Genomic DNA, 48852 nt, shown 5'->3' on the forward strand with positions numbered 1-48852 from the left:
CTCCGTCCTCCTCCCCGCGTCCCCCAACCACCCCCTTTCTGCCTGTAAATTCCCCAACCAAAAACCCCCCCCCCCCCCACCCCTCCCCCCCCCCCCCCCCCCCCCCCCCCCCCCCCCCGCGGCTCTCGTCACGTTCCGGGTTGCGGGGGCTCCACGCACGTTCCGGGCCACGTGATTCCGCGGGCCACGTTCCGGGTTGCGGGGGCTCCACGCACGTTGCGGGCGGGCAGCACCGTGCCGCCTGAGCCATGAACGCCAGGCGCGTACGGGAAGTCCGAGACCGGCCCGCCCTTGGCCAGGCCCCGTCAGGGCGTCAGCGGCGGCCGGGGCCGGTCGTCCCGGTGGTCGTCGCGGCGCTGCGCGCCGCCCTCGTGAATGACCTCACCCTGGACGACCTTGCCGTCCGGGTGTCGCATCCGGGCCTGCTGGAACGCACCGCCGAGGCCGCCGGCCATCGCGGCGTTCACACGCCGCTCCAGCGAGCGCTCGGCGAGCCGGCCGAGCCGGGTGCGCACAGGCGGAAGCAGAATCAGCAGCCCGGCCACATCGGAGATCAGACCCGGCAGCATCAGCAGGAGCCCGCCGAGCATCAGCAGACCGTTGCTCTCGCCGCGCGCCGGGGAGGCGGCAGGCGCCGCACCCTGTCCCGTCTGCTGCTGGAGGGTCTCCCTGAGGTTCGTGAAGGCCCGGCGCCCGGCGCGCTTGATCACCACGGCGCCCAGGATCCCCGCGCCGACCAGCAGTCCGAGGACGGCGAAGCCGCCGGCCTGGTCCGCCACCACAGTCAGCAGCCAGATCTCCAGGATCAGCCAGGCGGCGATGGCCAGCGGGAGATACGTGCGGGCGCGTGTGCGCTTCGGGGCGGTCGGGGGCGGGGCACCGGTCGTCATGCTCCCAGTGTGCCTGGGCGATTGCCGGAGCGGCGTATGGGGGTTGTCAGGAAGATCGAGGTGCGCGCGGCAGGGGCGTCCTGCGGCCGGTGATGCGGCCCACCCGCTCCCCCACTCCCCACGCGGTGACGCGCCAGAGCGCCTCGACGACGATGTCCCTGTTCATCTTCGAGTCACCGTGTTCGCGCTCGACGAAGGTGATCGGGACCTCGACCACGTGGAAACCGGCGGCCACGGCCCGCCGGGCGAGGTCGACCTGGAAGCAGTAGCCCTGGGAGGCGACGTCGCCGAGGCCGAGGCCCTGGAGGGTCTCGGTGCGGAAGGCACGGAAGCCTCCGGTGACGTCCCGCAGCGGCACGCCGAGCAGCATGCGCGAGTACGTGCTGCCCCCGCGGGAGAGGAACTTGCGGTGCTTCGGCCAGTTGACGACCCGCCCGCCGGGGACCCAGCGGGAGCCGAGTACGAGGTCGGCGCCCTTGAGGGCGGTCAGCAGTCGGGGCAGTTCCTCCGGCTGGTGGGAGCCGTCGGCGTCCATCTCGACCAGGACGCCGTAGCCGTGCTCGATGCCCCAGTCGAAGCCCGCGAGGTAGGCGGCGCCGAGGCCTTCCTTGCCCTTGCGGTGCAGCACATGAACCTGCTCGTCCTGCGCGGCGAACTCGTCGGCGAACTTTCCCGTGCCGTCGGGGCTGTTGTCGTCCGCGACGAGGACGTGCGCCTCGGGCACGGCGGCCCGCACCCGGGAGACGATCGACCGGATGTTCTCGGCCTCGTTGTAGGTCGGGATGATCACCAAGGCTCTGCCGAGCGGGCCGTACCGCCTCCCCTGGGGTCCTCCGCCATGGGGAACCGCACCACCGTCGTTCACTGCTGCCCCTTAAAGTCCGTACGCAGAGCCCAACCATAGCGAGAGCGACGAGCGCGATTGCGGCGGCACGGATCATCCGGGAACCGGTCGGCCGGACGGGCGGAGCGGATCGGGCCCGGCGTCCTTCGGGCCGACCTGGGGCCCGCTGGCTGCGGGTCGACCGAGAGCCGTTGTCTACTGAACGCCGGGCCCCACCCGGGTCGCACCTGCCGGCCGGCTGAATCCTTCCCTCTGCCCCCGAGGCGCGGGCGCTGAACCTGGCTCCCAGTGGTGGTGCGCCGGTGCGGCACACCACCCCATGACCCAGCGGCGTTCGACGACTTGCGTGGAGGTTGCCGGCCGGACGTTCTTTGGTGGACCCGGCCGAACCTACCCGCCGGTGGGCGTCGGCTGTCAACAGTCGCCTGATCAGCGACAATCGACCGAACTACCAGGTCAGACGCGAAGATCCGCAGGTCGTGGCGGACCGGCGGGAGAATCCTTCGGGGGTGCGAAATGTCCGTACGTCACCCGTTCGGGCCCGCGAAGACGGTACGCCCCGCGACCACTGTCCGCAGGCATACGGGAAGTTCCCTGCCCGGGCTGAGATCGGGGAGACCAGGGGTGCCGGAACGGGGGTCGGTGGACCACCGCGCGACGCGGTCGTCGGGGGCCTGGACGACCAACTCCCCGGTGCGCCAGACCGCGTAGTCGGCCGGAGCGCCGGGGACGAGCACCCCTGCGTCGTCGCGGCCGACGGCACGCCAGCCGCCCCGCGTGTGGGCGGTGAAGGCGGCACGCGCGGAGATGCGGTGTCCGGGCGTCCGGTGGAAGGCCGCTGCCCGCACGGTGCCCCACGGGTCGAGAGGTGTCACCGGGCTGTCGGAGCCGAAGGCGAGCGGCACTCCGGCCCGCAGCAGCGCCGCGAACGGGTTGAGGGTGCGGGCCCGGTCCGCGCCGAGGCGCTGGGCGTACATGCCGTCGTCGCCGCCCCAGGCCGCGTCGAAGGCGGGCTGGACAGAGGCGGTGAGCCCGAACTCGGCGAAGGCGGCGATGGTCTCCGGGGTGAGCATCTCGGCGTGCTCGATCCGGTGCCTCGCGGCGCGGACACGGGACGGTCCGACCCGCTCGGCGGCCGCACGCACGCCGTCGACGACCGCGCTCAGAGCGGCGTCGCCGATGGCATGGAAACCGGCTTGGAGCCCTGCCTCCGTGCACGCTGCGACATGGGCCGCGACCGCGGCCGCGTCGAGGTGGGGGCTCCCGCTCGTGCCGGGGGCATCGGTGTAGGGGACGTGGAGGCACGCGGTGTGCGAGCCGAGGGACCCGTCGACGAACAGGTCGCCCGCGGCGCCCGCGGCACCGAGTTCGCGGATGCGCCTGGCGTCCTTCTCGTCGGCGACCTGTTCGGCCCAGTACCCGACGACCCGGGGTCCTGCCTGCGCCGCCGCGAGCGCCAGAAGGGAGGTGAAGTCGTCCTCGTCGGAGATCTCAGGTCCGGCGCACTCGTGGACGGTGCCGATGCCGAGGGAGGCGGCGTTGGCGAGTGCCGCACGCCGCGCCGCTGTCCGCTGCGCGGGAGTGACGGCCGCGTGGGCGGCCGCACGCACGGCGTGGTGGGCGGCGGCGGTCAGCGGAGCGTCGGGGTGGTAGCCGGCGAGATCGGTGACGCCGGGAACGAGGTCGAGCAGCGCGGTGGTGACGACCGCCGAGTGGACGTCGACACGCGGCAGGTACAGGGGGCGGCCGCCAGTCGCCTCGTCGAGCTCCGCGCGGATCGGGGGCCGCTGCTCGGGCCAGCGGGTCGCGTCCCAGCCGTGGCCGAGGAGCACCTGGTCGGCGGGGCGCGCGGCGCTGTGCTCCCGTACGAGACGCAGGGCCTCCGCAAGGGATGCGGCGCGGGAGAGGTCGAGGCCGGTGAGGGTGAGTCCGGTCGACGTGGTGTGGACGTGCGCGTCGGTGAACGCGGGGGTGACCAGGGCCCCTTCGAGGTCGATCACCTCGTCGACGCCGGAGGCGAAGGCGTCGGCGGCACCTTCGGAGCCCACCCAGGCGACGTGTCCCTTCTCGACGACCATCGCGGTGGCGAAGGGGTCGGCCGGGCTGTGGACTTCTCCACCGCGCAGCAGCACGGTGCGGTGTTCGCTCTGGGGGGCGGTGCTCTCGGTCATGGGACCAAGACTAGATACGCGGCGGGCGTGCCTCGTACGGGGTGGAGAGGACGACCGTGGTGCGGGTGGAGACACCGGACAGGGAGCGGATGCGGGTGAGCAGGTCCTCCAGCTCCAGCGGGGTGGCGACGCGCACCTTGAGGATGTAGTTCTCGTCGCCCGCGACGCTGTGGCACGCCTCGATCTCGGGGACGTCGGCAAGCCGGTCCGCGATGTCGTCGGGGGCGCTCGGGTCGAACGGCTTCACCGAGATGAACGCGGTGAGCGGCAGCCCGACCGCCTCGGGATCGACGACCGCTGCGTAACCGCGGATGACGCCCCGCTGCTCGAGACGGCGGACGCGCTGATGCACCGCCGAGGTGGACAGGCCCGTGGCCTTGCCCAGGTCGGTGTAGCTCATCCGCCCGTCCTTGACGAGCAAATCCACGATCTGACGATCCAGCTCCTCCATGCGGATCAACCTATTGCCCCAGGTCGCCTCCGGCACAGCCCGCGACGGCCCGGAAGGACACCTGGGGAGGTCATGTGATGAACGCCACAGGTTTGCCCGGCGGCTGCGCCGTGACCCCACGGTTACCTGCCCGGCGCGATGGGCATTGCTTGCTGTGGTCGAGGCCGCAAGTGCCTGAACGGCCCATCCGAGGGGGAGATTCTCGATGCAGAGCGCCAAGACTGCGCCGTCCAAGAACGGCGGACGTACCGAACCGGAGCCTGTTGATCCGGCCGAATTGACGGAGAGGGACGACCTGGAGGCGTACGACACCTTCGAGATGTTCCGGGTGATCTGCCCGGACTGTGCGCAGCCGATCGCGCTGCTGGCGGACGAGGACGTCCTGCCGGAGCACGCGCTGTGCCCCACTCCGTGGAACCCGTTCGGGCTGACGGTGTGCTCGGGCACCGGCCGGGACGCCTCCTCGGCCCGCCCGGCCGACGAGTCGCTGGAGCTTCAGGAGCAGGACACCGCACTGCTGTTGACGCTCCCCCAGACATTGGACTGGCGTACCCAGCCCTTCTCGCACGTCGGCGGCCCGGGGTCGCGGCCGCTGAAGGTGCCGCCGATGCGGCGCGCCGCCTGACAACCCCGACAGGCCGGCAGGCCCGCGTCCTCCGGACAGCTCCGGATCTTCGCGGCGGGGCCTGGGAGTCGAGTGCGCCGTGGCGTCGGGACCGCCGCGGCGCGCCGGCCATCAGGACTGGGCGGCGGACCGTGTAGTCCGTGCACTGGCGCTCGAATAGTCCTGCCGGTAACCGCTGCCGTGCGCCGCGCGTTGGCGGGGCATGAGACTGCACTCCGCGACTACGCGTAGCCGGCGGCGCCTTGTCGTGCCCGCCTTTGAAGAATCGGTTCCGCGACCGGCCGATCCGCCGATCTACCACGAGCTCCTCCAGCTCTGGGCGAGCCGGGGCAGAACCCTGCCGGGACGCCGCGATCCCGAATGGATCAGACTCGCGGCGCCTCCGGTTCCGGGCGGGCGGGTCAGCGCGTCTCAGGCCCGGCCAGGTGCCGGGCGATGACCATCCGCTGGATCTGGTTGGTGCCTTCCACGATCTGCAGGACCTTGGCCTCGCGCATGAAGCGCTCGACGGGGAAGTCCTGGGTGTAGCCGTAGCCGCCGAGGACCTGGACGGCGTCGGTGGTGACGCTCATCGCCGTGTCCGTGCAGAACAGCTTCGCCATGGCGGCCTGCTGCGAGAACGGCTTGCCCGCGTCCCGCAACCGGGCCGCGGCGAGGTACAGCGCCCGCCCCGCCTCGATCCGGGTGGCCATGTCGGCGAGCATGAAGCGCAGTCCCTGGAAGTCGGCGATGGGGCGACCGAACTGCTTGCGCCCCGTGGCGTATTCGAGCGCCTCGTCGAGCGCGGCCTGGGCGATGCCGATGGCGCAGGCGGCGATGCCGAGCCGGCCGGAGTCGAGCGCCGAGAGCGCGACGGCGAAGCCCTGCCCCTCCTCGCCGAGACGGCGGGAGTCCGTGACCCGCACCCCGTCGAAGTGGAGCTGGGCCGTGGGCGAGCCCTTCATTCCCATCTTCTTCTCGGGTGCGGCGGCGTTCAGTCCCTGTGCGTCGCCGGGAACCAGGAAGGCCGTGATGCCGCGCGGGCCGTCGACGCCGGTGCGGGCCAGGACCGTGTAGAAGTCGGCGACCCCGCCGTGGGTGATCCAGGCCTTGGTGCCGGTGATGACCCAGTCGTCGCCGTCGCGGACCGCTTTGGTCCGCAGGGAGGCGGCGTCGGAGCCGGAGGCGGGCTCGGAGAGGCAGTAGGCGCCGAGCAGCCCGCCGCCGAGCATCGCGGGCAGATGCTCGGCCTGCTGCTCCTTGGTGCCGTAGCCGGCCAGCGCATGGCAGGCGAGGGAGTGGACACTCACGCCGAGACCGACGGTGAGGCGGGCCGCGGCGAGCTCCTCCAGGACCTGGAGGTAGACCTCGTACGGCTGGTCCCCGCCGCCGAACGCGGAGTCGTAGGGAAGGCCGAGCAGTCCGGACTCGGACAGGAGCGAGAACACCTCGCGCGGGAAGTGGCCGGCGTCCTCCTCCTCGGCCGCCCGGGGGGCGATCTCCCGCTGGACGATGTCGCGGACCAGGGTGATCAGGTCCCTGGCCTCCTCGGTGGGCAGCTGACGGTCCACCGGCTGCGGGGCGCGGTCGGGCATTGCGGCGCTCTCCTCCCTGTCGGGCGCTGCGGCGGTCACGCACGCAGGGTGTGGGCGCGCCGCCGGTCGTACTGCCAGGCCGATGCTGCCTTCCGGATCACGAAAGAAGCTGGACAGCGGCTTGTGGCGCGTTGAGTATGCCCGATTCGGCGGGCCCCGTCACCAGGTCGCCTGCAGGCCGTGACCGTGATCCAGCACTCATCGGAACTGGCACGAACCATTGGCCGACCGGTCCAGTCCTCCTACCGTTTACGCACCGAAGGCGGGCGCGGCCGGACCGGGGTGACGCAGAAGGAGTGCACAAAGGCGATCAAGGGCGGGCAGCCGAACGGGCGCCCGCCCCTCGCTCGTACGATGAGCCCCCGCCCGCCCGTACGGTCAGCCCTCGCTCATTCCACGGGCCCTCGCTCATACGGTCAGCGGCACCGCGGCCGGTTCGGCGGCGGGCGACGGCTCCGGGCAGGCGGGCTCGAACTCCGCGATGGTGCGCAGCGTGGCGCCCAGCAGCCGCACCAGCAGCGAGCAGACCGCATCGCGGTCCGGCCTGCGGCCGGCCAGCCAGTCGAGGATGATCTGTTCGACACCGCTGAGCCAGCCCAGCAGGGCGAGCCTGGCCATCAGCGGGATCTCACGCCGTCCGTACGCGCCTTCCGCGATGGTCGCGATCAGCTCTTCGCGCACCGCGTCCCGGATCGCCTGCACCTGGGTGTCGAAACCGACACCGCCCGTGACGATGGTGCGGAACGCAGCCTGGTGGTGCTCGGCGTAGCAGAGATAGCCGTCGACGGTGCGCTGCACGCGCTCGGCGCGCGGCAGCTCCGGCTCACCGGCGGCCCGGGAGACGAGCTCGGCCACCGAATCCTCGATCACGGCCAGGTAGTAGCCGCGTTTGCTCTTGAAGTAGTAGTAGATCAGCCCTTTGGCGATGCCCGCGCGCTGGGCGATGTCGTCGACCGACAGGGCGTCGTACGAGGTGTCGGCGAACAACTTCCGGCCGATCGCGAGGAGTTCGGATCGCCGGATCTGCGCCCGCTCGGTCGCGCCGCGCTGGTGACTGCTGCTCAAGATGATCCCTGGTCTCGAGTGCCGGAGGATCGGGCCCGGTCTTCGCGGCATGTCAGGGCTGGATCACGCCGCAGTCGCCGCAGTCCCGCAGTCGTCGGGCGGGACCGGGAGGCTAGAAGAGGCCGACCTGGGTGATCAGCATGGCGAGGACGACGACCAGCGTCCAGCCGAGGACGTGCTCGAGGATGTCGGACTCGTCGTCCGGGCCGCCGGTGCGGGTCGTGGGCCGGACTCGGTCGGCCGTGGCTGCGGTCGAAGTCATGGTGCATCTCGCTCGGTCGTCTGGCAGGTGGTCTCCCCCGTGACCACACCACAGTGCCAGCAGTTCCGGCCCCGGGGGTGGAGACATTGGTCACTCCCCCCGGGAAAGCCGTGCGTGTCAGTGGACGCCGACCGCCGCGAGGGCCTTGCGCTGGGCGGGTGTCGGGAAGGCGGGCCAGTACAGGTAGCAGACGCCGCCTGTGCCCGAGACCACCTTCCCGCTCGCGTTGTAGCGCTTCGTGCGCAGCCAGATCTTCTCCCACTCGGCACGCCTGTAGACACGGCGCACGGCCGCGTTGCTGGGGGACGCCGGATCGTTCGCGATCACGTCGCCGTCCGCGGTGAAGCCGATCACGGTCATCAGGTGGCCCGATGTGCCGTAGCCGGCGCCGGTGAGCTCCTCCTTGAGGAACGACTGGGACGTTATGGCCGGGATTCCGGCCGCGATCAGCGTCTCCAGGTCGGTCAGCGAGGAGAGCCGGGTGACAACGGCGCTCATGTCGCGGTAGGTCGCGGCGTAGGCGGCGTTGAACGGCCAGTTGCCGCAGCCCTCGTACTGGTGGTCGAAGGTGTGGCGGGCCGCGTGGCAGACCTGTGGGTCGTCGAAGTCGGGGTTCACCCAGGCCAGATCGCCGGCGGAGGGCTTGCGTCCCCAGTACTCGATGATCATCTGCGAGGAGGTGGGGCTGCACCAGGCCTCGCCGCCGTTGTCGTACTCCGGGTACTGGCCCACATGCGTGTTCTGGGAGTACCGCGGCACCGGCAGCTCGTGCGCCAGGCCCGGCTGGGACGCGGGGACGCCGAAGCGGTCCGGGATGTCGGAGGCCATGGCTCCGAGGCGCCACACGGTGGGCGTGAGCCGGGTCCCCGGCCGGCGGTACAGAGTGACCCGCAGGCGGTATGCCGTCAGGCGCAGTCCGCTCGCGGCGTCGTCGACGGAGAACGTGTCGGTCCAGATGCTCGCCCTGCCGTCGCCCTGGTCGTCCACCGAGGTGCGGCGGATGTCCTCGTCGCCGGCGGCCCAGCGGCCCATGACGAACCACGGGGTGGCACTGCCGTCGGAGTACTCGCCGCTCAGCTCGACCTGGATCCAGGTCCCGGCCGGCGTCTGCGCGTTCCAGGTGGCGATCACCTCGGTGGCGGGGACGCTCGGGCGGTGGACCGGGGAGGTCCAGGTGGCGTACTCCCAGCGCGAGGTCGTTCCGGTGTGCGGGTCGGTGTAGTCCGTGGTCCCGGCGGGCTGCGCGACGGCCACGCCGGGGCGGCGGCCGGCGACGGCGGTGGTGCCGGCCCGTTCGCCGCACCGCCAGTCCGTGTAGGAGGACCAGAAGCGGTTGTCGACCGACGCTCCGGAACGCCGGGCCCGGCGAGTGGATTCGCAGTCCGCGGCCCTGCCGGTCACCGCCGCTGCCTGTCCGGCGGCGGTGGACAGTGTCGCCGCGGTGGCGGCTGCCGCGATCGCGGCGCCCAGTACGGTTCTGCGCGAAGCAGGTCTGGCCATGTGACCCCCGAATCAGTGCGCGACAGTGGGCCAACTATCCCGGAGCGGAACGCGCTTCTGCCGGCGATTCGACTCGCGTCGCCGATCCAATATCGGTCTGGTCCAGTGGCATGACCGGCGGCGCCGCGCAAGGCGGGCGCGGGCCGTGCCTGCGCCCCCGTCCGGCCGCCTCGTAGGGTGGCCCCATGGACGACCTCGAGCGGCGGGCAGCCGGGCTGCGTGCGCTGGCACCCTCCTGCGGTCCGGTGCGACTGGTCGCCGTGGACGGCCACGCGGGCTCCGGCAAGAGCACGTTCACGGGCCGGCTGGCCGAGGCGCTCGGCGGGGACGTACCGGTGCTGCATCTCGACGACCTGGCCACCCACCAGGAGTTGTTCGACTGGACCGGGCGGGTGCTGAGCCAGGTGATCGGTCCGCTGGCGGCCGGCCGAGACGCGGAGTACCACCCGTACGACTGGAATCTGCGGCGCTTCCTTGCCCCGCGCGGGCTGGCCGCGGCGCCCGTCGTGCTGGTCGAGGGTGTGGGTGCCGGACGGCGCGCCCTGCGCCCCTGTCTCGCGGCGCTGCTGTGGATGGACCGGGGGGCGCAGGAGTCCTGGGCGCGGGGCAGGGCACGCGACGGCGTCACGCTCTCCGCCTTCTGGGACGGATGGACAGCGGCGGAGACACGCCATTTCTCGGCCGATCCGTCCCGCTCGTTCGCGGATGCGCTGATACGCGAGTGCCGTGAGGGGTACGAGTGGCTCCCGCAGGCCTCAGAGACTGCACGTTCGCACCACTCGATCACGCGCAGTGAGGGCTCTCCCCCGGCGTACTGAACAGTCGGAATTCGGACTCAAGAGTGCCTCAACTCTGCTTGACCGACGGGGCGGGCAGGTCTTACGTTCTCAATGTGCGGCTTTCCGAAGCCGCCACAGACGCGAAGCCCCCGGTTGTTCCCCCGTGATCGGGGGCTTCGTTCTGCCCCCTTTCACGCGTCCCCGGCCCCTTCGCGACCCCTTTTCGCTCACCCTGGGTCACCGTTGCCGGGTCGTCGCGGCGCTCTTAATCGCTGCCCCTCGCGCAGGTACGATGCACCCCTGTGGGCACCTCCCACGGCCGCAAGGTCGTAGGGGGAGGGTCAATTCCCTTCCGCGGCAAGGCCGTTGTGGCCGCGACCGCGGCGTCCACCCGGCGCGACATCACTGGTGCACCGTTTGTGGGGGGAAGTGGGGGGCCCTATGGACATCGGCACGCAGGGCGTACGGACGCCGGCAGACCTCGCCTGGGTGCGTGGCGTGGACGCCTGCACGATGGGCGCGTACCCGCAGGCCGAGGAGGAGTTCCGCACGGCCGTCCGGCTCGACCCCGGCATGGCGGACGGCTGGCTGGGCCTGCACGCCCTGCGCGTCGACACGGCCACCGCCCTGCTGCACATGTACCGCAACCGCGACCGCTTCGGCGAGCAGCGGACCCGGCACCGCCGCACCCTCAACTCCTGGTACTGGCTGGGGTGGTGGGTGCAGCCCGTGCTGGAGAGCCCGCGGGACCTGCTGCTCGCGCATGCCTCCCACTGGCTCGACGGCCGCCATGTGCCCGAGCTGGACCGGGCGCTGGCCGCGCTGCCGCCCGTCGACACGGATCCGCAGGTGCGGTTCCTGCACGCGTGCCGGGCCTATCTGGTCAAGGACTGGGAGCAGCTCGTACGCCACACGGAACCGCTCGTCGACGATCCGCTGCTGGGTGTCGAAGCCGGGCTCTTCGGCGGCATGGCTCGGGTGCGCCTCGAGATGTACGGGCAGGCGGAGCCGCTGCTGTCCGCCGCCCTGATGCGCTGCCGCAGCGAGCAGCCGCAGCGCAAGGAGCTGCGGTACTGGCTGGCCCGGGCGCACGAGGGCACCGGCCGCAGCGCGGCGGCGCTGCCGCTGTACCGCGCGGTGCACCGCATCGATCCGGCCTTCATGGACACGTCCGCGCGGCTGGCGGCCATCGCCGAGTACGACGGGATCGACGGCTACGACGACTCGATGGGCCTGGCCGCCGTCTCGCTCGGCGGGTTCAACAGCGATGCCGTCGACGCCCAGCCGGACAAGGACCCGCCGCCGTTCCCGGAGCCGCGCCTCGGGGGTGACCCCGGCGGGCAGCTGCCGAGTGTCGTACCGACGGCGCCGGCCGACGGACGACGGCGCAAGCCGGCCGTCCCGGAGCGGTCCGCTCCCCCGCCGTTCCCCGCCGGGCCCACCGATCCGGTGCTGCTGGCCGAAGCACTGGCGGAGCTGGAGCGGATGGTAGGTCTCGAACCGGTGAAGCGGCAGGTGAAGGCCCTGTCCGCGCAGCTGGAGATGGCGCGGCTGCGGGCCGGGCAGGGGCTGCCCGTACAGCCGCCGAAGCGGCACTTCGTCTTCTCCGGCCCCTCCGGCACGGGCAAGACGACAGTCGCACGCATCCTCGGACGGGTGTTCTATGCCTTGGGGCTGCTCGGCGGCGATCATCTGGTGGAGGCCCAACGGTCCGACCTGGTCGGCGAGTTCCTCGGCCAGACGGCGGTGAAGGCCAACGAGCTGATCGACTCGGCGCTGGGCGGGGTGCTGTTCGTGGACGAGGCCTACAGCCTCTCCAACTCCGGCTACAGCAAGGGCGACGCGTACGGCGACGAGGCCCTGCAGGTGCTGCTCAAACGCGCCGAGGACAACCGCGACCATCTGGTCGTCATACTGGCCGGCTACCCGGAGGGTATGGACCGGCTGCTCGCCACGAACCCGGGGCTGTCGTCCCGTTTCACCACCCGCGTCGACTTCCCCTCGTACCGGCCGCTCGAGCTGACCGCGATCGGTGGCGTACTGGCTGCGGACAACGGCGACGTGTGGGACGAGGAAGCGCGGGACGAGCTCCGCTCGATCAGCGCTCATGTGGTCGACCAGGGGTGGATCGACGAGCTGGGCAACGGCCGCTTCCTGCGCACCCTGTACGAGAAGAGCTGCGCCTACCGTGATCTGCGGCTGTCCGGCTACCCGGGCCCGCCGACCCGCGAGGACCTCGCCACACTGCGGCTGCCCGATCTGATGCAGGCGTACGGGGAGGTCCTGTCGGGCCGCGGTCCGACGGGCCGCGGCCCGCAGGATCCTCCCCTCGGCTGATCCCCGCGGCCGGTCAGCCGTTCACAAGCGCCTCGGAGGACGCCGGGTCGGCGGCGGGCGGCTCGGCGGCCGGAGCGGGGCGGGGCGTCCTCGGCACAGCGACCCGGTGGGCCGGATCGCGTACTTCGCCGACCAGCATCTCCAGTACGTCCTCCAGCGCGACCAGCCCGAGCACCCGCCCCGACGCATCGGCGACCTGCGCCAGATGGGTCGCCGCCCGGCGCATCACGGCGAGTGCGTCGTCCAGCGGCAGTTCGGCGCGCAGGGTCGCCATCGGGCGCCAGACGTGCTGGGGCACGGCGCGCTCCCCGTCCTCCAGGTCCAGCACGTCCTTCACATGCAGGTAGCCCATGAACGGGCCGTCGCCCTCTGCGCACACCGGGAAGCGGGAGTAGCCGGTGCGGACCGTGCACTCCTCGATCTGCCGCGGGGTGACGGACGGAGCGACCGTGACCAGCGCGGAACGCGGGATCAGGACGTCGGTGACCGGGCGGCTGCCCAGCTCGAGCGCATCCTCGAGCCGCTCCTGCTCGGCGGGCTCCAGCAGCCCCGCGTGGCCCGCGTCCTCCACCAGCCGGCCCAGCTGCACGCTGGTGAAGACGGCCTCCACCTCGTCCTTCGGCTCGACCCCGAAGGCCCGCAGCACCAGGTGTGCGCAGGCGCCGAGGCCGGTGGTGACGGGCCGGCAGAGCCGTGCGAAGCCGACCAGTCCGGGGCTGAGCCACAGAGCGGTCCGCTCCGGCGCCGCCATCGCCAGGTTCTTCGGCAGCATCTCGCCGATGACGAGGTGCAGGAAGACCACGACGGCCAGGGCGATCACATAGCCCAGAGGGTGGATGAGCCCCTCCGGCACATGTGCGGCGTGGAAGACGGGCTCCAGCAGGCGGGCCACGGTCGGTTCGGCGACCGCGCCGAGGGTGAGGGAGCAGACGGTGATGCCGAACTGGGCGGCCGCCATCATCTGCGGCAGGTTCTCCAGACCGTGCAGCACTCTCCGGGCCCGCGAGGAGCCCTGTGCCGCGAGCGGTTCGATCTGGCTGCGGCGTACCGACACGAGGGCGAACTCGGCGCCGACGAAGAAGCCGTTCGCCAGGACCAGCAGGAGGGCGAACAGCAGTTGCAGGGCGCTCATCGGGCCGTCCCAGCGACCGGGCCCGTCAGCACCGTGACGTCGGCGGCGCGCACCAGGCGCACCCGCTCGGCCCGGTAGCGGCCCACCTGGCGCACGGACAGGCGCCAGCCGGGCAGTTCGGCGCGGTCGCCGGGGGCCGGGATGCGTCCGAGCAGGTCGGCGACGAGGCCGGCGACGGTCTCGTAGGGGCCGTCCGGCACGTCGAGGCCTATGCGACGCAGGGTCAGTACACGGCAGCTGCCGTCGGCCTCCCATGCGGGCCGTCCGTCCTCGGAGCCGACGGGCGCCAGCTCGGGCCGGGCGTCCTGCTCCGCGTCGTGCTCGTCGCGGACCTCGCCGACGAGTTCCTCGACGATGTCCTCGAGGGTGACGACGCCGGCCGTGCCGCCGTACTCGTCGACGACGACGGCTATGGGCTGTTCGCTGCGCAGCTGTTCCAGGAGCTGCTGAACCGGAAGGGTCTCCGGCACCAGGAGCGGGGCGACGGCGATCTGCTCGACGCGGACCCTGCGGCGCTCCTGTGAACGCACGGCGAGGGCGTCCTTGAGATGCACCATCCCGACGATCTCGTCGATGCGCTCCCGGTAGACGGGAAAGCGGGACAGACCCGTCGCACGGGTGAGGTTGAGGACGTCGGCCGCGGTGGCGCCGGACTGCAGGGCACTCACCCTCACCCGAGGCGTCATCACATGCTGCGCGGTGAGATGCCCGAGGGACAGGGTCCGCACGAACAGGTCGGCGGTGTCCTGTTCCAGCGCACCGGCCCGCGCCGAGTGGCGGGCCAGCGACACCAGCTCGCCGGGGGTGCGGGCGGACGCCAGCTCCTGTGCGGGCTCGATGCCGGTCAGCCGTACGAGACGGTTGGCGGCGGCGTTCAACAGGGTGATGACCGGGCGGAAGACGGCCGAGAAGGCGGTCTGCGGGCCGGCGACGAAGCGGGCCACCTGAAGGGGCCTGGACACTGCCCAGTTCTTGGGGACCAATTCGCCGATCACCATCTGGACGGCCGAGGCCAGCAGCATGCCGATGGCCACCGCGACCCCGGGCACGGCCCCTTCGGGCAGTCCGGTCGCGGTCAGCGGCCCGCCGAGCAGACCGGCAAGAGCGGGCTGCGCAAGCATGCCGACGACGAGCGAGGTGATCGTGATGCCGAGTTGCGTGCCGGATAGCTGGAAGGACAGTTCGCGCAGCGCAGTGACGACGCGTCGGGCGCGGCGGTCGCCCTCGGCCGCGGCGCGCTCGGCGTCCGGGCGCTCCACCGTGACGAGTCCGAACTCAGCGGCGACGAAGAAGCCGTTGGCGAGGATGAGTAGAAACGCTGCGGCAAGCAGCAGAAGCGGGATGATCATGCCGCCGCCTCCTGGGAGGGGGCGGCGCAGGTACTACCGGACGATCCGTCCATTGCTGGAGGGAGTCACTCCTCGGGTCGCAGGGGGCCCCGCCGGCCTCGGGGCCGCGTGGTGCGGGGCGGGGCGCACTCGGCGCCGCCGCGCACCAGAGTAATCAAGCCACGGCCGGACAGGCAGGGGCAATGCCGGTCAGGGTGCATCCGGCCGGGTGCCACGGGTCTCCGCGAGGGCACGCAGAGCGCGGGCGTCGTCGATCGCGCGGGCCTTGGCGATGCCCGGCTGGATGCCGAGCACCGGCAGGCTGGTGCCGTCGCTGAGGTCGAGGAACACCCACGGGTCGCCGGACCGCAGATTCACCCGCAGGATCTCCGCCCACGCCAGCCGGCGCGTACGGGTGAGATTGACGACGGTCACCCCGTCGTCGTCGGCGACGACTTTGGGCCGGCTCAGCAGCGCGAGCACACCGAAGAAGAGCAGTGCCGTGAAGACGAAGCTGATCCGCTCGGGCGGGCTGAGCCGGTCGAGGAGCAGGGCGATCGCGGTGACCACGGTGACCATCACCGCGCCCACGGTCAGCAGGACGATCCGGGTAAGGGTCGGCCGGAAGGTGACCGGGAGGGCGGGAACCGGCTGTGCGGTGGTGGACATGGTGGGAGCGTCCTCAGAGATGGTGTGGGGTCCTCAGAGGCGGCAGGCGTGGATGGCCGTGGTGAGGATGGCCCGCGCGCCGAGGGCGTACAGGTCGTCCATGATCCGCTGGGCTTCCTTGGCGGCGACCATGGAGCGCACGGCGACCCAGCCCTCGTGGTGCAGGGGCGAGATCGTCGGGGACTCGAGGCCCGGGGTGAGTGCGACCGCCTGCTCCAGGTTCTCGACGCGGCAGTCGTAGTCCATCATCACGTAGCTGCGGGCCACGAGGACGCCCTGCAGGCGGCGCAGGAACTGCTGCACCTGGGCGTGCTCGGGGTCGGCTGCGGTGCGCCGGATCACGACCGCCTCCGAGGTCATGATCGGCTCGCCGATGACCTCGAGGCCGGCGTTGCGCAGGCTGGTGCCGGTCTCGACGACGTCGGCGATGACCTGGGCGACGCCGAGCTCGATGGCGGTCTCGACGGCGCCGTCGAGGTGGACGACGGAGGCGTCGATGCCGTTGTCGGCGAGGTGCTTGGCGACGATGCCCTCGTAGGAGGTGGCGATCGTCATGCCGCCGAAGTCCTCGACGCCCTTCGCGGTGCCGGGCCTGGTGGCGTAGCGGAAGGTGGAGCGGGCGAAGCCGAGCTGGAGGATCTCCTCGGCATTCGCTCCGGAGTCGAGCAGCAGGTCGCGGCCGGTGATGCCGATGTCGAGCTTGCCGGAGCTCACGTAGATCGCGATGTCACGCGGGCGGAGGTAGAAGAACTCGACCTCGTTCTCGGGGTCGACGAGGACGAGCTCCTTCGACTCCTTGCGCTGCTGGTAGCCGGCCTCATGGAGCATCGCCGACGCAGGTCCGGACAGTGAACCCTTGTTGGGAACGGCGATGCGCAGCATGAGACGGGCTTCCTTTGTTCGTGTGACGGATGACTACGGAAGAGGCGGGGCGGCTAGAGGTGGGCGTAGACGTCGTCGAGGGAGATGCCCCGCGCGACCATCATCACCTGGACGTGGTACAGCAGCTGGGAGATCTCCTCCGCGGCGGCGTCCTTGCCCTCGTACTCGGCGGCCATCCACACCTCGGCTGCCTCCTCGACGACCTTCTTGCCGATGGCATGGACACCCTTGCCCACCAGCTCGGCGGTACGGGAGGTGGCGGGGTCGCCTTCGGCGGCCTTCTGCTGGAGCTCGGCGAAGAGCTCCTCGAACGTCTTATTGGACATGGTGGTCCCAGACTACGCGGAAGTGGCCGCTGCTCAGCGCCAGGGTTCGGATACTGAACGCAGAATGGTCGCGGTGGCGACGGCCGCCGTGACGGCCTCGTGGCCCTTGTCCTCGTTCGACCCCTCGATTCCGGCCCGGTCGAGCGCCTGTTCCTCGGTGTCACAGGTCAGCACGCCGAAGCCGACGGGGACGCCGGTGTCGACGGAGACCTGGGTCAGCCCCTGGGTGACGCCCTGGCACACGTACTCGAAGTGGGGCGTGCCGCCGCGGATGACGACGCCGAGGGCGACGATCGCGTCGTAGCCGCGGCCCGCCAGCACCTTGGCGACGACGGGCAGCTCGAAGCTGCCGGGGACACGCAGCAGCGTCGGCTCGTCGATGCCGAGCTCGTGCAGTGCGCGCAGGGCGCCGTCGACGAGGCCGTCCATGACCTTCTCGTGCCACTGGGCCGCGATCACTGCCACCCGCAGGTCCCCGCAGTTGCGGACGGACAGTTCGGGCGCACCCTTGCCGCTCATGTTTCTCCTAGCCGTACTAGCCGTGTCGGTCTTGCTGGTCGTGCTTGATGGTCGTGCTTACCGACCGTGCTTGCTGGTCACGGTCGCCGGTCGCGCGGAACTACTGGTTGCCGCAGGTCGTCGCGGTGGCCGCGTCGAGCCAGGGCAGGTCGTGGCCCATCCGGTCGCGCTTGGTGCGCAGGTACCGGAGGTTGTGTTCGCCGGCCTGGACGGGCATCGACTCGCGTCCGAGGACGGTGATGCCGTGGCTGACGAGGGCGGCGGACTTGTCGGGGTTGTTGGTCATCAGCCGCACGCTGCGCACGCCGAGGTCCTCGAGGATCTGCGCGCCCGCGGCGTAGTCGCGGGCGTCGGCGGGCAGGCCGAGTTCGAGGTTGGCGTCGAGGGTGTCCCGGCCGCGCTCCTGGAGCTCGTACGCGCGCAGCTTGGACAACAGGCCGATGCCGCGGCCCTCGTGGCCGCGCAGGTAGACGACGACTCCGCGGCCGCCCTCCGCGACGCGCTCCATGGAGGCGTTGAGCTGGGGGCCGCAGTCGCAGCGCAGCGAGTGGAAGATGTCGCCGGTGAGGCATTCGGAGTGGACGCGCACAAGAACGTCCTCGCCGTCGCCGATGTCGCCGTGGACGAGCGCGACATGCTCGATCCCGTCGACGGTCGAGCGGTAGCCGTAGGCGGTGAACTGACCGGCGGAGGTGGGCAGGTGGACCTCGGCCTCGCGCTTGACCGTCGGCTCGGAGCTGCGGCGGTAGGCGATCAGGTCCTCTATGGAGATGATCGTCAGCCCGTGCTTGCGGGCGAACGGGACCAGTTCGGGCAGCCGCAGCATCACGCCGTCCTCGCCGGCGATCTCCACGATCGCGCCGGCCGGGCGCAGTCCCGCGAGACGGGCGAGGTCGACGGCGGCCTCGGTGTGACCGGGGCGGGTGAGGACGCCGCCGGGCTTGGCACGCAGCGGGAAGACATGGCCCGGCCGTACGAAGTCGGCGGGGCCTGCCTGGCCGCCGGCCAGCAGTTGCAGGGTGGTGGCGCGGTCGGCGGCGGAGATGCCGGTGGTGACACCGTAGGCGGGTCCGGCGTCGACGGAGACGGTGAAGGCGGTCTGCATCGACTCGGTGTTGCGGCCGACCATCTGGGGCAGTTCGAGCCGCTCCAGCTCGTCGTTCTCCATGGGGGCGCAGATCAGGCCGCGGCACTCGCTCATCATGAACGCGACGACCTCGGGCGTGGCCTTCTCCGCGGCGATGACGAGGTCGCCCTCGTTCTCGCGGTCCTCGTCGTCGACGACCACGACGGGACGGCCGGCGGCGATGTCGCGGACGGCCTGCTCGACAGGGTCGAGCGAGAGGTCCTCGACGTTGTCGGTGGAGTACCAGGTTTGAGTCATAGGGGTGGCCCGAAGGGCCTCAGGCAGGGCGGTGGTGGGTGACGTGCGGGCGGTCATGCTGCCGCTCCTTCCAGGGTGGGCTCGGCGCTCGTCCGGGAGCGCAGCCACCAGTCGCGCAGGCCCCACAGGACGAGCGCGCCGTAGACGACGTAGACGAAGCCGGAGAAGGCGAATCCGTTGGCGAAGTTGAGCGGGACGCCGACCAGGTCGACGAGCAGCCAGGCGAACCAGAACTCGACCATGCCGCGCGCCTGGGCGAACATGGCGACGAGCGTGCCGATGAAGATGTACGCGTCGGGCCACGGGTCCCACGACAGTGACGGGTACAGGGTGAACAGGCCGCCGACAGCGAGGGTTCCGACGACGGCGCCCCCCAGCAGGCAGCCGCGTTCGCGCCAGGTCGCGAACCTGACGGCGATCGAGCCGTCCTGCGCCTGCTGCCGGCCGCGGGTCCACTGCCAGTAGCCCCAGGCCGCGACGGCCATGACGACGACCTGCTTGCCGGCGCTGCCGGTCAGATGGGACGAGGCGAAGGCGACAAAGAGGATGACGCCGGAGACGAACTGTGCGGGCCAGGTCCATATGGAGCGCCGCCAGCCGAGCGCGAGGGCGACCAGGCCGACGATGTTGCCGATCATGTCGGACCACTTGATGTGCTGGTCGAAGGCGGTGAACGCCTCGGAGTTGAGCCAGGACACCCCGCTCACTTCGCACTCTCCTCGGCGTTCGCGGCGAGCAGCCGCTCGACGTACTTGGCGATGATGTCCACCTCGAGGTTGACCGGGTCGCCCGGCTGCTTGATGCCGAGCGTGGTCAGCGCGAGCGTGGTGGGGATGAGGCTGATCGTGAAGCTGTCGGGTCCCGCGTCGACCACGGTAAGGCTCACGCCGTCAACGGTGATCGAGCCTTTCTCGACAACGTATCGAGCGAGACCGGAGGGCAGCGAGATTCTGACGATCTCCCAGTTCTCCGACGGGGTGCGCTCGACGACGGCGCCTGTGCCGTCGACGTGGCCCTGGACGATGTGGCCGCCGAGCCGTGCGCCGACCGCGGTGGGACGCTCGAGGTTCACCCGGGAGCCCGGGCGGAGCACGCCGAGGCTGGAGCGCTTCAGCGTCTCCGCCATCACGTCGGCGGTGAACTCGCCGCCGCCGGACTCGACGACGGTCAGGCACACGCCGTTGACGGCGATGGAGTCGCCGTGCTTCGCGCCCTCGGTGACGATCGGGCCGCGCAGTCGGAAGCGGGACGAGTCGCCGAGGTCCTCGACGGCGGTGACCTCACCCAGTTCTTCGACGATTCCGGTGAACACTCAAGCTCCCTTGGGGACGATCGCGGTGACGCGCAGGTCGGTGCCGATGCCGACGATCTCTGTCACGTCGAGCCGCAACGCTTCGGTGATGGTGGTGATTCCGGCGTCGGCGAGGGCGGCGGGGCCCGCGCCGAGGAGTACGGGGGCGATGTAGCCGATGACGCGGTCGACGGCGCCGGCGGCGACGAAGGAGCCGGCGAGGGTCGGGCCGCCTTCCAGGAGCACGGAGCGGACTCCGCTCCCGTGCAGGGCGCGCAGCAGCTCGGGGATGTCGATCCCGCGGGGCCCTCGCTTGAGGCTCCACGTCTCGCCGGCTCCGGTCCGCGTGAACTCCTCGGGCTCCAGGTCGTCGGCGACGACGACCACGGTGGCGGCCGCGTCGTCCAGGACCCGGGCGCCGGGCCGCACTGCGGCGGCCTCGGTGTCGACGACGACGCGCAGCGGCTGGGTGGCGCCTTCGATGCCGCGTACCGCGAGGTGCGGGTCGTCGGAACGCATCGTGCCGGAACCGACCACGACCGCGTCGGACTCGGCGCGCAGCCGGTGCACGTCGGCACGGGACTCGGCGGAACTGATCCAGCGGCTACTGCCGTCCGCGGCCGCGATGCGGCCGTCGAGGGTGGCGGCGTACTTCCAGGTGACGTACGGGCGGCCGAGGCGCACGGCGGTGAGCCAGGCGGTGTTGCCGGCTTCGGCCTCCTCCTCCAGCAGACCGTGCCCGACCTCGACGCCGGCCGCACGCAGGGTGTCGGCGCCGCCGCTTGCCTGCGGGTTCGGGTCGGCGACCGCGTACACGACGCGGGCGACACCGGCGTCGATCAGGGCCTGGGCACAGGGGCCGGTGCGGCCGGTGTGGTTGCAGGGCTCGAGGGTCACGTAAGCGGTGCCGGCGCGGGCGAGGACGCCGGCCGCGCGGAGGGCGTGGATCTCGGCGTGCGGTCCCCCGGCGCGCTGGTGGCAGCCCTCGCCGACGATGTGTCCCGAGGCATCGGTGATGACGCACCCGACGACCGGGTTGGGGCTGGTGGCGCCGAGTCCGCGGGCGGCGAGCGTGATCGCTCGACGCATCGCGTCGGTGTCGGCTGCGGTGGCCACCGGGTCCTCCTGCCTCTTCGGGCACGGACTCCGGGGCTGTCGATGACGACAGAGAGCGGGAACAACGCCAGGGCCAGTGACGCCGACGCCGAATACGACGGCCGCCCATGGAAACGGCGACCGACGGACGGCCGGCGAACACCTGTTGGTGTCACCCGCCGCGCACTGCCTCCCATCCGGACTTTAACCGTCGGTCCAGGAATTTCACCTGGTCAACCGGCCGCTGGCTGCGGACGGGTCGCGGACTGTAACCGCCGGTTCGGAATTGCACCGACCCCGGAGTGCGCTGCTGCTGATACAGGGCCAGTGTGCCACGTCTCCCGGTGAGCCATGCGGGTGATCGCTGTGGACTGGCTCACATACAGGCACACGACGTCACCCGCCGTCATGTTCGACGGGAATGGTCCAGACCTACTGACGCACTGGTCCAGTCCTCTACTGCGACCGGATGATCGACCTCGAACTCGAGCAGCTGTCCGCCGACGGCTGCATCGCCAAGGCTCCCTCCGGCGGCGAGTGCGCCGGCAAGAGCCCCGTCGACCGGCCAAACGCGGCCTCGAACGCTCGCAGTTGACGGATGGGCATGGCATACCGCTGGTCACCGACCCGGCGCCGGCCAGCATCCGCGACCACACGCTCCTTCCTGCCGCCCTCGACCGCATCGCCGACCTGGAAGCAGCCGCCCCTGTTGCCGTTGCTCAACTGCCTCTGTCGCGTAAATGGGTCCAGGTCAGGGCAGACAGAAGCACCCCCGGCGCACGCCACGGGATTTACCACGCCCCCGGCGCTCACCGAAGGTGCGCTGCGTCGCTGACCTGCTGATGACCGGATCGGTCCGCTGCCGGACCCGATGGGGCCTGTCGCTGCCCCGCCCGCGCGGCCAGGCTTGAGGACATGACCCGAGCACTGATCGTCATTGATGTCCAGGAGTCCTTCCGCGCCCGTCCGCTGTGGGAAACCACCTCCGACCTGAAGATCGCCGACCAGGTGAACCGCCTGGTCCGGCTCTCCCGTCAGGCCGGGGACCTGGTGATATGGGTACTGCACTGCGAGCCCGGCGCCGGCGATGTCTTCGACCCGGCCCTCGGCCATGTCCGGCTGATGAAGGAGCTGGAGCGAGCGGACGGGGAGCCGCTGATCCACAAAACCTCGCACAACGCCTTCACCACCACCAACCTGCAGCAACTCCTCACCGCGCGCGGTATCCGCGAGCTCACCGTCTGCGGCATCCGCACCGAGCAGTGCGTGGAGACAACCACCCGCGTCGCCGGCGACCTCGGCTACCGGGTCACCTTTGTCATCGACGCGACCGCGACCAATCCCATCCCCCACCGCGACGCTCCCGCCGACCAGAGCGTCGCCGATCTGCTGGCCGACCCCCGCACGCTGCCGGCCGAAGAGGTCATCAGGCGCACCGAGTACGCCCTCGCCGGACGCTTCGCCACCATCGCGACGATCGACCAGCTGGAGGCCGCAGCAGGACTTCATGCATGATGACCGAATCGTGAGCCACATCGTCTTCTTCCTGGTGCCCGGAGTCCACTTGCTGGACCTGGCCGGCCCTGCGCAGGTCTTCTCCACGGCCGCCGACTTCGGGCACCCCTACACGCTCGCCTACGTCGCCGAGCAGCCACAGGTCTCCACCGCCCAGGGGCTGCCTCTGGTGGCCGGGCTCGACTGGCCCGAGCTCGGGCCCGAGGATCTGATCGTGGTGCCCGGCTGGCGGACAGGCACCCTGGCCGACGGCCCCGCCATCGGCGCCGCCTCCCTCCAGGTCCTCCGGGACCACCACGCCAGGGGCGGCACGGTGGCCAGCGTCTGCGCCGGAGCCCAGGCGCTCGGCCAGGCCGGCCTGCTCGACGGCCGCCACTGCACCACCCACCACGACGTGCAGGACGAGCTGGCCCTGCGCCACCCCAGGGCGGTGGTCGTCCGCGACGTCCTGTTCACCGCCGACGACCGGGTGATCACCTCGGCCGGCATCGCCAGCGGCATCGATCTGGCCCTGCACCTGGTCGCGACCCGGCACGGCCCGGCCGCCGCCGCCCAAGTGGCCCGGGAAATGGTCGTCTACGCTCGCCGCAACGGCCATGAACCGCAGTCCAGCGCGATGCTCCGGCATCGGTCCCACCTCGACGACACCGTGCACCGCGCCCAGGACCTCATCGACGCCCGCTTCGACCAAGCGCTCCCCCTGCCCACCCTGGCCGCGGCCGTCGGCGTGAGTGAACGCACCCTCACCCGCCTCTTCAGCCGCGCCACCGGGCTCACCCCACTCCGCTACCAGCAGACCCTCCGCCTCGAACGCGCCCAACACTTCATCAGCCACGGCGCGACGATCGACGCCGCCGCCCGCTCAGTCGGTTTCGAGGACCCACGCATGCTGCGCCGCCTCCGCGCCCGCACGACCTGACAGCGTCAGGCTCGCTCCCGGCGTCTCCCATGCCCCTTCCCAGGAGTCCTGTCGCCCCGACGGGCTGTACCCCCCGGCCTCGACGTGCCGCAGGTGCCCCGCCGACGGTCGAGGCGCGGCGGCCCGGGGCGGGGCAAACCCAGCCTCCCCGGCGTATGAGACGCGGGGTTCGGGGCGAAGCCCCGACAAGACCGCCCACCCCAGCCCCGCCGGCGGTCGAGGCACGGGGGCACGGGGGCACGGGGGCACGGGGGCAGCACCCCCCGGTTCGGGAAGGGGCGGGGTGGGGAAACGGCCCCGCGCAGCGGCCCCACCCGCCCCTTCACCCCGCCCCCGCGAACAGCTCCCCCCGTGCCGCCTCCCCCGCCGTCAGCAACGCCCCGCTCAGCACCGCCGAGCCCCCCAACGCCCCCGCCCGGACCTCCGTCCGAAGTGGCGACAGCCCCGCCACCCGCTCCCCCACCCTCGCCGCCAAAGCCTCGCCCCCCGCGTGACCGACCTCGCCGCCGAGGACGACGAACCCGGGGTCGAGCACCGAGGCGACCGCGGCCGCGCCGAGGGCGAGGCGGTGGGCGAGGGCGTCGAGGAAGTCGCTGCGGTCCTCAGCCACCGCCGACCTGACGACGCCCGCCGCGGGCGGCTCCTGCGTCCCGACGGCGCCGGCGATCCCGTACTCCTCCCCCAGCGCGCAGATCGCCGCCGACCCGGCCAGCGAGTGGAAGCCGCCCTCGCAGTCGACCGCGGACGGCATGGCCGCGGTCCCCGGCACGGGCAGGAAGCCGATCTCGCCCGCGCCGCCGGACGCCCCTCTGCGCAGGCGGCCGTCGAGGAAGATGCCCGCGCCGATGCCGTGGCCGAGCCAGAGGTAGGCGAAGGTGTCGCGGTCGCGCGCCGCGCCGAGGCGCTGCTCGGCGAACGCCGCGAGATTGGTCTCGTTCTCGACGATCACTCGGGCGGGCAGCAGGTCATGGAGGGCCGGGACGAGCATCCGGTGCCAGGCGGGGAGGCCGGTGGTGTCGCGGAGTTCGCCGTCGGCGGGGTCGATGAGGCCGGGCGCGCCGATGCAGACGCTGTGCAGACGGGTGGCGCCGGCGTCGGCGGCCGTTCGCTCCACCAGGGCGGCAGCCCTGTCGACCGCGGGCCCGGGGTCGATGTCGCCGCCGATGGGCAGGGACGCCTCGGCGAGCCGGGTGCCGAGGAGGTCGGCTACGACGACGGTCACGCTCTGGGTGCGCACGTCGAGCGCGGCGAAGTGCGCACGGTCGGCGACGATCCCGTAGAGCCTGGCGTTCGGTCCGCGCCGCTGCGCGCCCGCCTCGCCGACCACCTGGATCAGGCCCGATCCCTGGAGCCTCTCGACGAGGTCGGCGACGGTGGGCCGGGACAGGCCGGTCATGGTCTTCAGCTGTCCTGCCGTCAACGGGCCTTCGTGCTGGAGCAGTTCCAGGGCGTGTCGGTCGTTGATGGCCCGGGCGGTGCTCGGAGATGCGGGCATGCCGGAATCCTTTCAGACGAGCGGATCGGCCGATCGACGACTGGCGCTATTTATCAGGAATGGTTCCTGATAGTTTACCTCGCACGTTCTCGGGGAGGTATCCGCATGTCGAGCGAACTGATCGTCGGACCGCGGCAGCTGAAGCGCGCCCGGTTCGCCGTCGCCGCTGTCTTCTGTGTGCACGGGGCCGTGACCGGCAGCTTCGCGACGCGCATCCCGTGGATCCAGGACCATGCCGCGGTCGGCGCCGGTCAGCTCGGTCTCGCTCTCGCCTTCCCGGCGATCGGCGCGTCCGTCGCGATGCCGCTGGCCGGGGCGGTCAGCCATCGTTTCGGCGCGCGCACCGCACTGCGCGGTCTGCTCGCGCTGTGGACCACGAGCCTGGTCCTGCCGTCATTCGCGCCGAACCTGTTCGCCCTGTGCACGGCACTGTTCGTCTACGGCGCGACCTCCGGCATGTCCGACGTGGCGATGAACGCCCTGGGCGTGGAGATCGAGAACCGCCTCGACCGCTCGATCATGTCCGGTCTGCACGGCATGTGGAGCGCGGGCGCGCTCATCGGCTCCGCGGGCGGCACGCTCGCCGCGCATCTGGGCAGCGACGCACGGCTGCACCACACTCTGGCGGCCCTGACGCTGACATCGCTCGGACTGCTCGCCTGTCAGGGCGTACTGGACCTGCGCAGCTCCGTCGACGAGGAGCCGCCGCCCCGGTTCGCCCTTCCCCCGAAGTCGGCTCTGGTCATCGGCGCGATCGGTTTCTGCGCGGTGTTCGCCGAGGGGGCGAGCCTGGACTGGTCCGCGGTCTACCTGCGGGACGTACTGAACACCTCACCGGGTCTCGCGGCCGCGTCGACCACGGCCTTCGCGCTGACGATGGCGGTGGCGCGGCTCGCCGGGGACCGGATCGTGGACCGCTTCGGTTCGGTGCGGACCGTGCGGGTCGGCGGAGTGTCGGCGACGATCGGCGGGCTGGTGGTGGTGCTCGCGCCGCATCCCGCGGTCGCCCTCTGCGGATTCGCGCTCATCGGTCTCGGTGTCGCCGTGGTCGTACCGCTCGCCTTCGCCGCGGCGGCGCGCAGCGGGCCGAATCCGAGTCAGGCGATCGCCGGCGTCGCGACCATCACCTACACCTCGGGCCTGATCGCCCCGTCCGCGATCGGCGCGGTCGCCGACGCTACGAGCCTGGTCGTGTCGTTCGGCCTGGTGACGGCCCTGGCGTGCGGTCTGGTGCTCGGCGCCGGTGTGCTGCGTTCGGCCGGGCGGGAGAACGTGAAGGCCGGCTCCGCGGAGCGGGCACTTCACGACCCGCTGCTCTGAGCCGCCCGACTCCACGGCGGGCCGCACGGGGTACGGACCGGCCTGTCGCCGCGGGCGCCGCCCGACCCACAGCGCTCCATGCCCGGGCACGGGCGGCACGCGCCGCTGAAGCACGGGACCCGCTCAAGCATCGGGGCCCGGTGCCCTGAGCTCGGTGGCGAAACGTCCCTCTTTTCGGGGAAGCTCCGGCCCGTCACCGCGTCGGCTGGCCGGGGGCTGGGACGCTGCCCCCATGGCGCAGACGGAACACTTCGCGGTGCGGCCCGAGTGCACACCGGCCGCGGTCGATTCCGTGGTGGAGCGGATGCAGGCGTTCGGCACCGCGTGGCCGGCGGGCGACGGGGTCGCTGTGTTCAACCGGGTCTATCTGGCGGTCACCGAGGAGATCGTCCGGCATGTCGAGGGCGGTCGCTTCCCCGACCGGAAAGCCGCCATCACCCTCGACGTGCTGTTCGCCCGGCGGTACCTGTCGGCCGTGGACGCGGACACCGAGGGCCTGCGTCCGCCCGCCTGCTGGCGACCGCTGTTCCAGTACCGCCGCCACCCCGGCGTACGGCCCGTGCAGTTCGCCCTCGCCGGGATCAACGCGCACATCGGGCACGACCTCGCCCTCGCCGTGGTGGACACCTGTCATGCGCTCGGCTGCGAACCCGCCGACGTGGAAGGCGAGTTCGACCGCGTCGGCGACATCCTCGTCCTGCTCGAGGAACGGATCCGGGAGGATCTGATGCCCGGCCCCGATCTGCTCGAGATCGCCGACCCGCTGACGCATCTGGTGGGCGCCTGGAGCCTCGAGCGGGCCCGCGACGGCGCCTGGTCGGCGGCACGGCTGCTGTGGGGACTGAGAGAACTGCCCGACCTCGCCGACGAGTTCACCGAGCGTCTCGACGCGGGCGTCGGCCTGGTCGGGCGCTGTCTCCTGACGCCCTGGCGCTGAGCCGCACGACCGGAGACGCCCTGGTGCCGAGCCGTGTGACCGGCACCAGGGCGCCCGCGTGTCCGCCGTCAGTCCTCGGGCAGTTCGACCGGCGCGATCTCGTCGTAGAGGTCGCCCGGGCCCGGGTTCGACGGGTCGGTCGTGCCGCCGAAGTGGGCCATCACGCCCCACACCGCGTTGAGTGCGGTCTGCACGGCGCCCTCCGCCCAGCCGGCAGTCCATGAGATGTCGTCACCGGCGAGGAAGATGCCGCGCTTGTCCTCGGGGAGCCGGTCCTGCATGAAGTGGGTGAACAGGCGCCGCTGGTAGCGGTAGTGACCGGGCAGGTTCGCCTTGAACGCGCCCATGAAGTAAGGCTCGTTCTCCCACGACACCGTGACCGGGTTACCGATGATGTGGCTGCGGATGTCGACATTCGGGTAGATCTCGCCGAGCGACTTGAGCATGACCTCCATCCGCTCGTTCGCGGACAGCGGCAGCCACTTCAGGCTGTCGTCGCACCAGGTGTACGAGAGGCAGATGACGGCCGGCTTGTCGGGGCCGTTGTCCAGCAGGTACGTGCCGCGGGTCATCCGGTCGGTGAGCGTCATCGACATGGTGTCGCGCCCGGTGGTCGCGTCCTTGTCCAGCCAGAACGGCCGGTCCACCGGCACGAACAGCTTGGAGGACTCCATGTAGTGGGTCCGCTCCATCGCCGTCCAGTGGTCGATGGGGAAGAGCGAGTCGTCACAGGCGATCTTGGACAGCAGCATCCAGGACTGGGCCGTGAAGATCGCCGCCCGGTACGTACGGATGTCGCCGGACGCGTCCGTGACCGTGATGCGGTTGCCGGCGGTCCGGTCGAGCCGGGTGACGGCCGGGCGCGGGTCGCCGTCGTGCAGGGTGGACAGCGACGTGCCCAGCGGCCAGTGCACGATCTTGGCGGGCTCGCGCTCCCACAGGCGCAGCGGCAGCTGCTGGCTGCCCTCGACGATGCCGCGGTGGTGGTCGTCGGCCTCCGAGTAGACGACCCGCAGAATCTCCAGGATGGAGTTGGGGAAGTCGGTGTCCCAGCCGCCGGTGCCGAAGCCGACCTGGCCGAAGATCTCGCGGTGCCGGAACGACTTGAACGCCTCTGAGCCGCAGAGGAAGCCGTAGAACGTCTGGTTGTCGAGCTTCTCGACGAGCTTGGCCCAGATCTCGCGGATGCGCGGGACGTCGCGCTCGCGCATGGCCTGGTTCATGTCGGAGAAGTCGGCGCCCTCCTCCAGGCAGGCGTTCCACGCGTCCATCACGTCGCGGTAGACCTGCGGCAGGTCGTCGATGGTCTCCGCGTAGTGCGACTGGCCCTTGAGGTCGACGACGGTCGACGGCGTGGAGGGGGCGAGAGGGTTGGGGAACGGCTCGGTGGTCAGGCCCACCAGGTCGATGTAGTGCTGCAGCGCCGTCGACGACGGCGGGAAACGCATCGCGCCCATCTCGGCGGACAGCTCCGGATCGCAGCCGTCGAAGCCGACCGTGCGCAGCCGGCCGCCGATCCGGTCCGCCTCGTAGACGACCGGCTTGAGCCCCATCTTCATCAGCTCGTAAGCCGCGACGATGCCCGAGAGCCCGCCGCCGATGACCGCGACCTCGGCGCCGTGCTCGGTCGCGGGTATCTGGCCGATGCCCGCGGGGTGGGCCAGGAAGTCGTCGTAGGCGTACGGGAAGTCCGGACCGAACATGGTGATCGGCGGCTGCGTGTCGCTGTGCTGGACGGCAGTGGTGGGCACCGTGGACGTCATGGGGTACGGACTCCTTGCGGGGAAGGGTGGAGCGGTGGGGGCGGGAAGGCGTCAGATCAGGGAGCCGTACAGGCCGGGACGCCGGTCGCGCAGATACGGGTTGTTCGCACGCGAGGAGATCAGCAGCTCGGGGTCGACGTCCCCGGTCACGAGTTCCTCGCCACGGCCCGCGCGGGTGCGCACGACTCCGTCGGGGCTCGCGAGGCAGCTCAGCCCGACGAACTCGAACTCCCCTTCCTGGCCGGTCCGGTTGACGTACGCGACGTACATCTGGCTCTCGAAGGCACGGACCGGGACGAGGGACTCGGCGACGAACTGGAAGGGATGCATCTGCGCGGTGGGCACCAGCAGCAGGTCGGTGCCGGCGAGCGCATGCGCCCGGACGTTCTCCGGGAACTCCACGTCGTAGCAGATCAGCAGGCCGATGCGAATGCCGGCGAGCTCGGCCTGGACGACGGGCCGGTCGCCGGGGGTGAACCACTTCTGCTCGAAGCCGCCGAACAAATGCGTCTTGCGGTAGTTCGCGAGGCGCGCGCCGGACGCGTCGATCAGCTGGGCGGAGTTGTGGATCACCTCACCAGCCCGTTCGGGATAGCCGTACAGCACGGCGATGCCGTGGCAGGCGGCGATCTCGGCGACAGCACCGGCGCCGGGCCCGTCGGCCGCTTCGGCCAGCTTCGGCACGTCGTCACCGATCGCGTAGCCGGTCAGGAACATCTCGGGGCAGACGAGCAGCCCCGCGCCCGCCGCGGCGGCACGCCCCGCCGCTTCATCCAGCACCTTCAGGTTGTCCGCGACCGAGCCCGGGCGGCCGGAACTCTGGAGCAGGGCGGTGCGCAGGGGCATGGGTGACCTCGGGCATGGGGCGGATGAACGGGAGACGTCTAAAAAGGTACGGTCCGGCGCTCGGCCCGGACAAGGCGCGACCGTTGCGCGCGGCCGGTCGATCCGTTGCGTCGTGTGCCGGGAGGGCGGCGATTCGTTGCGCGCCCCGTCGTGCCTGGTCATGCAGGTGGGCGGCGGGGGCGGCGCCACCGGGGTCGTACGGGTCGGCGGCACGGCGCCCGCCTCGTGGACGGGACGGGCCGCTACCCGGGCGCGCCCGAGGAGAACCGCCGCAGCAGCGGGGAGAGCACCAGGACCGATTTGGTGCGCTCCACGAACGGCTCGCCGGCGATGCGCTCGAGCACCCGCTCGAAGTGGCGCATGTCGGAGGCGAAGACCTGGACGATCGCGTCCGCCTCACCGGTGACGGTGGAGGCGGACGCGATCTCCGGGTAGCGCTTGAGGCCCCGCTCGATCGCCTCCGGCGACGTGTTGCGGCTGCAGTAGATCTCGATGAACCCCTCGGTCGCCCAGCCGAGGGCCTTGGGGTCGACCCGCACGGTGAAGCCGGTGATGGCGCCTTGGGCGCGCAGCCGGTCGACCCGCCGCTTCACCGCGGGGGCGGACAGCCCCACCATGGCGCCGATGTCGGCGTAGGAGCGGCGGGCGTCCTCCGCCAAGGCGTGGACGATGCGCTCGTCGAGGTCGTTCAGCAACTTTCACACCATGCTCGGTCCTGACCGGGAAGCGACGGCTCCCCGGTCAGGACAGTATCCATCAGGGACATGGGGGACATCGTCCCTCGCCGGCCCTCACCGCAGGGCCGACCTGCGCATGCCGTAGCCGAAGTAGACCGCGAGGCCCACCGCCATCCACACGCCGAACACGATCCAGGTGATGGTGTCGAGGCTGAACATCATCCACACGCAGAACGCGAAGCCGATCGCCGGGAACAGCGGCGACAGCGGTACCCGGAAGGTCCGCTTCATCTCCGGGCGGGTCCGGCGGAGCACCACGACCGCCACGTTGACCAGAGCGAACGCGAACAGGGTGCCGATGCTGGTGGCGTCGGCCAGCCGTCCGAGGGGGACGGCGGCCGCCAGGCCTCCGCAGAAGAGCGAGACGATGATCGTGTTGGCGCGGGGCGCGCCGGTCTTCGTGTGCACCCGGGAGAACACCTTGGGCACCAGGCCGTCGCGCGACATGGCGAACAGGATGCGGGTCTGCCCGTACAGCACGGTCAGGACGACGCTGGCGATGGCGATGACCGCACCGGCGGCGAGCAGCACGGCCCAGAAGCTCTGGCCGGTGACGTCCTCCATGATCCCGGCCAGTGCGGCCTCGGACTCGCCGAAGCCCTTCCAGGGGCGGGCCCCTACGGCGACAGCCGCGACCAGGACGTAGAGCGCGGTGACGATCAGCAGGGAGAGCATGATGGCGCGCGGCAGGTCCCGCTGCGGGTTCTTCGCCTCCTCGCCTGCCGTGGACGCGGCGTCGAAGCCGATGTACGAGAAGAACAGCGACGCTCCGGCGGCGCTGACGCCGGCCATGCCGAGCGGCATGAAGTTCTCGTAGTTGCCGCTGCGGAAGCCCTGGACGCCCACGGCGCAGAAGAGCACGAGGGCGGCGATCTTCACGATCACCATGACGGTGTTGGCCCGGGCGCTCTCGCGGGCACCGCCGAGCAGGAAGACCATGGCCAGCAGCACGACGATCAGCGCGGGCAGGTTGAAGAACCCGCCGTCGCCGGGCGGCGCGGACAGGGCGTCGGGGATGGTGACGCCGAGTGTGCCGTCGAGGAGCTCGTTGAGGTACTCGCCCCAGCCCACCGCGACGGCGGCGACCGACACGCCGTACTCGAGGATCAGGCACCAGCCGCAGACCCAGGCGACGAGTTCGCCCATCGTCGCGTAGGCGTACGAGTAGGAGGAGCCGGCGACAGGGATGGTGCCGGCCAGCTCGGCGTACGACAGGGCCGAGAAAAGCGCGGTCAGACCGGCGATCACGAAAGCGACGGTGACGGCGGGGCCGGCCTTGGGAACCGCTTCGCCGAGCACGACGAAGATGCCCGTGCCGAGCGTGGCACCGATGCTGATCATGGTCAGCTGCCACATGGACAGTGAGCGCCGCAGCGCGCCGCCCTCCCCCTGCCCGCCTTCTGCCACAAGGCGCTCGACGGGCTTGCGCCGCATCAGCCGGGAACCCGGCCGGGGACTGCTGTCGGGCGACGGGTGGGTCGCGGGTGGCGCTGCGCCGGTGTCCTGCACGTCGGGGCTCCTTCATCGCTGCGGATCGGCGGGGGCGACCCCGCGGCGGCCCGCGAGCATGCCTGTAGAGCCTGTGCATGGGTGAGGGACCGCCGAGCAGACGGTCGCCGCCACTCCTGGTACGGGGGTCGAGCCTACGAGTCCGCTGCTCACAGCCGTAATGCATCGTTGTTGCGCATCGACGGCCGATCATTGCGCGCTGACGGGAGGCACGAGGAAACATTGCGCCGGGGTGAACGACAGCGTCACAGGTGCCTCAATCGCTCCACGACCTCGCGGAGCAGTTCGGGGTCGGCGGCAGCCGCGGAGCGGGTCTGCGGGCGCACCTCGATCAGTCCCTGCGCGGCGAGGTCGGCCAGCAGGACCCGTACGACGGTGAGGGGCAGGTCGGCGTCCGCCGCCACTTCGGCGACGGGGCGGGGCGCACGGCGCACCATGTCCAGCAGTGAGACGCAGGCGTGGTCGAGACCCGGCCGGGGTATGGCGCCGGGCACGGCGGTGACCTGGGACATCAGGTCGAGGCGGACGTCGGCGTCGGGGCGCGTCCGGCCGCGGGTGACGGTGTAGGGCCGCACCAGCGAGCCCGTCTCGTCCTCGTACCAGTGGTCGTCCACGGGCTACTCGCCCCGCGCGGGCGCCTCCGCGCCGCGTCCGCCGGTATCGCTGTCCGCGTCCTTTGCCGAGGGCGGCCGTGCGCTCGAGGCCTGCCGTGCCCGTCGGGGCAGTGCTCCCGCAGCCGCCTGGTCCTCCGGTCCTGGACCGGCCGGGGAACAGGTGCCGTTGACGGGCGGGGCGAGCGGGTCCTCGGAGGCGAGGACCCCCGTCGGCAGCATCACCACCGCCGTTGTGCCTCCGTACGGCGATCTCGTCAGCGTCACCTTGATGCCGTGGCGCCCGGCGAGGCGGCCGACCACGTACAGGCCGAGCCGCTCGTCCTGCGCCGGGTCGAAGTCGCCCGGCGCGGCCAGCACCGCGTGTGCCCGCTCCAGCTCCGCCGGGCCCATGCCGAGCCCGCGGTCGTCGATCTCCAGCACGAAGCCGCCGGACACCTCTGCCATCCGCATCGTGACCTGGGTGAAGGGCGGGGAGAAGGCTGTGGCGTTCTCGACGAGCTCCGCGATCAGATGTACGACGTCGGCGACCGCGTCCGCCCCGACGCCGACCGCCGGCATCGGCGGCACGACGACCCGGGTGTAGTGCTCGATCTCGCCGACCGCCGCGGCGACGACGTCCACCACCGGTACCGGTTCGCGCCAGCGGCGTCCCGGCGCGGCGCCGGACAGGATGATGAGGCCTTCCGCGTGGCGGCGCATCCTGGTCGTCAGGTGGTCGATCTTGAACAGGTCCTCCAGCACGTCCGGGTCGCTGGTGCGCCGTTCCAGGGTGTCGACGAGTTTGGACTGCCGGTGCACCAGTGTCTGATTGCGCCGGGCGATGTTGAGCAGCACCGCGAAGACGCCCCGGCGGAGTGTTGCCTGTTTGACGGCTGCCTCGACAGCGGCCAGCCGCGCAGCGTTCAGCGCCCGTCCCACCTGGGAGATCTCGTCGGCCTCCGCGCGCCCGTCGGCCGCGTCGCCGAACTCGAGCGGCGGAGCGGCTTCGGCGGCATCCACCTGCTCGCCCGCCGCGAGCCGGCGCATCACGTCGGGGAGCCGGTGGGTGGCCAGGAGGTCGGCGGCGTCGCGCAGTTCCTCGAGACGCCGGGAGATACGCCGCCCGCTCACCATGGAGAGCCGGATCGACAGGCCGACCGCGACGAGCCCGGCCACGCCGACGCCCGCGGCCTTGACCATCTCCCGGTAGGCGAAAGCCCGCCCGCGGTCCGCGGCGTTCAGGGCCGCCTCTGTGCACAGCAGCATGTACCGCTTGACCGCGCGGTCGGTGGTGGTGCGCCAGGAGTCGGCGGCCATGGCCTCGCCGGCCCGGTCCGCGCCCGACCTTAGGAGAGCGTCTTCGCCGGCAGTGAGGGCCAGGTACTCCTCCCCGCGCTCGAAGTCGGTGAACAGACGTCGGGAGTCGTCCGGCAGGCCGGGGACGTAGGTGCGGTGGAAGACCCGCCGGTCCTCGATGGTCGCGGTGAGGGTGTCGTACTGCCGGTCCGTCAGGGCTCCCGACGCGCGAGCCCCGGCGACGAAGGCGTCCTCGCGGGAGAGGAACTCCCGTACGCGCACCAGCTCGATCACGACCTGACTTTCCCGGGCGAGCCGGCCGGCCTGCAGAGCGGTGAGCGAGGACTGGACGTCGAACGCGGGCTCGACGAACGTCGTGTACTCGGTGATCGCAGCGTCCCAGGCGAGCTTTCGTGCCAGCACCCGCACGCGCAGTCCCTCCAGAGCGTCGACCGCTCCGGCCATCGCGTCGACGGACTGCCGCTGCGCGTGCGTGAGGTCATCGCGCCGTTCGCGGTCCCCGATCGCCTCCCGCATGGCGGTCACCGTCCGGTCGGTCCCCCGCTGCTGACTCAGCAGGGCGGCGAGGGCCTCCCGGTCGCTGCCCTGCCCCGAGCCGAGGTAGGCAGCGGCGAGACGTCGTTCGATCTGGATCTGGCCCACGGCGGTGTCGATGGGCGTGCCGAACGACTCGTACACCCCTTGGACCCTGAGCAGCGCCCGCAGGTCACCCGTCACCGACACCATGGCAAAGGCCCAGAGCAGCGTGAGGGCGGCGACGGGCACGACGGTGAGTGTCACGATCCGGCCGCGGATCGTGGGGCGGCGGAGTCGCCGGCGCATGTGATCCCCCTGGGGCACCTGGAACAACTCGGGCGGAAAGTGGCGGCCCGACCGTGGTTACCCTCCGGTAGGGGTCGTCAAGCTACGGGACTTGGCATGCCCAGCGCAACGTTTCCCGAAGTAACTCGACCCGGCCGGTTCTCGGGGTTGATAGGTGCGCGACTTCGGGGTTGATAAGTGCGCGACTTCTGGGTTGATAAGTGCGCGACTTCTGGGTAGGCGAAGCGCTGATGAACGCACAGCCACATGTGGTGATTGAGGAATCGCCGCATCACGAGAGCAGGCACAGCGCGGGCGCCCGTACGGCCACCGCGGAGTTCCTGCTGCAGCACTGCCCCTGGGTCGACGCCGACGCGGTGCTGCTCGTCGTGACCGAGCTGGTCGCCAACGCCGTGCGGCACACCGCCGGCTGGTGGCGACTGCACCTGACAGCTGGGCACGACGCTCTGGTGGTTCAGATGGACGACTCCAGCCCCTCGCCGCCGGTCGCCAGGCAGCCGGACTTCAGCGGCGGCGGAGGATTCGGCTGGCACATGGTGCAGCAGCTCGCGGGTCAGGTCGAGGTTCGCCAGCTCCCCTTCGGCAAGCGGGTCGAGGCGACGTGGGTGCGCCCGGCGACCACTGTCCGCTGAACTGACCTGCACTGACCTGCCGGCGCGCGAACGCGCAAGCAGAAGCGGCGTCCCGGTTGCCCGGAACGCCGCTTCTGCCGTGGGGGGAATCGGTATCAGGACAGGTGGCCGACCACGGCCGACCACCCGGTGCACGGCCGAGCTCACTCCACGGCGAGCAGCCCCTCACGCAGCCGGCCGGTGATACGGGCCAGCAGCCTGGAGACATGCATCTGGGAGACGCCGAGCTCCGCGCCGATCTCCGACTGCGTCATCTCCTCGCCGAACCGCATCTGCAGGATCCGACGGTCGCGCTCGTCGAGCTCCTCGATCAGCGGCTTGAGCGCCTGGACGTTCTCCGCGGTCTCCAGGTCGGCGTCCGGCGCGCCCAACCGGTCGGACAGCGGCACCGAGGCGTGGTCGGAGGCATCGTCCATGGGCATGTCGATCGAGCCGGCCGTGTAGCCGTTGCTCGCGACAACGCCCTCGATGACCTCCTCCTCGTCCATCCCGAGGTGCTCGGCGAGTTCCGCGGTGGTCGGTGCGTGGTCCAGCTTCTGCGAGAGCTCGTCGACCGCCTTGGCGAGATCGATCCGCAGTTCCTGGAGGCGGCGCGGAACATGCACGGCCCAACTCGTGTCACGGAAGAACCGCTTGATCTCGCCGACGATGTACGGAACGGCGAAGGTCGCGAACTCCACCTCGCGGCTGAGCTCGAACCGGTCGATCGCCTTGATCAGGCCGATGGTGCCGACCTGGACGATGTCCTCCATCTGCTCGGCCCGGTTACGGAAGCGGCCCGCGGCGTACTTCACCAGTGCCAGGTTGAGCTCGATGAGGGTGTTGCGCACGTACTGGTACTCGTGCGTGCCCTCCTCCAGCTCGGTGAGCCGGACGAAAAAGACCCTGGAAATCTCCCGTGCGTCCTTCGGCGCGACCTCCCCCGGGTTCTCCACGTCAGGAAGGTCCAGCTGCGCCAAGTCAGGGCCCTGTACTCCAGGCTGCGTGAATTCGGTTGGGACCGTGCTCGCCGTGGACACTTCGTCCTCCCCTGCTCCGATGTCAGTACGCAAAGGCGCCTACCCCCGTTGCCGGGACACATTCCCTTTCGAACGCGTTGGCCTGAAACAGTTCGTCCGGCCCCCGCGTGCGGGGACCGGACGAATGACCGAGTGTCAGCTCCGGTCGGGACGGAGGAGCTTGCCTGCGCGAGAGTGTCAGCTCCAGCTGGCGTGCAGGGGCTTGCCCTCCGCGTAACCGGCGGCGCTCTGGATACCGACGATCGACTTCGCCGCGAACTCCTCGAGCGAGCCCGCGCCCGCGTACGTGCACGAGGAGCGGACACCCGCGATGATCGAGTCGATCAGGTCCTCCACGCCCGGACGGCTCGGGTCGAGATACATCCGCGAGTGCGAGATCCCCTCCTCGAACACACCCTTGCGCGCCCTGTCGTACGCGGACTCCTCGCTGGTGCGGTTGCGCACGGCACGCGCGGACGCCATGCCGAAGGACTCCTTGTAGAACCGGCCGTCGGGGGCCTGCTGGAGGTCGCCCGGCGACTCGTACGTCCCTGCGAACCACGAGCCGACCATGACGTTGGACGCGCCCGCGGCCAGGGCCATCGCCACATCGCGCGGGTGGCGGACACCGCCGTCGGCCCAGACGTGCCTGCCGAACTTCTTGGCCTCCGCGGCACATTCGAGGACGGCCGAGAACTGCGGCCGGCCGACGCCGGTCATCATGCGGGTGGTGCACATGGCGCCGGGGCCCACGCCGACCTTGACGATGTCGGCGCCGGCCTCGATCAGGTCACGGACACCCTCGGCGGCGACGACGTTGCCCGCGACGACCGGCACCTGCGGGTCGAGCGCCCGAACGGCCTTGACCGCGCTGATCATCGACTCCTGGTGACCGTGGGCGGTGTCGACGACGAGCGTGTCGACGCCCGCGTCGAGCAGCTGCTTCGCCTTGCCCGCGACATCGCCGTTGATGCCGACCGCCGCGGCGATGCGCAGCTTGCCCTGGGCGTCGACGGCGGGCGTGTACAGGGTCGCGCGCAGCGCGCCCTTGCGGGTCAGCACACCGGCCAGCCTGCCGTCACCGTCCACGGCGGGGGCGTAACGCCGGTTGGCGGCATCGAGGGTGTTGAACGCCTCGCGCGGGTCGATGTCCGCGTCGAGCAGCAGCAGGTCCTTGGACATGACCTCGGACAGCTGGGTGAAGCGGTCGACGCCGGCCAGGTCGTGGTCGGTGACGATGCCCACCGGCCTGCGGTCCTCGTCCACGACGACGCCCGCGCCGTGCGCCCGCTTGGGCAGCAGGGACAGCGCGTCGGCGACGGTCTGGTGGGGCTCCAGGATGATCGGGGTGTCCAGCACGAGGTGCCGCGTCTTCACCCAGGAGATGACGTCGGTCACGACCTCGATCGGGATGTCCTGCGGAATGACGACGAGCCCACCGCGCCGTGCGACGGTCTCGGCCATCCGGCGGCCGGCGATGGCGGTCATGTTGGCGACGACCAGCGGCACGGTCGTGCCGGTCCCGTCCGGCGAGGAAAGGTCCACACCCTGCCGCGAACCGACGGCCGAGCGGCTCGGGACCATGAACACATCGTCGTACGTCAGGTCGTACGGCGGCTTGATGTCATTGAGGAAACGCACGTGCTGAACATCCCAGTCGATCGGAGTTGGCCCCCCGGCGATACAGCCGGAGGAAGACGCACGTACTTCATTCTCCCATGCCGGCAGCCCGGACCGACCCGGGACAATCGTCCAGGTCAGAGGGGGTGACCTGGTGCGATCGTCCAAGCTGACGCCGAGGGCGCCGGTCAGTCGTCCGGGTCCGCGCGCTCCAGGGCGGGGCGCGGGCCGGGGGCCGCGGTCAGCAGCAGATCGGCCGCGGCCGTGTCCGTCACCAGGCTGGTGACCAGGCCGGACCGGAGCACCGCCCCGATCGCCTCCGCCTTGCGGGCGCCGCCCGCGATGGCCACGACCTCCGGGATACGGCGCAGCCGGTCCGCCTCCACGGTGATGCAGCGCTCCCCCAGGTCACGGCCGACCCGGCGGCCCTGGGTGTCGAAGAGGTGGGCCGACATCTCGGCGGCCACACCGAGCGAGGCGTAGTGGGCGCGCTCCTCGTCGGAGAGCATGTCGTGGACGGTCGAGATGCCGGGCTCCCAGGAGCCGATCGACACGCAGGCGACGGTGACCTTGTCGAAGTACTCGAAGGCCCGCGCGATACCCGTCTGATGGCGCAGCGCCGCGGCCGTCGCGGGGTCGGGCAGCAGCATCGGGGCGTAGATGGGGTGCGCCTCGCCGCCGGAGACCTGCGCCGCTCTTCGTACGGCCTCGACGGAGCCGCGCTCCGCGGTGCCCGCGTCGTACACGCCGGTGAGCTGGACGACCGTGCAGGGCGGCAGCCGGTCGAGGGCGGCAGCCATGTGGATGGTGGACCGGCCCCAGGCCAGACCCAGCACATCACCCTCAGCCACCAGCTCGCCCAGCAGGTCGGCAGCGACCTCGCCCAGGTTCTCCGGGTCGGGCGACTCGTCCGCGGCCTCGGCCGGGGACTCGACGACGACCGCGTGCCGCAGGCCGAAGCGGGCACGCAGCGCGTCGGAACGCTCGGCGTCCAGCTCCGCGGGGACACGGATCTCGATGCGTACGAGATCGCGCTCGAGCGCCGTCTCGAGGACCCTCGCGACCTTGAAGCGGCTGACGCCGAACTCCTCCGCGATCTGGATCTTGGACTTGCCCTCGAGGTAGAAGCGGCGGGCCATGGCCGCCGCCTGAACAAGCTCGGCGGGTCCCATCCGCAGGGCAGACCGTCCCGCCGACCTAGCAGACACCGCGATCTCCTCACTGCTGTTCATCCGTACACACTTACCGCTGTACACACTCCGGACCCGCCATCCTGTCAGATCCGTCTGTCCTTGATCAGCCCCGTTGGGCCAACATCGGTTGAACAAGCGCGGCCATGGCGTCAGTGGCCGCACGCCCAGGCCGCGGAGGCGGTCGCCGCCGTCGCCTGTTCACGGAGCATCCGGACCGCCGCGGCCGGATCGTCCGCGCTGTAGACCGCCGAGCCCGCCACGAAGACATCGGCGCCGGCCTCCGCGCACCGCTCGATGGTCGACGCCGACACTCCGCCGTCGATCTGCAGCCACAGCGGGAGGCCGTGTTTGGAGATGAGCTCACGGGTACGGCGGATCTTCGGCAGCATGATGTCGAGGAACGCCTGCCCGCCGAAGCCCGGCTCCACCGTCATGATCAGGAGCATGTCGAGCTCGGAGAGCAGATCCTCGTACGGCTCGATGGGCGTGGCCGGCTTGAGCGCCATCGACGCCCGCGCACCCTTCGCCCGGATCTCACGCGCCAGCCGCACGGGGGCGGCGGCGGCCTCGACGTGGAACGTGACGGAACCGGCGCCGGCCTCGACGTACTGGGGAGCCCAGCGGTCGGGATCCTCGATCATGAGATGACAGTCCAGCGGGATGTCCGTCGCCTTCGCGAGCGACTCCACGATCGGCACGCCCAGGGTGAGGTTGGGCACGAAGTGGTTGTCCATCACGTCGACGTGGAGCCAGTCGGCGCCCTCGACGGCCTTCGCCTCTTCCGCCAGTCGGGAGAAGTCCGCGGAGAGGATGCTGGGATTGATCTGAACGGCCATGGGCCAAGCCTGCCATGCCCTCGGGCACTTCCCCTCCCCGGGACGGTACTCGGGTACGGACCAAGGGCCGGTCGGACCGGCGCAGTCCACCGCAATCCGGGCGATTGGTTGCGTCATCGGCGACTGGACGGCATCCCCCGTCGGTCGCCGGATGTACCGTCCCGTGGCCAGGGTGTCGGGACGAGTCAGACCGAGGACACGGATCTGGTCCGCGAGCACGTCGGACAACAGCCACAGGGCCTGCTTCCTGTTGCACCCGGCTGTCAGGCCGGCGAGGGAGACGCGGGTCGTCAGCCTCTCACGCTGGTCAGGTCCCATGACGCGGATCTGGTCCCGCAGCAGAGCGGCGAGCAGCCGCAGGGCCCGTCCAGCGTTGCCCGCCTGCGCCGTCGCCATGGCGACGGCTGCCCGGATCCGCAGAGTATCCGGATGGTCGGGCCGGGCACACGGGTACGGCCCCGCGGACCCTGGTGTACGACAAGCTGCCCGAGGCGCAGACCGTCCCGCGAACGGATCACTCGTTCCAGGACGCTGCACGAGCGGCGGGCCTACGCGGTCCGTCGCAGCAGCGCCAGGTACATCGCGTCCGTGCCGTGCAGATGCGGCCACAGCTGCACGTCGGGTCCGTCGCCCAGCGCGGGCACGCCCGGCATCAGCGGGCGAGCATCCACCCACTCCGCCTGCGCGGCCGGGCCGCCCCGCCCGCGCAGGACGTCGTCCACGACGACCCGCGTCTCGGCGAGATGCGGCGAGCAGGTCGCGTAACCCACCACGCCGCCGACCCGGACGGCCTTCAACGCCTCCCGCAGCAGGCTCCGTTGCAGCGGCGCGAATCCCTCGAGGTCCTCCGGGCGCCGGCGCCAGCGCGCCTCGGGGCGTCGCCTCAGCGCACCGAGGCCCGAGCACGGCACGTCGACGAGCACCCGGTCGAAGACGCCTTCCCGCCAGGGCGGGCGTGTGCCGTCGGCCGTGATGACCTGGTACGGACCGGGGTTGCCGGTCAGCGCCCGCCCGACCAGCCGGGCGCGGTGCGGCTGCTTCTCCGACGCCAGCAGCGACGCGCCCCGCTCCGCGGCGAGGGCGCCGAGCAGCGCCGCCTTGCCGCCGGGGCCCGCGCAGCCGTCGAGCCAGCGCTCGTCGGCGCCCTCCAGCGGTGCGTTCGCCAGCGCGATCGCCACGAGCTGGCTGCCCTCGTCCTGGACGCCGGCCCGTCCCTCCCGTACGGCCCCGATCGCGCCGGGCTCGCCGCCCTCGGCGAGACGGACGGCGTAGGGGGACCAGCGCCCGGGCAGCGCCGAGTCCTCGCCCAGCACGTCCAGCAGCTCGTCGGTGGTCGAACGGCCCGGCCGGGCCACCAGCGTCACCTCGGGCCGTTCGTTGTCGGCCTCCAGCAGGTCCTCGATGCCGGCGCGGCCGCCGCCGAGCGAGTCCCACAGCGCGGAGACGACCCACCGGGGGTGGGAGTGGACGACCGCGAGGTGGTCCTCGGCGTCCTCGTCGTAGGGCGGCGCGACCCGCTCCAGCCAGGCGGCCAGATCGTCCTGCGAGATCTTGCGCAGCACGGCGTTCACGAACTTCGCGCGCCCGTCGCCAAGCACCACCCGTGCCAGCTCCACACTCGCCGACACCGCCGCGTGGGTCGGGATACGGGTCCCCAGCAGCTGGTGCGCACCGAGCGCGAGCACGTCCAGCACGGGCGGGTCGACCTCGCGCAGCGGCCGGTCGATGCAGGCCGCGATGATCGCGTCGTACGTGCCCTGGTGGCGCAGCGTCCCGTACACCAGCTCCGTCGCCAGCGCCGCGTCACGCCCGTCGAAGTCGTCCTTCTCGCGCGCCTTCTTCAGCAGCGGCGGCAGGACGAGGTTGGCGTACGCGTCCCTCTCGTCGACCGCCCGCAGCGCCTCGAAGGCAAGAATCCGCACGGGATCCTTCTTGGGGCGGCGGTGGGGCCTGGGGGGACGGCGACGGGACTGCTCGCTCAAAAGGTGCTCCGCGTTCGAAGAGGGCTGAACCCTCTCAGCCTACGTCCGCCGCGCCGACCCGCTCTCCCGGGCCGATGCGCACACCGCGCGCCCAGTCGGCGGCCCGCATCGGCTTCTTGCCCTGCGGCTGCACCCACACGAGCTCGACCGCGTGGGACCCGGTGCCGACGTGCACATGGTTCTTGCCCGCGTCGAGCTCACCCGGACCGAGGTCATTGCGGTCCGCCGACAGCCCGGCCTGGATCAGCTTGAGGCGTTCGCCCCGGAAGACCGTCCACGCGCCCGGTGCGGGCGTGCAGCCCCGTACGACACGGTCGACACGCAGCGCCGGGGCGGTCCAGTCGATATGGGCGTTCTCGACGGTGATCTTCGGCGCGAGGGTGACGCCCTCCGCGGGCTGCGGCACGGCCTGCAGTGTGCCGTCCTCGATGCCGTCCATGGTGGCCACGAGAAGCCCCGCACCGGCGAAGGCCAGCCGGGTCAGCAGGTCGCCGCTGGTGTCGGTGGGACGCACGGGCTCGGTGATCACCCCGTAGACCGGGCCGGAGTCGAGCCCCTCCTCGATCTGGAACGTCGAGGCGCCGGTCATCTCGTCGCCGGCCAGGATCGCGTGCTGCACGGGCGCGGCACCGCGCCAGGCGGGCAGCAGCGAGAAGTGCAGGTTCACCCAGCCGCGGGCCGGCACGTCGAGGGCCGCCTTGGGCAGCAGCGCGCCGTAGGCGACGACCGGGCAGCAGTCCGGTGCGATCTCCCGCAGCCGTGCCAGGAACTCCTCGTCGCGCGGTCGCACCGGCTTGAGCACCTCGATGCCGGCATCGGCGGCGCGCTCGGCGACGGGGCTGGCGACCAGCCGCCGGCCACGGCCCGCGGGGGCGTCCGGCCGGGTCACCACGGCGGCGACCTCGTGACGGTCGGAGGCGATCAGAGCGTCCAGGGCGGGGACGGCGACCTCGGGGGTACCTGCGAAGACGAGCTTCATCGGTGGCTGACTGCCTCTCAGACTGGTGTATGCGGTGACGAGCAGCACACCAGTCTATGAGCCCTGTCCGCAGGGGGCGTGCGGAGGAGCGTGCGCCCTGCGCATAGGCACATACGCCCCGAAGCGTGACCAGATCGCCCGCCGATGCGTTGGTCAAGAGAGATTGACCCAAGCGGGCCGCCCCGTACGCGGCCCGAACCCTTCTTCATCGCCGGTTCGAGAGGCTTGTCAATGGCCGACCACGCAACCCACGACGCCCAAGCCCGGGCGAGTCTGCACCTGTTGGTGCGGGACATCGAGCGGGTCCGCCGACAGGTGGACGCATTGCGCACGCTCACCGCCCAGCTGGGGAATGTCTACCGCCCGCGACGCTCCGGCCCCTCCACGGGCTTCGTCGTCTACGGCCGGGCCCCGGCCCCGACCGTCCGACTCGCCCAGGAGCTGCGGGACAGCGTCGAGACCCTTGTGACCGCGGCGGTGGACTTCGACCGCTCCCTCGGCTTCTCCTGGGACGCGGTCGGTTCGGCCCTCGGCGTCACCAAGCAGGCGGTCCACCGCCGTTACGGCGCCAGGCGCCAGGCGGCCGCGGCGTCTGCCACGGCGACGGAGGCGGAGGGGGAGGGGGCCGCCGCGACGCGTACGCTGCCGGCGGCGTCGGGGCTGTCCGCCGTCCCGGCGGTCCCGGCGGTCCCGGCGGCCCGCTCGATGCCGCCCCAGCCGACGGACTCCCGCACGAGCGCCTTCCCCGGCCCACGCAACGGCTGACGCTCCACTGGCCACGCTCGTGGAGCGTGGCCCGGTGCAGTCGCCTCGGGGGCCTGCCCATCCCACCCCTCGGCCCGGTGGCCTTGCGTCTACCGCTTGAGCCGGTTGGTCACGGCAGCGGTGAGTTTGACCCGGTCGATGCGCAGCGCCAGGTCCTTGCCTGCCTTCACGGGCTTCGCGTACCAGGGCAGGCCACGACGGCGCCAGCGCACGGCCTGCAGGCCGGCCTGCTCGGGAACGGCTCCGAGCAGACGGGCTCGGCCGCCGCCCAAGTACATCTGCGCCGTCCATGTGCCGGACGGAAGATCCGAAAGCCTCGTGGTGACCCGGAAACCGCTCCGGCCGTGGGGGGAAGCCGCGAACTCGACCACTGCCGCGTCCTCGGCCTCCGCCGCCTCTTCGTTCGTCAGGCGCAGGCGCAGTGCGTCGTCGGGGATCGACGCGAGTGTCCAGGAGCCGGTGACTTCGAGTTCTCCGGCCGAGGTCCACGCGACGTCGTCGACGCGCACCTTGTCCGCGACACGGTGCTTGTTCTCGCCGATGTCCAGGGTCAGGTTGTCGTAGGGGTGGGTGAAGTACAGCGCTGCCGCCATGTACTCCCCACCGCTGTCGAGAACATGCGTCTGCGGCGCGCTCACGATGTCGGGGTCGCGCCGGTTCCCGAAACGGATCTCCCTGGTGACCCCCTCGACGTCGAGGGAGACGAACACGTCCCACAGTCCTCGGGGCAGCCGTTCGCCGGCGGCCGCTGTGGCCAGGTCGACCGTCACGGCAAAACCCGCGGCCGGGTAGTCGAAGATGCCGGCGTCCTCGTCGGCGCCGACGCCGGGGGCGGGCACCGTCCGGGCGGGAAACCGGTGTTCCACCCTGGTGCTGCGCTCGCGCAGCACCAGTTCCGTGGTGTGGTGCGGGGCTGCGACGCGCCGCAGGTAGGCATGCCCGGCGATGTGCAGGCCGTCCCTGTCGAGGGAGACCGCGTCGAGCCGGTGGCGCACCTGGAGTTCCCGCGTGATCTCGTAGCACTCGTCCGGCACGCCACGTGAGCTGTCGCGGAAGAACGGGAGCCGGGCGTAGGCACGGCCGGCCTCGACGAGGACCTCGGGATAAGTACCGCGCGAACGGTGCTCCTCGTCCGCCTTCTCCAGCTCGACGAGTTCGTCGAGCAACCCGCGTTCGATGAACGCGCATCTGGTTCTTGTGATGGCGCCGACTCTCTGTCTGAGCGTGGGGGTGTACATGCGCGACAGAAGCTCACGCAGCTCCTGCAGACCCTTCTCCTGGACCGGCCGCTCCGGCTCCTTCGCGAGGTGGATCAGCGCGTGGAACAGATCGATCGACAGATGCCTGTTCAGCAGACTGTCGCGGTCGGGACCCGGTTCGACATGTTCCTCGACGAGGTCGACCATCATCTTGAGCGTCTGGATGCGCTGTTCGGCCCCGCGGGTGGTCACGGTGATGTTCTGACCGTCGTCCCGCTTGACGATGAAAAGACAGTCGTAGTCGGCGACCACCGAGATCCCGTCGGCGCGGAGATACGCGAGGGCTGTGAAGAACTGGTCCTCGCACACCTTGTAGCCGGTCGGGAAGCGCAGGCCGTGGCGCTCGACGAGGTCCCTGCGGAACAGCTTGAGGGGGTTGAGCGCCCAGTAGACGCGGGAGTTGAAGACATCCGTGCGCGGTTGGTTGCGGACGAACATCGATGCGGGGGCCCCGCGTCCGTTCACACCGACCATGCGGCCCAGCACCACATCGGTTCGGTTGGTCTCCGCGGCGGCGAGCATCCGTTCCAGCGCCTCCTCGCCCAGATAGTCGTCGGCATCGAGGAAGAAGACGAACCGGCCCCTGGCGTGCTCGATTCCCACATTGCGCGGGGCGGACGGCCCGCCGGAGTTCTCCTGGTGAATGACCGTGAAGCGCTCCGGGTGCGCCGCCGCGAAGCGCTCCAACTCGTCGCCTGTGGTGTCGGTCGAGCCGTCGTTCACCGCGATGACCTCCAGCCGCTCCATCCCGAGCGACTGTCCGATCACGGACGTGAGGGTCCGTGTCAGATACGGCATGGCGTTGTAGGCGCCTATGATCACGGATATGTCGGGCGTGGTCACGAACCTTCTCCTCGTCCAGGTGCCTCGCCGTTCCGCCGAGGCACGGAGCGCCGCCAGGACCTGCCTGGGGCTGCGCGGTGACCCTCTCGTTCCCGAGAGGTTCTGGGATTCGTCGCCGATGCGGGTCCGGGCCTCGGAGTCAGCAGCACCGCCCCGGGCGTCGCTGCGGAGGGCGGCCCGTCCGTGTCAGTGAGTCTCGTGATGTTACGTCAGGTCTACACCAAGTCACAGTCCCGGGGGCACGGGTGACGATCCGCCGACTGCCTGCGGGCATGCGAAACCGGGGGGCGAGGTCGAGGCGACGGGATACTCGCACACCCCGCATGTGTGACGCACATGCGGGAGTTCGCGTTCGGTCGCACCGGCCGGAGACGTATCGGCCGAACTCTCCGCTCGGGCAGGTGAGTTCCCGTTTCGACCGTCAGCCGATGTCCGGCGGGTCGATGCGCAGACGCGCCTGGTCCGGGCCGCCCCGCGCCAAGCGGGACGCCTGTGCCGACTTCAGCGCCGCCGCCAGCGCGGCACCCTTTCCCGGCGGCACCCGCACCAGCGCCCGCTCCCACCGCTCCCCCGGCGGAGGGTCCCCGGCCCGGCGCGCCCGCCCGAGCACCTCCGGCATCGGCACCGGCCCGAGCACTTCCGCTTCCGCGGGCAGGTCCGCCTGAGCCAGGAACGCCGACACGGCGGACGGGCTCCCGACGATCTCAGCCATCCGGGACACCGGCGGAAAGCCCAGCTCGGCCCGCTCCGCCAGCTCCCGCAGCGCGTGCCCCACCGGGTCCCAGCGCACCAGCGCCTGTACGGGACGCAGCGTCGGTTCGGCGACCACGACGACTGTGCCGCCCTCCGCCTGCGGTCGCACCAGTGAGGCCGCGCCGATCCAACGGCGCAGCGCCTCCTCGCCGGCGCGGAGGTCGGGGCGGCCGAGCATGGCCCAGCCGTCGAGGAGCAGCGCGGCCGCGTAGCCGTCGCCCTCGGGAACGGGCTCCGCGCCGGGCGTGGAGACGACGAGCGCGGGCCGGGCGGGGACGGTGTCGAGGACGTGGTCGCGGCCCGAGGTCCGCACCGGCACCGCTGGGAACGCGCGGCCGAGTTCCTCCGCCGTGCGCCGCGCCCCGACGATCTGCGCCCGCAGGCGGAACGCCCCGCATTCGGCGCAGTGCCATTCCGGCTCGCCGCGCCCGCACCAGCCGCAGCGCAGGTCGCGCTCGTCTGGCGCCTCGAGAGGACCGGCGCAGCGGCGGCAGCGGGCGGGCGTACGGCACCGTTCGCACGCGAGCCTCGGGACGTAGCCGCGCCGGGGCACCTGGACGAGCACGGGGCCGTTCGCGAGCCCGTCCCTGACGGCCTGCCAGGCGATGCTCGGCAGCCGGGCGGCTCGGGCCGCCTCGTCGCGCGCCAGGTCCTGGTCCCCGACGGTCCGTACCAGAGGCGCGACGGCCCGTACCTGCGCCCGGTCGGCGAGCAGTGGTGCGGCCCAGCCGCTCTCCACGAGCTGGGCCGCCTCGACGGTGCAAGCCGTGCTGCCGAGCAGGAAGGCGCACTTGTCGTGGCCGGCGCGCAGCTCGAGGACCTCGCGCACATGCGGAAAGGGGGCGTTGTCGTCGCTGTGGCTGGAGTCCCCGTCGTCCCAGATGGCGACCAGCCCCACGTCCCGTACGGGAGCGAACATCGCGGCCCGGGTACCGACCACCACGCGGACGGAGCCCCGCCGCACGGCAAGCCACTGCCGGTACCGCTTCTCGGGCCCGGACTCGGCGGTCAGGAGGGTGTGGTGGCCTTCGCCGAGCAGCGCGGTGAGCGCGGCATCGACGCGGGAGGCGCGCCGGCCGTCGGGCACCACGACGAGCGCTCCCCGCCCCGACGCGAGGGTCGCCGCGACGGCGCGTGCCAGCTCCTCGGGCCAGTGCGGACCGGGCAGCGCGGTCCAGACGGCGCGCGGCGCTCCGCCGGCTGCGAGCGACTCGATGAAGGCTGGTCCCCGCCCGTACCGCTCCCAGGTGCCGGCTGCGGGCGCGGCCGGCGGCGGCAGCGGGTCCGGTGAGGGCTTGGCCTCCGCGCGGCCGTTCCTCGGCGGCACGGCGAGCTGGAGCACGTCGGCGAGACTGCCCGCGTACCGGTCGGCGACCGCGCGGGCGAGGGAGAGGATCTCGGGGCTGAGCACCGGCTCGGGCGAGACGACGTACGCGAGGGCGGCGAGGGCGCCTGGGTAGTCGGATTCGGCACGCCGCTCCATGAGGAAGCCGTCGATGAGCCCGCCGCCTTCGCGGCGCCCGTCACGCACCCGGTGCGCACCGGCCCCGAAGCGCACCCGTACCCGCACGCCCGGCTGGGCGTCGGCGTCGAGCTCCTCGGGCACGGCGTAGTCGAAGAACTGATCGAGGTGGAGCACGCCCTTGTTGACCATGACCCGTGCGACGGGCAGCTCCTTGGCGAGCGCCGCCCCGCGCCAGGTGCGCGGCTTGGCCTTCGGCACGTTGGCACGGCGAACGGTCTCGCGGATGAGCGCAAGCTGCTCGGGCCCGTCGGCGGCGGGCTCTGACGGCTGCTTGTCTTCGCTGCTCACAGCCAAATCCTGCCAGAGCCCACTGACAGCCCCACGGGGCCGGCCTCGGGAGGTTCGTGGCTGGGGCGCCTGGGTCGGCCACGACAGCCCGCCCGGCATCGGGGACCCAGGCTCCGGCAGCCCGGCCGACCAACGCCCCGGCATCCCCCACGCGCCGGAGCGCGGAAACGGCGAGGGGCCCCGGGCGAGCCGGGCCAGGGACCCCCCCCGTGGGGGGAGAAAAACCCCCCCCCCCAAAAACAAAAGGGATCCCAACACCCCGCCCCTACCAGAACGGGCCCC

42 protein-coding genes, 1 pseudogene and 1 riboswitch are annotated in these 48852 nt (G+C 71.5%); of the genes and pseudogenes, 10 read left to right on the forward strand and 33 right to left on the reverse strand.

What is annotated here, in order from left to right; translation table 11 throughout:
* Nucleotides 1–305: 305 nt before the first annotated feature.
* From fxsA to ACZ4SA_RS25310, 4 genes are all read right to left on the reverse strand, one after another.
* On the reverse strand, nucleotides 306–890 hold the full coding sequence (fxsA, locus tag ACZ4SA_RS25295; protein WP_468278562.1) for an FxsA family membrane protein: 585 nt from the start codon (nucleotides 888–890) through the stop codon (nucleotides 306–308).
* A gap of 46 nt (nucleotides 891–936) precedes the next feature.
* On the reverse strand, nucleotides 937–1755 hold the full coding sequence (locus ACZ4SA_RS25300; protein WP_468278565.1) for a polyprenol monophosphomannose synthase: 819 nt from the start codon (nucleotides 1753–1755) through the stop codon (nucleotides 937–939).
* A 506-nt stretch (nucleotides 1756–2261) separates the two neighbouring features.
* Nucleotides 2262–3905 (reverse strand): amidohydrolase, encoded by a 1644-nt coding sequence (locus ACZ4SA_RS25305; protein ID WP_468278567.1) that lies wholly within the window; start codon nucleotides 3903–3905, stop codon nucleotides 2262–2264.
* A gap of 10 nt (nucleotides 3906–3915) precedes the next feature.
* The gene (locus tag ACZ4SA_RS25310; protein WP_468278570.1) at nucleotides 3916–4356 is read right to left on the reverse strand and encodes an Lrp/AsnC family transcriptional regulator; all 441 of its coding nucleotides are present in this window, start codon (nucleotides 4354–4356) and stop codon (nucleotides 3916–3918) included.
* A 205-nt stretch (nucleotides 4357–4561) separates the two neighbouring features.
* Here ACZ4SA_RS25310 and ACZ4SA_RS25315 point away from each other — a divergent pair, with 205 nt between their 5' ends.
* Nucleotides 4562–4981: a hypothetical protein gene (locus tag ACZ4SA_RS25315; RefSeq protein WP_468278573.1), complete on the forward strand. Its 420-nt coding sequence runs from the start codon at nucleotides 4562–4564 to the stop codon at nucleotides 4979–4981.
* Between the two features lie 401 nt (nucleotides 4982–5382).
* On the opposite strand, the gene ACZ4SA_RS25320 is transcribed toward ACZ4SA_RS25315, so the two are convergent.
* The 4 genes from ACZ4SA_RS25320 to ACZ4SA_RS25335 all read right to left on the reverse strand — a co-directional run bounded on the left by ACZ4SA_RS25320 (nucleotide 5383) and on the right by ACZ4SA_RS25335 (nucleotide 9382).
* Nucleotides 5383–6555 carry an acyl-CoA dehydrogenase family protein gene (locus tag ACZ4SA_RS25320; protein WP_468278670.1) on the reverse strand — a complete coding sequence of 391 codons (1173 nt, stop codon included), beginning with the start codon at nucleotides 6553–6555 and terminating at the stop codon, nucleotides 5383–5385.
* A gap of 408 nt (nucleotides 6556–6963) precedes the next feature.
* Nucleotides 6964–7620: a TetR/AcrR family transcriptional regulator gene (locus ACZ4SA_RS25325; RefSeq protein ID WP_468278576.1), complete on the reverse strand. Its 657-nt coding sequence runs from the start codon at nucleotides 7618–7620 to the stop codon at nucleotides 6964–6966.
* A gap of 112 nt (nucleotides 7621–7732) precedes the next feature.
* The gene (locus ACZ4SA_RS25330; RefSeq protein ID WP_468278579.1) at nucleotides 7733–7882 is read right to left on the reverse strand and encodes an SCO1431 family membrane protein; all 150 of its coding nucleotides are present in this window, start codon (nucleotides 7880–7882) and stop codon (nucleotides 7733–7735) included.
* 117 nt (nucleotides 7883–7999) lie between these two features.
* Nucleotides 8000–9382, reverse strand: coding sequence for a peptidase C39 family protein (locus ACZ4SA_RS25335; RefSeq protein WP_468278582.1), 1383 nt, complete (start codon nucleotides 9380–9382; stop codon nucleotides 8000–8002).
* Nucleotides 9383–9567: 185 nt separating this feature from the next.
* Between ACZ4SA_RS25335 and ACZ4SA_RS25340 the strand changes: the two genes are divergently transcribed.
* Nucleotides 9568–10200, forward strand: coding sequence for a uridine kinase family protein (locus ACZ4SA_RS25340; RefSeq protein ID WP_468278584.1), 633 nt, complete (start codon nucleotides 9568–9570; stop codon nucleotides 10198–10200).
* 402 nt (nucleotides 10201–10602) lie between these two features.
* Nucleotides 10603–12498 carry an AAA family ATPase gene (locus ACZ4SA_RS25345; RefSeq protein ID WP_468278586.1) on the forward strand — a complete coding sequence of 632 codons (1896 nt, stop codon included), beginning with the start codon at nucleotides 10603–10605 and terminating at the stop codon, nucleotides 12496–12498.
* Between the two features lie 13 nt (nucleotides 12499–12511).
* Here ACZ4SA_RS25345 and ACZ4SA_RS25350 read toward each other — a convergent pair whose 3' ends face one another.
* The 10 genes from ACZ4SA_RS25350 to ribD form a co-directional block, all read right to left on the reverse strand.
* Nucleotides 12512–13630, reverse strand: a complete 1119-nt coding sequence (locus ACZ4SA_RS25350) for a hemolysin family protein (RefSeq protein WP_468278589.1) — start codon at nucleotides 13628–13630, stop codon at nucleotides 12512–12514.
* Entirely contained in the window at nucleotides 13627–14979 is a 1353-nt protein-coding gene (locus ACZ4SA_RS25355) for a hemolysin family protein (protein WP_468278592.1), read from the reverse strand. Before ACZ4SA_RS25355 ends, ACZ4SA_RS25350 begins: the two co-directional genes overlap by 4 nt.
* 189 nt (nucleotides 14980–15168) lie before the next feature.
* Nucleotides 15169–15627, reverse strand: a complete 459-nt coding sequence (locus ACZ4SA_RS25360; protein WP_468278595.1) for a PH domain-containing protein — start codon at nucleotides 15625–15627, stop codon at nucleotides 15169–15171.
* A gap of 33 nt (nucleotides 15628–15660) precedes the next feature.
* Complete coding sequence (hisG, locus tag ACZ4SA_RS25365) at nucleotides 15661–16509, reverse strand: ATP phosphoribosyltransferase (protein ID WP_468278598.1); 849 nt, start codon at nucleotides 16507–16509, stop codon at nucleotides 15661–15663.
* A gap of 53 nt (nucleotides 16510–16562) precedes the next feature.
* The gene (locus ACZ4SA_RS25370) at nucleotides 16563–16835 is read right to left on the reverse strand and encodes a phosphoribosyl-ATP diphosphatase (protein WP_356631478.1); all 273 of its coding nucleotides are present in this window, start codon (nucleotides 16833–16835) and stop codon (nucleotides 16563–16565) included.
* A gap of 33 nt (nucleotides 16836–16868) precedes the next feature.
* The gene (gene ribH, locus ACZ4SA_RS25375; protein ID WP_468278602.1) at nucleotides 16869–17354 is read right to left on the reverse strand and encodes a 6,7-dimethyl-8-ribityllumazine synthase; all 486 of its coding nucleotides are present in this window, start codon (nucleotides 17352–17354) and stop codon (nucleotides 16869–16871) included.
* Nucleotides 17355–17454: 100 nt separating this feature from the next.
* The gene (locus ACZ4SA_RS25380; protein ID WP_468278673.1) at nucleotides 17455–18738 is read right to left on the reverse strand and encodes a bifunctional 3,4-dihydroxy-2-butanone-4-phosphate synthase/GTP cyclohydrolase II; all 1284 of its coding nucleotides are present in this window, start codon (nucleotides 18736–18738) and stop codon (nucleotides 17455–17457) included.
* Nucleotides 18739–18791: 53 nt separating this feature from the next.
* Nucleotides 18792–19436: a nicotinamide mononucleotide transporter family protein gene (locus ACZ4SA_RS25385; protein ID WP_468278676.1), complete on the reverse strand. Its 645-nt coding sequence runs from the start codon at nucleotides 19434–19436 to the stop codon at nucleotides 18792–18794.
* 5 nt (nucleotides 19437–19441) lie between these two features.
* Complete coding sequence (locus ACZ4SA_RS25390) at nucleotides 19442–20050, reverse strand: riboflavin synthase (protein ID WP_468278605.1); 609 nt, start codon at nucleotides 20048–20050, stop codon at nucleotides 19442–19444.
* The gene (gene ribD / locus ACZ4SA_RS25395; protein WP_468278608.1) at nucleotides 20051–21145 is read right to left on the reverse strand and encodes a bifunctional diaminohydroxyphosphoribosylaminopyrimidine deaminase/5-amino-6-(5-phosphoribosylamino)uracil reductase RibD; all 1095 of its coding nucleotides are present in this window, start codon (nucleotides 21143–21145) and stop codon (nucleotides 20051–20053) included. It abuts the gene before it with no gap.
* Between the two features lie 158 nt (nucleotides 21146–21303).
* Nucleotides 21304–21434, reverse strand: a riboswitch (FMN riboswitch).
* A gap of 153 nt (nucleotides 21435–21587) precedes the next feature.
* Between ribD and ACZ4SA_RS25400 the strand changes: the two are divergent.
* The 3 genes and pseudogenes from ACZ4SA_RS25400 to ACZ4SA_RS25410 form a co-directional block, all read left to right on the forward strand.
* A pseudogene (locus ACZ4SA_RS25400) lies at nucleotides 21588–21826 on the forward strand (IS5/IS1182 family transposase); the annotation flags it as partial.
* A gap of 213 nt (nucleotides 21827–22039) precedes the next feature.
* Complete coding sequence (locus ACZ4SA_RS25405; RefSeq protein ID WP_468278611.1) at nucleotides 22040–22639, forward strand: isochorismatase family protein; 600 nt, start codon at nucleotides 22040–22042, stop codon at nucleotides 22637–22639.
* A 10-nt stretch (nucleotides 22640–22649) separates the two neighbouring features.
* Complete coding sequence (locus tag ACZ4SA_RS25410; RefSeq protein WP_468278679.1) at nucleotides 22650–23558, forward strand: GlxA family transcriptional regulator; 909 nt, start codon at nucleotides 22650–22652, stop codon at nucleotides 23556–23558.
* A gap of 322 nt (nucleotides 23559–23880) precedes the next feature.
* Here ACZ4SA_RS25410 and ACZ4SA_RS25415 read toward each other — a convergent pair whose 3' ends face one another.
* Nucleotides 23881–25053, reverse strand: a complete 1173-nt coding sequence (locus ACZ4SA_RS25415) for an ROK family transcriptional regulator (RefSeq protein ID WP_468278614.1) — start codon at nucleotides 25051–25053, stop codon at nucleotides 23881–23883.
* A gap of 105 nt (nucleotides 25054–25158) precedes the next feature.
* Between ACZ4SA_RS25415 and ACZ4SA_RS25420 the strand changes: the two genes are divergently transcribed.
* Nucleotides 25159–26373 (forward strand): MFS transporter, encoded by a 1215-nt coding sequence (locus tag ACZ4SA_RS25420; RefSeq protein WP_468278617.1) that lies wholly within the window; start codon nucleotides 25159–25161, stop codon nucleotides 26371–26373.
* Between the two features lie 232 nt (nucleotides 26374–26605).
* The gene (locus ACZ4SA_RS25425; RefSeq protein WP_468278620.1) at nucleotides 26606–27310 is read left to right on the forward strand and encodes a DUF5995 family protein; all 705 of its coding nucleotides are present in this window, start codon (nucleotides 26606–26608) and stop codon (nucleotides 27308–27310) included.
* Nucleotides 27311–27378: 68 nt separating this feature from the next.
* Here the strand turns inward: ACZ4SA_RS25425 and ACZ4SA_RS25430 are convergent, their stop codons facing one another.
* The 6 genes from ACZ4SA_RS25430 to ACZ4SA_RS25455 form a co-directional block, all read right to left on the reverse strand.
* Nucleotides 27379–29073, reverse strand: a complete 1695-nt coding sequence (locus tag ACZ4SA_RS25430) for a flavin monoamine oxidase family protein (protein WP_468278623.1) — start codon at nucleotides 29071–29073, stop codon at nucleotides 27379–27381.
* Nucleotides 29074–29124: 51 nt separating this feature from the next.
* Nucleotides 29125–29919 carry a carbon-nitrogen hydrolase family protein gene (locus ACZ4SA_RS25435; RefSeq protein ID WP_468278626.1) on the reverse strand — a complete coding sequence of 265 codons (795 nt, stop codon included), beginning with the start codon at nucleotides 29917–29919 and terminating at the stop codon, nucleotides 29125–29127.
* A 242-nt stretch (nucleotides 29920–30161) separates the two neighbouring features.
* Nucleotides 30162–30614 carry an Lrp/AsnC family transcriptional regulator gene (locus ACZ4SA_RS25440; protein WP_468278629.1) on the reverse strand — a complete coding sequence of 151 codons (453 nt, stop codon included), beginning with the start codon at nucleotides 30612–30614 and terminating at the stop codon, nucleotides 30162–30164.
* 96 nt (nucleotides 30615–30710) lie between these two features.
* A complete protein-coding gene (locus tag ACZ4SA_RS25445) occupies nucleotides 30711–32165 on the reverse strand; it encodes an amino acid permease (RefSeq protein ID WP_468278631.1) in 1455 nt (484 codons plus the stop codon).
* Nucleotides 32166–32410: 245 nt separating this feature from the next.
* Complete coding sequence (locus ACZ4SA_RS25450; RefSeq protein WP_468278634.1) at nucleotides 32411–32779, reverse strand: DUF742 domain-containing protein; 369 nt, start codon at nucleotides 32777–32779, stop codon at nucleotides 32411–32413.
* A gap of 3 nt (nucleotides 32780–32782) precedes the next feature.
* Complete coding sequence (locus ACZ4SA_RS25455; protein ID WP_468278637.1) at nucleotides 32783–34897, reverse strand: sensor histidine kinase; 2115 nt, start codon at nucleotides 34895–34897, stop codon at nucleotides 32783–32785.
* Nucleotides 34898–35127: 230 nt separating this feature from the next.
* Between ACZ4SA_RS25455 and ACZ4SA_RS25460 the strand changes: the two genes are divergently transcribed.
* Nucleotides 35128–35529: an ATP-binding protein gene (locus ACZ4SA_RS25460; RefSeq protein ID WP_468278640.1), complete on the forward strand. Its 402-nt coding sequence runs from the start codon at nucleotides 35128–35130 to the stop codon at nucleotides 35527–35529.
* A gap of 143 nt (nucleotides 35530–35672) precedes the next feature.
* Here ACZ4SA_RS25460 and ACZ4SA_RS25465 read toward each other — a convergent pair whose 3' ends face one another.
* The 6 genes from ACZ4SA_RS25465 to fmt form a co-directional block, all read right to left on the reverse strand.
* Complete coding sequence (locus ACZ4SA_RS25465) at nucleotides 35673–36548, reverse strand: RNA polymerase sigma factor SigF (protein ID WP_468278642.1); 876 nt, start codon at nucleotides 36546–36548, stop codon at nucleotides 35673–35675.
* Nucleotides 36549–36725: 177 nt separating this feature from the next.
* A complete protein-coding gene (locus ACZ4SA_RS25470) occupies nucleotides 36726–38168 on the reverse strand; it encodes a GuaB1 family IMP dehydrogenase-related protein (protein ID WP_468278645.1) in 1443 nt (480 codons plus the stop codon).
* 167 nt (nucleotides 38169–38335) lie between these two features.
* Entirely contained in the window at nucleotides 38336–39379 is a 1044-nt protein-coding gene (locus ACZ4SA_RS25475) for a sugar-binding transcriptional regulator (RefSeq protein ID WP_468278648.1), read from the reverse strand.
* A 110-nt stretch (nucleotides 39380–39489) separates the two neighbouring features.
* On the reverse strand, nucleotides 39490–40176 hold the full coding sequence (gene rpe / locus ACZ4SA_RS25480; RefSeq protein ID WP_468278682.1) for a ribulose-phosphate 3-epimerase: 687 nt from the start codon (nucleotides 40174–40176) through the stop codon (nucleotides 39490–39492).
* Nucleotides 40177–40724: 548 nt separating this feature from the next.
* Nucleotides 40725–42158, reverse strand: a complete 1434-nt coding sequence (locus tag ACZ4SA_RS25485) for an RsmB/NOP family class I SAM-dependent RNA methyltransferase (RefSeq protein ID WP_468278650.1) — start codon at nucleotides 42156–42158, stop codon at nucleotides 40725–40727.
* A 34-nt stretch (nucleotides 42159–42192) separates the two neighbouring features.
* Entirely contained in the window at nucleotides 42193–43137 is a 945-nt protein-coding gene (gene fmt, locus ACZ4SA_RS25490; RefSeq protein WP_468278653.1) for a methionyl-tRNA formyltransferase, read from the reverse strand.
* A 231-nt stretch (nucleotides 43138–43368) separates the two neighbouring features.
* Here fmt and ACZ4SA_RS25495 point away from each other — a divergent pair, with 231 nt between their 5' ends.
* Entirely contained in the window at nucleotides 43369–43902 is a 534-nt protein-coding gene (locus tag ACZ4SA_RS25495; protein ID WP_468278656.1) for a hypothetical protein, read from the forward strand.
* Between the two features lie 89 nt (nucleotides 43903–43991).
* On the opposite strand, the gene ACZ4SA_RS25500 is transcribed toward ACZ4SA_RS25495, so the two are convergent.
* Nucleotides 43992–46004, reverse strand: a complete 2013-nt coding sequence (locus tag ACZ4SA_RS25500) for a glycosyltransferase (RefSeq protein WP_468278658.1) — start codon at nucleotides 46002–46004, stop codon at nucleotides 43992–43994.
* A 421-nt stretch (nucleotides 46005–46425) separates the two neighbouring features.
* Complete coding sequence (locus tag ACZ4SA_RS25505; RefSeq protein ID WP_468278661.1) at nucleotides 46426–48570, reverse strand: primosomal protein N'; 2145 nt, start codon at nucleotides 48568–48570, stop codon at nucleotides 46426–46428.
* Nucleotides 48571–48852: the final 282 nt, after the last annotated feature.

The sequence above is a fragment of the Streptomyces sp. NPDC027962 genome, assembly GCF_055566095.1.

What these genes read in the sequence shown, in the direction of transcription:
- hisG (WP_468278598.1), bottom strand. Translation starts at nt 16,509, where the DNA reads ATGCTGCGCATCGCCGTTCCCAACAAGGGTTCACTGTCCGGACCTGCG.
- ACZ4SA_RS25340 (WP_468278584.1), top strand. Translation starts at nt 9,568, where the DNA reads ATGGACGACCTCGAGCGGCGGGCAGCCGGGCTGCGTGCGCTGGCACCC.
- ACZ4SA_RS25330 (WP_468278579.1), bottom strand. Translation starts at nt 7,882, where the DNA reads ATGACTTCGACCGCAGCCACGGCCGACCGAGTCCGGCCCACGACCCGC.
- ACZ4SA_RS25305 (WP_468278567.1), bottom strand. Translation starts at nt 3,905, where the DNA reads ATGACCGAGAGCACCGCCCCCCAGAGCGAACACCGCACCGTGCTGCTG.
- ACZ4SA_RS25415 (WP_468278614.1), bottom strand. Translation starts at nt 25,053, where the DNA reads ATGCCCGCATCTCCGAGCACCGCCCGGGCCATCAACGACCGACACGCC.
- ACZ4SA_RS25460 (WP_468278640.1), top strand. Translation starts at nt 35,128, where the DNA reads ATGAACGCACAGCCACATGTGGTGATTGAGGAATCGCCGCATCACGAG.
- ACZ4SA_RS25350 (WP_468278589.1), bottom strand. Translation starts at nt 13,630, where the DNA reads ATGAGCGCCCTGCAACTGCTGTTCGCCCTCCTGCTGGTCCTGGCGAAC.
- ACZ4SA_RS25380 (WP_468278673.1), bottom strand. Translation starts at nt 18,738, where the DNA reads ATGACTCAAACCTGGTACTCCACCGACAACGTCGAGGACCTCTCGCTC.
- rpe (WP_468278682.1), bottom strand. Translation starts at nt 40,176, where the DNA reads ATGGCCGTTCAGATCAATCCCAGCATCCTCTCCGCGGACTTCTCCCGA.
- ACZ4SA_RS25435 (WP_468278626.1), bottom strand. Translation starts at nt 29,919, where the DNA reads ATGCCCCTGCGCACCGCCCTGCTCCAGAGTTCCGGCCGCCCGGGCTCG.
- ACZ4SA_RS25370 (WP_356631478.1), bottom strand. Translation starts at nt 16,835, where the DNA reads ATGTCCAATAAGACGTTCGAGGAGCTCTTCGCCGAGCTCCAGCAGAAG.
- ACZ4SA_RS25420 (WP_468278617.1), top strand. Translation starts at nt 25,159, where the DNA reads ATGTCGAGCGAACTGATCGTCGGACCGCGGCAGCTGAAGCGCGCCCGG.
- ACZ4SA_RS25360 (WP_468278595.1), bottom strand. Translation starts at nt 15,627, where the DNA reads ATGTCCACCACCGCACAGCCGGTTCCCGCCCTCCCGGTCACCTTCCGG.
- fxsA (WP_468278562.1), bottom strand. Translation starts at nt 890, where the DNA reads ATGACGACCGGTGCCCCGCCCCCGACCGCCCCGAAGCGCACACGCGCC.
- ACZ4SA_RS25405 (WP_468278611.1), top strand. Translation starts at nt 22,040, where the DNA reads ATGACCCGAGCACTGATCGTCATTGATGTCCAGGAGTCCTTCCGCGCC.
- ACZ4SA_RS25495 (WP_468278656.1), top strand. Translation starts at nt 43,369, where the DNA reads ATGGCCGACCACGCAACCCACGACGCCCAAGCCCGGGCGAGTCTGCAC.
- ACZ4SA_RS25430 (WP_468278623.1), bottom strand. Translation starts at nt 29,073, where the DNA reads ATGACGTCCACGGTGCCCACCACTGCCGTCCAGCACAGCGACACGCAG.
- ACZ4SA_RS25320 (WP_468278670.1), bottom strand. Translation starts at nt 6,555, where the DNA reads ATGCCCGACCGCGCCCCGCAGCCGGTGGACCGTCAGCTGCCCACCGAG.
- ACZ4SA_RS25475 (WP_468278648.1), bottom strand. Translation starts at nt 39,379, where the DNA reads ATGAACAGCAGTGAGGAGATCGCGGTGTCTGCTAGGTCGGCGGGACGG.
- ACZ4SA_RS25315 (WP_468278573.1), top strand. Translation starts at nt 4,562, where the DNA reads ATGCAGAGCGCCAAGACTGCGCCGTCCAAGAACGGCGGACGTACCGAA.
- ribH (WP_468278602.1), bottom strand. Translation starts at nt 17,354, where the DNA reads ATGAGCGGCAAGGGTGCGCCCGAACTGTCCGTCCGCAACTGCGGGGAC.
- ACZ4SA_RS25345 (WP_468278586.1), top strand. Translation starts at nt 10,603, where the DNA reads ATGGACATCGGCACGCAGGGCGTACGGACGCCGGCAGACCTCGCCTGG.
- ACZ4SA_RS25310 (WP_468278570.1), bottom strand. Translation starts at nt 4,356, where the DNA reads ATGGAGGAGCTGGATCGTCAGATCGTGGATTTGCTCGTCAAGGACGGG.
- ACZ4SA_RS25335 (WP_468278582.1), bottom strand. Translation starts at nt 9,382, where the DNA reads ATGGCCAGACCTGCTTCGCGCAGAACCGTACTGGGCGCCGCGATCGCG.
- ACZ4SA_RS25455 (WP_468278637.1), bottom strand. Translation starts at nt 34,897, where the DNA reads ATGCGCCGGCGACTCCGCCGCCCCACGATCCGCGGCCGGATCGTGACA.
- fmt (WP_468278653.1), bottom strand. Translation starts at nt 43,137, where the DNA reads ATGAAGCTCGTCTTCGCAGGTACCCCCGAGGTCGCCGTCCCCGCCCTG.
- ACZ4SA_RS25355 (WP_468278592.1), bottom strand. Translation starts at nt 14,979, where the DNA reads ATGATCATCCCGCTTCTGCTGCTTGCCGCAGCGTTTCTACTCATCCTC.
- ACZ4SA_RS25425 (WP_468278620.1), top strand. Translation starts at nt 26,606, where the DNA reads ATGGCGCAGACGGAACACTTCGCGGTGCGGCCCGAGTGCACACCGGCC.